Here is a 55,919-nt window from a genome sequence, read left to right on the forward strand (position 1 = left end):
AGCCAGATGCCCATTCCACCAAGATGCCTATTCCACAAAATTATTAAAATCATGTAGATTTGACTCATGGGTTTGCGCCACAACTCTCTAGAGGTCTTCAGTTGACTTGCAATTTCCTGATATTCCATCTCACTCGCGAAACTTAGCAAGAAGATTTGCTCCTGATCTGGGGAGAGTTGATGCTGATGAGGGATGTTAACTAGGAAGGGATGAGACAGCCTTATTAGACTCTAGTAAATTATAAAAGTATGCTAATTTTTTTATTGGTTAACTGATAGAATTGGACTGTTATACAATGTCCAATCATATTACTCCCACCAAGGTTTTTGGTTTTTGTTTTTAATATATTCTGGTTCTCCGTTTTGAGGTTTTTCTAATACTTTGGATAGTAAAAATAAAGAACCCAAAGCAAAAATAAGTGAGCAGGAGCCAGCTATAACAATTGGCTTAATTTTAAACGGTGAAGCTTGTATATTCCTTGGAGGACGCTTAAGTCTTATGGTTGACTGTAGTTCCTCTTTAACCTCCTTAAGTGCTTCTAATGCGTGAGTTGCACAGGAGTAACGCTCACGAAACTTGTAGCATACCATTTTATCTAAAACTGCTGCTAGTTCATCACTGACCTTGACTTGGTTATTAGGCCAGATTATTTTGCCATTTTCATCCCATTGTAGGGGGTTGGGCAGTTCTCCTGTAAGTGCTTGGATTCCAATCATTCCAACTGCGTATATATCACTACTGAGGTTAGGATAACCCTGATCTTGTTCAGGAGCCATGTAGTCTGGTGTGCCAATCCTAACAGTCGGTGCTGTAGGCTGGTTATCAGGTTGCCACTTTTTTACGGCTCCAAAGTCAATCAGAACCACTTTGCCATCTTGCTTACGTCTCATTAAGTTAGACGGTTTAATGTCGCGGTGGATAAGGTTATGCTGTTGAATAACTTCTAATGCCTGTAAAATTTGTTGTAAAAGCTCTATAACTAATGTTTCACTAAACGTTTGCCCTCTCTCCAATTCTTGGCTTAGATCATGTCCTTGAATATATTCCTGAACTAAGTAGCGCTGACCGTTTTCTTCTAAATAAGCCATTATTTGCGGAATTAGATCATTTTTGGCTAATTCTTGCAAAGTTTTTGCTTCTTCTTCAAATAATCGTTTGGCTATCTCCCACTCAGAGGCGTCGGTAGTCTCGGGCTTCAATTGTTTAACTACACAGTCAGGAGAGCCCAGTAAATGTCGGTCTTCTGCTAACCATGTCTGACCGTATGTACCTTCGCCAAGTTTGTTGATAATGTGATAGCGTCCGCCTATCGTTGTTCCTAACATCAAATCCACCCTGTACTGTGTAAGTCTTGGTGTATTGATTTAGAGGCTATGAGCCGAGATTTCCGGAAGTATGTCAGTTTTGGATATACCTATTCAGGTAGGTTTGGCTGTAGCTTGCTTGGCCATAAGCGGTACGAAACCTAAAACCCAACATTGATCCAGGTGCTGGGTTACTCTTCGAGAAGGCTGACGCTCCTTAGGTCGCGATCGCTTGGCGTCACACCTACGTTCCAAAAGCCCAGCCCACAAAGCTGATCTGCTCCCAGGTTGCCTCTATATCCCCTAAAACAACCTTACTAACTCTTTAATTTAAAAGTAAGTGAGCCTCTAAAAAGTAAAGAATTGTAAACTTTAGTTGCCGCTGATTCTACTCTAACTATAGTATTAGTCCCGAAGGTTGACGAAAGCTTTAGGTTAAACCCTTGTAAAATTTTCGGATATCTGCTCATGAAGAGCAACTTGTTCCATCGGATTACTACCGCTGCCATTACCGGAATTTCTCTTTTGGGCTTTGGGAAGACAGTTTGGGCAATTCAGGAGTTGCAATCTACTGAACCTGTTTGGGGAAGAATTAGCTTCACTGACACGCCCACTTGTCACTTAACTCAAGAAGCAATCTGTAATGAGTATCATTTCAAAACAATCTCAGGCTACGACATTGAATTAGAGGCGATTCCTGTTGCGGATTCTGGGGTCAATTTGAAGTTATATGTAGTTGATCCCAATGGCAGGTTGCTGAAATCGATTGATCAGGAGGGAGTAGGAGAGCGAGAAAAATTTAAGGATGATAATACGGCTGAAACAGGAACTTGGAGAATCTTTGTGTCTTCAGTTGATAACAGCCAAGGAAACTATCGAGTTGTTCTCAAGCTAACGGATAGCAAGGGTAGAGTTATTGTACCGAATTCTCCATCCCCTGAGGGTGAAGTTGTCAGTGTAAATCCTCCAACTGTAAGGTTTGCCTGTAACTATAACAAAAACGATAACAGTTATGAAGCCATTGCTATTTCTATCGCTAGTGGAAAAAAAACAGCCCCTATTTTTGTTTGGCGAGATTACAGATTTTACCAGAATTCATGGACACCAGAGCAACGCTGTTTTCATGTTACCAATAGGCTCAACAACTTTTATGCTCAAAATGGCTACCAATTAAGAAAATTATATCTTACTAATGGTCGTCGTAATGGCTTGGATGTCCTCTGTGTTGTGAATAGTGAGAAACAGCGCTGTATGAGTGATGGCAGCAATTTACTGTTAACTTTTGGGGAAGAATATCAAGATATTTTGCCAATTCCAATTCCTCATAATCTTGGTGAACAATATGATGTAATGAGATTGGGAGACTTAGTAAAAGAGTCTCTAAGTCTAAATAATGGTAAGGTTTCGCCTAGTTTATCCAATCCTAATGACTCTTGGGCTGAATAATTAATTATTCCTGCTTTATTGAGAAGTAGTAAATAATTAATATTTTTTTGAGCTTATTTTGAGCTATTTTATTGTTTAATTATTTGATTTTTATTCCTAATTAGGAGTCTACCATGAATCTCAAATCGATTGCCAAATATATCGTCACTGGTTTAGCTTTTTATAGTGTTATAACTTTAACCAGTCAGCCCTTATCTGCCAAAGATGCTCCAACAGCGAGATTTAAGTGTATTCGTGGGAATATAGGTTGGGACACAGTTGTTGTTCGCCTTGAGAATGGTCAAGAAATTTGGAATTCCCCGAACTCCCCAACACCACCAATAATTAATTGGCAAAGTCAAGCACTTGCAGCAAATGGGTATACTCCTGAAAAGCGCTGCTATCAAGTGACTAATACACTAAATAGACATTACGCAAACAATGGATATAAAATGTCAAACATCCGGCTTACAACTGGTTCTCGCAAGGGGTATGATGTTCTTTGCGTTGTTTATAATTTCCACAGTGGTTGTAATGAGAGTAATCACCTCATGAATATTATTTTAGGTAATTATTATAAGAATTCAGGAGACGCTCTTGCTGATTTGAGTAATCGTCTTCGTGATCCTGTAGTAACTGGTCATGTAGTACAGCAGAATAGTCGGCGATATTATCTAGAACTTGGCAAGATTGTTGAGGAGAAGTTGTTTGGCTCGTCAACTAGACCTACTCCTACTCCTACTCCTACTCCTAATCCTACCCAGGGGGTCAATTCTGAAGGTAATATTGAGCCGTGGTATGAATAATTGATGAAAGTATAGAGACCATTTGGTACAGGGTAAGTGCAAGATTAAATAAGGAGGCATTATTCCCAAAAATTTTGATAAAGAAGCGCCATCGTGCTGAAAATCAAGGCTTGATATGGTCATAATCTTTGTGCTTTATCACATTTTGGTTCAATTATTCTTGCGCTTACCGTGCTATTTTGTGTATTTTATGTAATCCTTACACCACAATGGTTTTCATTCAATAGGTTATGTTTTTTAATCAATTTTTAGTTAATAGTTTAACTATTGTTAGTGTCATGGTATCATGCGAGCAAGCTAGAAACCTCCTACTAGAGCAGCAACCCCTACCTGGCTTAAAGTATGGAAAAACAGTTGAAAAAAAACTCGCATCAGAAGTAAAAGAGTCTGTAGCAGAAACTGCCCATCAGATAACAGTCCGAATTTTTACCAATCGTGGCGCGGGTTCAGGAGTCATTATTGATCATCAAGGCAAAACTTATACTGTGCTAACTAACGATCATGTCGTCAATGGTAGTAGGGATAATCACTATACCGTTTTAACAGCAGATGCTCAGAGTCATGCAGCACGTCGAAAGACTCTGCCTAATCTTAGCGGAATTGATCTAGGTTTAGTAGAATTTGAAAGTGAAATTGTTTATGAGGTAGCTGTTTTAAGAAACTCTGAGATTACTATTGGAGAAAAAGTTTATGCCGCAGGATTTCCTAACTATAGCTACAATGATCAAGGCTTTAGAGAAACCTTTGATTGGGGTTTAAGAGCATTTAAACTAACAACAGGAACCCTAGAGATGTTAATGTCAGAAATCTCTTTACTCCAAGGCTATAAAATGGGCTACACTAACGATGTGGAACTGGGAATGAGTGGGGGACCTGTTTTAGATCATAAGGGTCAAGTTATTGGCATTAATGGTCGCACAAAAAAACCATTCCAAGGAATTGAAGTATTTCAGTTAACTGATGGAAACTACCCAAATCCAGAATTGTTTAAAAAAATGGATGCCTTGAGTTGGGCTATTCCTATCAATATTTTTCTCCAAAGAACTGATACTTCTGTAATTTTTACAGAAGAGCAAACCCAATCAGTATATCTGCCTAAAGTACCCAATAATATATAATTTTTTATTTAAAACAAAGCACTATGACCTTCACTAACAGATTATCTATTATTTTTTTAGGTATTTTTACTGCTTTTGTTTTAATAATCACACATCCTCCAAAAGTTTTTTCGATTACACAACAGCAAAAAACAGTTGACAAAATCTCACGTATAACAACAGTGGTTGTTTCTGAGGGGTTAGAAAAAAAAGGAGCAGTTGAGTCATGTATAAGCATCAATAAAACTTTGCATGAAAGGTTAGGCTCTGGTGTTATTGTCGGAAAAAAAGGAAACACAGCTCCCTACACTTATTATGTTTTAACAGCTTTGCACGTAGTGCCTGATCCTGATACGCCTTATGGAATCCGTACCAGTGATAGGGAAGTATATCCAGTAGCTAGTTCCAATAGTATCGAGCAATTCGGCAGACAACAAGGCGAACGAAACGAACGAATTGATGGTTTTGACTTGGCAGTTATTAAATTTGAGAGTCATAAGTCCTACTATACTGCACCTGTAGGAAATTCAGACAAGATTGGAGAAGGAGATGAAGTCTTTGTCTCTGGCTGGCCAATTCCTGATGATGATCGTATTGATCAGGAAAAAAGAAAGCGAAAAACTTTATCAGGTAAAGTGGATAAGAAACTTACTTCTCCTAAGTCAGATGGAGGATTTGATTTATCTTACACTAATAATACAAAAGTAGGTATGAGTGGTGGGCCTGTATTTGATTCTCAGGGTTATTTAATAGCAATCCACGGCAGAAAATATTCAGGAATTAAAATAAATAACTTTATCAATATAATCAAAGAAGGTAAGTCATCTCTGATAGATTCAGCTTCTTATTTAAGTTTTATGAAAGCGAGTGAAAAATTGATCAAAGCAGGGAACAATAATATTGAACTAGCTGACAACATTGAGGATATCAGAGATCTTATTATTTGCTTGGATGATGTTCTACAAAGAAAATTGCAGGAATGTCAAAAAACACCATCATTTATGGAAACAGAGAGATAAAGTTTTGAATCAACCGATATTTTTCCTTTTTTCAGTGTGCAGGAGTGACCATGAAAACTCAAAAACTCTTACTCCTTTTCCTATCAGGAGTAACCGGATTGCTATTAACTGCCCCCAAAACCTGGGCACTAACCGACAATTTACAACCTGGAAGCTGGTCTTACGAAGCCTTGAGAGAACTGGTTGAGTTTTCTGGCTGTACCACAGACAAGAGCGCCTTTGTAAACAATGAAGCCTTAACCCGTTCTGAATTTGCTGCTATCTTAAGTGCTTGTCAACAGCATATCGCCCAAACTTATAGCGCCGTATCAGAAGACGCAGTTATTCAACATCACCGAGCCAGACTAGAACGACTGCTTAAGGATTTTGATGCAGAACTGGGTATAGTCTTATTAGACAAAATCGAGAGTGTTAATACACCAACAACGACCAATCCAGTTAGTACTAGGGTTGATCAACTCAGCGAACCCACATCAACAGTTCCAGAACTACCAGAACAATCAACATCCCTGGAACCATCACCTGAAATTGATGGCACAGCCATGACTCAGGTAACCAATATTGTCCAACTCCAAGATGTGCAACCGGGGGACTGGGCATTTGAAGCACTACGAAGTTTAATAGAACGCTATGGTTGTATTGCCGGATACCAAGATAGGACTTTTCAAGGCAACCGAGCCTTAACTCGCTATGAATTTGCCGCAGGTTTGAACGCCTGTATGGAACAGATTGAGAGACTGGTTGCGGTTGAAAGTGCTAATCGTATTTCTGAAGAAGATTTAGCCACATTACAACAATTAGCTAATCAATTTAACCCAGAATTAGCCCAACTAAAAACACGGGTAGATAACCTAGACAGTCGAGTTGCTTTCCTAGAGGAGCATCAGTTTTCCACCACTGTCAAATTTGGAGGAGAAGTTATTTTTGGCCTAGCTGCTGCTGAAGGAGGCAATCCACCAGGCACAGGAGATGCTAACACTGTTCTTAATTATCTTGCCCGCATTGGAACTGTTGCTTCATTCACAGGCAGAGATCGTCTGCGTATTGTTTTAGCTTCCGGTAATTTCGATGATGGTGGTTTTGCCAACCCCAATGTACTCAATACTTTTGCCGCCTTACTGTCTTACCAAGACGATCTCGATAATGATGTGGTTTTAGATAGCTTAGAATACCGCTTTGCCATTAGTGACCGAGTTGTCTTTACTATAAAACCAGTCGGTTTTAGTTTAGGTAGTGTCCTTACTGCTAACAGTCCCTTCTTGGATGTGGGTATAGGTTCTATCTCTCGTTTCGGCGAAGCCAGTCCACTTTTCAAAATTGGCGCTCTCGATGCGGGGGTTGGTTTAGACTGGTTTGTAGCAGATCCACTCCGTTTACAAGTTGCTTACGGAACCCGGAATAGCAGTAGCCCTAGTCAGGGTTTTATTAGTCCAGATCATAGTGCTTTAGGAGTGCAATTATTGTTTACCCCAGCCAATAACATGGCGGCTGGACTACACTATATTAATGCCTACGCCAATGATGGTCAGTTAAATACTTTCGCAGGTAGCTTTAACGCTGATACTTCTAGTCTACTGCTTCAAGAAACTCAGACCCATGCTGTGGGCGGTAGCTTACAGTGGCGTTTTACTGATAACCTTACCTTTGCGGGTTGGGGAGGATATACCTTCACTAATGCTTTGGCATCAGATGATTTTGCTAATGCCAGCACTTACTTGCTTTCCTTAGCCTTTTCAGATCCTTTTGGTCAAGAAGGAAGTTTACTAGGCTTAATCATTGGTCAACCTCTAAAATTAGAGAACGGCAATGGTTTACTTTTAGGAGAAGATAACGCCACTTCAATTCACTATGAAATTTTCTATCGCCACAAATTTAGCAACAATATCTATATTACTCCAGGATTTTTTATGGTTACTGATCCTGGACATATAGAAGAAAACAACGATATTTATATCGGTGTACTCCGTGCCACTTTTCGTTTCTAAAACAGGATAGCTTATGTTAAAACTGCACAAATATTCTTGGCAATTTATTCGACAAGCTTTTTTAGTCGGAATATGCTTTTACAGTTTCAATAGTACTTTGGGCAATATTGTCAAAGCAGACGAAGTACCCAGCAATAACCGAACTTGTACCAACAATAGGGTTGCTCAAGCTGACTCAACCAACCCTTCTGAAACAGAACAATCACAAGCCCCAGCAGGAATAATAGACATAGACTGTCGTCGGGATATCCGAAAAATAAAATCTTTCTTACAAAATGCTCTCAATGGAGTCAGTGACCCTCTGCTTGATCGAGGAAGCACAGATACCCAAATTGGCACTGCCTTAAGACCAGGTATCAATGCTGATGCCATTCTTAATGTTAATGTTAATAACCCTGCTGGTGGTGTAACTATTCCCATCCTTTCACCAGGTTTTCGCTCTCCTAGTGCTGCACCTATGATGATCAGTTTTCCGGGTCAGCTTGATGCTCTAGGAAACTTTACTTTTAATGTTATGGACCCTGTCGTTTCGTCGTCCATGGGTGGGGCTCATATTGGTGGGTTGCCCGATTCTGTGTTTACTTTCAACGTTGGAACTACAGAATTTACTGCGAACCAATCCTTGGATGTCAGAAACAACTTTGTCAGAGCAATTTCAGACTCACCAGACGAAAACCAAACAGTATTTCGGATGCTTGGTATTGTCATCAATCCTGATGATTCCTCTAGCGTTACTTCTGCTGGAGTTACTCCTGAGAGTGTTCCTACCGGTCAAGTGCCAATAATTTCTCTTCCTGGAGGTGTGATGAGAGGTTCTATGCCAGATCGCTAACGAGACTTGGCCTAGAAAAAGATACCACTAGAGCCAAGTTAGTGTAAGTCATTCACCGATTTTCTAAACCTTTAACTCTTTGCTCTAAGGCATTCATTCTTTCCTCTAAATCTAATTTGTCAGATTCTTGGGTGATGCTATATCCAATTAATCGTTCTAATATCCTTTCTTGTCGTTGTTGCTTTTCTTGAGACCTTAATTGTATTTCTTGTAGTTCACGTTGACCAACTTGTAGTTCACGTTGACCAACTTGTAGTTCACGTTGACCAACTTGTAGTTCACGTTGACTAGCTAGGATCTGTTCTAATATCCTTTCTTGTTGTTGTTGGTTCTCTTGAAACCTTAATTGTGTTTCTTGTAGTTCACGTTGAACAGCTAGCATCTGTTCTATTGTTGCTTCAATTCGATCTAATCTGTTGGAGCCGTTGTTAGTCATTGTTAATTTATTAATTAACCCAGGTTCTATCTATAGCCATTGGGCAAGGGCTATAATTCATTATGACTTCTAACTCCTAAGTCCTGACTGTTGGATAAAGTTGGTTATCTTGATGCAAAGCGCGACTGACGGGAACCCCACAGGAGTAGGTTTTTTAAATTTGGGTCGGGAGTTGGGAGTATGGGACTCACCCCTAACCCCGACCAGAAGGGGCTTTGGCTTCCTCACCCCTGAATTTTAGGGTCAAGAATGAAACAGCCCCCCGAGCGAGCAATCCCTCGCTCGGGGGGCTAATAATAGCATTTCACTCAACCATGAATGCCTTAGCCTTTAGTAGTAAAAGCTGCGGTTACCAACGGCTGCGGCTAACACCTTCATTAGGCTTGTGAATGATGAAGCTGAGAACTTGGCACTGCTTAACGTTATCAAAACCTACAACCCGGATATAGCAGTCGCGGTATTCAGAGCGACACTCATCCACTTCCGCTAGCACATCTTTAGGTGAGGTAGCCTTGAACAAAGGCAGTTTCCATAATGTCCAGTAGTAAATCTCTGGTTCAGAGCTTTCGTTGAACTCAATCGCAGGGATGTAACCTTCCGCTAAGATGTACTCCACTTGCCGCATAATCTGAGCGTCACTCAGGGGAGGTAAGTAGGAAAGGGTTTCGTAACGACGCTCTTTTGGTAATGTTTTCATAGATTTTGATGCTCTGTTTGATTCTCTGTTGAAGTATAGGTATGAAATTTGGGGGATACCAGGTCACGTCTTCGGTTGAACCAATTAGTTATCCGAATCAGTTTGCTGCTCAGAATTAGTCGGGTTATCTGGAATAGTGAATTGCGTGATGCGCTCAAGATGCCGACGCCGATGTTCTATATTCGACTGCTGGATAGTAGTGCAAACCATTTCAGGCAAGAACTCGGCCACTTCCTCCGCTATATGTTGCCGCACAGTCATAATCCGCAACGCAAATTCAGGTTTAGCCCGCAGTAATTCCTCAAGATAAACGTCTCCATCTTGGATACTTTGTTGTGAGGAAAAAGACTGTAGCCAAAGCGCTCGAGGAGGGTCGGTTTCTCTTAACTGGTTTACCACTGTCCGCAGTGCTTGATAGGTCATATAGCTAGCCAGCACCTTGGCTGTATCTTTCGCAACTCGTTTTAAATCCATGGTTGAACCCAGTCGTTTGGAAAAAGTATGAAGTCTAAAGTATGGCGTTTCATACTTCAAACTTCACAGCTCAAACTGCATCAGACTGTATCCATTGCCTCGAACTCGAACTTGATTTCCTTCCACAGTTCGCAAGCAACTGCCAACTCAGGACTCCACTTAGCAGCTTCCCGGATCACGTCACCACCTTCACGCATCAGGTTACGACCTTCGTTACGAGCTTGGATACAAGCTTCTAGAGCTACCCGGTTTGCAGTAGCACCAGGAGCATTACCCCATGGGTGACCTAGAGTACCACCACCGAATTGTAGGCAGGAATCATCACCAAAGATTTCGACTAGCGCAGGCATGTGCCAAACGTGAATACCACCAGAAGCCACTGGCATTACACCAGGCATGGAAGCCCAGTCTTGAGTGAAGTAAATACCCCGTTCGCGGTCTTGCTCAATGTGGTCTTCCCGCATCAGGTCAACGAAGCCCATGGTGATACCTTTTTCACCTTCAAGCTTACCGACTACAGTACCGGAGTGGAGGTGGTCACCACCGGACATGCGCAAGCACTTAGCCAAGACACGGAAGTGCATACCGTGGTGTTTCTGACGGTCAATCACAGCGTGCATAGCGCGGTGGATGTGCAGCAGAACCCCATTATCACGGCACCAACGAGCCAGAGTGGTGTTGGCGGTAAAGCCACCAGTGAGGTAGTCGTGCATGATGATGGGCATGTTGAGTGATTTAGCAAACTCAGCCCGCTTCATCATCTCCTCGCAGGTGGGAGCAGTGACGTTGAGGTAGTGACCTTTGATTTCGCCAGTTTCAGCTTGGGATTTGTGGATTGCGTCTGCTACGAACAAGAAGCGATCGCGCCAGCGCATGAAGGGCTGGGAGTTAATGTTTTCGTCGTCTTTGGTGAAGTCCAGACCACCGCGCAAGCACTCATATACTGCACGACCGTAGTTCTTAGCGGATAGACCTAGCTTGGGCTTAATGGTACAACCGAGCAAAGGACGACCATACTTATTCAACTTGTCCCGCTCTACAACAATCCCGTGGGGTGGTCCCTGGAAGGTTTTGAGGTAAGCAATGGGAATCCGCAAGTCTTCTAAACGCAGTGCTCGCAGAGCTTTGAAACCAAATACGTTACCCACGATGGAGGTCAGCATGTTGGTGACTGAGCCTTCTTCAAACAGATCCAGTGGGTAGGCAATAAAGCAGATGAACTGGTTGTCTTCCCCACGTACTGGTTCGATGTCGTAGCAACGACCTTTGTAACGGTCTAGGTCAGTCAGCAAGTCAGTCCAAACTGTTGTCCAGGTACCCGTAGAAGACTCAGCTGCAACCGCTGCACCGGCTTCTTCCGGAGGTACACCAGGCTGCGGTGTTACGCGAAACGCTGCCAAAATATCCGTATCTTTTGGAGTATAATCTGGCGTATAATAGGTTAATTTATAGTCTTTTACACCGGCATCGTAGCCAGCTTTTGTCTGAGTCCTGGTTGATGAGTAAGACATGCGTTGCTTCCTTAGGAACTACTGAATGTTGCTATCGCTAGAAGAGATTTTCTTTTCTTAGTGTTGTGTGTTGCTCCTAGCTAAGAGAACACACAACCCATCTAGGCTTGTTGTCTAAGCCTGAAGAAGGGCACAACACCGATTCCACAATCACCTGTTTGTGGCTAATGTTGGGGATTACCTGTAGCTTTACTTACTTACCCGACTGCTCCGCTGATTGGTACACGGTTGCTAGTGGGTCAAGTCGCTAAGGCAATTCAGGATTTCTTAATCATTTTGAAATATAGCAGGTAATGGGATCACTTGAACCTCAAATATTCTTTAGGAATGTATCAGCTCCTCTTATAACGTCACTCAATGTAAATATTTATCACATTTTTGTAACAAAAACGATAAAATTGACTATAATAGGTTCCTTGACAAGGTTGGGCAGCGGGCTTAGAAAACAAAACCAGATAAATAAAACTTGAACAGTTGCGCGATAGATCGTGAGGGCGCAACCATTGCGCCCCGACAATCGCCCCTAAAATTAGGATTGAGCAACGGATGCAAGGGTAAGTCCTGATGGATGCATCTCATTTTTGGTGTTTGACCCCGTGGTGCGTTACGGGGCAGACTTTCCCAAGGCTGGCTACGAGGCTGAAAATGACGGCGAGCCCTTCGGTGGTGCGTTACGGGGCTACTGGCTACGAAGTTGAATATGATGGCAATCCCCCCTAACGCACCCTACGTATCCTACGCAACATTTTCAAATATGAGATGCACCCAGTCGTGATCAACTAAAGGCTTAATCAAGAAGATGCTGGAAATAATGGCATGGTTAACTAACTGCTTAACTAACCGGTTAACTAATCGGTTAACTAACCGTATCGCTCTGGTAGTCAGTGCTACACTGCTGGGGCAAATCTTACCTGTGTCAATCCCAGACAGTGAGCCAAACAACCATTTCTCAACAGCGATCGCTCAGACACAGTTATCCACTGACTCGCTAAACAAAGAGGTATCCCCCCCCACCTCCCTTAGAAACCCTCCGCCCCCAACTAGACCTTTGCCTGATCAACGCCTCAGGCAAGAAACCCAGCCCCTACCAGCAGATTTTCGGGTGTCTGCTTTGCAACCGGATTTTACTGGTGAGCTTTGGGTGGGCTCTTGGCTAGGATTAACTAGAATTGACCCTAATACTGGAAAAATCCGCACTCGCCTAAGTCTCCCCAATTACACTGTTGGTGCGATAGCTCAGGATCGGGTAGGGCGGATTTGGGTAGGAACCTATGAAGGACTATTGCGTATAGACCCCCGTAATAATGAAATTAATGCCCAAAACTTTACCTTACCGTCTAATAATGTGTTGTCCCTGTTGATTGACACTCGTGGCTATCTTTGGGTGGGAAGCGATCGCGGTCTGGCTCTGATTAGCCCTGACCAGGGATTGTTGATGACAACGTTACAAAAATTACCCGGTGTCAGTGCCAATGCTCTGACTCTAGATCAAGAGGGTCAGCTGTGGGTGGGCACTCTAGAAGGGCTAGTGCGAGTGGATACTGCTAGTGCTTTTGTGATCGCTCGCATCAAGGATTTACCAGGAAACACGGTGCAAACCTTGACCAGAGGACCGGAGGGAATGCTATGGGCTGGCACTCCTAATAGTTTACTGGTGATTAACCCAGACACTTACGAAGTGTTCAGGTCTGTAACTCCCCTAAGAGGACGTAATGTCACTGCTGTCCAGTTTGATCTAGATGGTAATGTTTGGGTTGGTACAGATAATGGCTTATTTAAAATTAAACGAGACAGTGGAGAAGTGTTGGCTAAACTAGGCAAGCTACCTTCTAGTCGTATTCTGGCATTAGCTCCTAATACTGGTAACAAGTTGTGGATCGGAACTTCCGAAGGACTAGCTTGGGTGAGCATGACTACAGGTCGCATCGAACCCCATTTGGGCTTTGTTAGAGAGATTCCAGGTAGCTTTTAGCTGCCAAAGCATCGGCTCATAGTGATCGGCCCATAGTGAGTGCGATCGCAAAAGCGCGGAAGCTGAGGCCGTAGGCCACGCGGGGCGCGTTCGCTTCATTGCGAAGCGTGAGCAAAGGTCAATCGCAAACCTTTAATTAAGGCTTATTCAGCTGAGAGTGCATCACAGTTAATGTTTCTGCTAGTTGACTGAGGCGGTCTTCGAGGTATTTTTTCCGAATTAACAGTTGTCGCAGTTTTTGATAACGAGCGATGGCCATGCTCACACTGGGAACCTGATCCGCTGGACAAGACCTTGACCAAGATTGACCCTGCTCATCCAAGCCACAAAGACGGTAACCAGTACGAGGAGATTGATACGTAACATTAGTATTCGATTGCTCAACTCCTTCATCCACATAGTCCATCATCCGGTCACCATTGGCTAGTCTTACGGTTCCTATGGCATCTTGGGGTTGACTCCCTTGAGACTCTAACCAACCATCAACAATTGGGCCTTCTAGGTATAGGTCTTGAATTTGAAGGAGGATTTTGTGCAGTTCCTGCTGCCAACCCAGAACAATTCCCTCAATGTCTTGCAACAGATTCATTGCCAAAGCTGGGTTAGCACCATGGCGATGGTTTCCCAGTTTAGGGTATTTCAATCTAGGCAGAGTCGGTATCTTCTGTTCATCCTGGCGAGTGGGGAACGGTTGTACTGCCATAGAGAAAGAAGGTTCCTTTTTATTTCTACGACTTACTACACCTGCTTGTTGGTGATTAGTTTGATCAGCCACAGCTGGGGATGGTTGTGATGAATCAGTGGCACTAGCTTTTGCTAACTGATTTAGTGTTGTCTCGATCCGTCGCAATTTGGATTTCATGAAGACTGATTTTGTGAGTAAATATAGTTGATGTCAAGGGCTAAGATGCCCATTATTCTCGACGATAGGGTCTATTAATTTTGACTAAAGCGAAGATAACTCCCAATAGCCTTGAATACTACTAAATTTACCAGTACAAAATTGAGCAGTAATTTAATTTTAGTCACCGGACCATCCAGGTCTGGCAAAAGCGAGTGGGCAGAAACCCTGGCCACGCAGACTGGCAAATCGGTAATATACGTCGCTACTGCCACAACCAACCCGGATGATCCAGAGTGGCTGGCTCGGATTGAAAAACATCAGCAGCGACGCCCCAGTTCGTGGACAACCCTTTTGGTACCACTGGACTTGGCAACAACAATTACCAACTATTCTGACATCAATCACTGCCTGTTAGTAGATTCTCTAGGAACCTGGGTTGCCAATTGCCTAGAACAGGATGATACTGTTTGGCAGCAAACCTTACAAAACTTATGGAATAGTTTGACCAAGGTTAAAGGTTCTGTAATTTTTGTTGCAGAAGAGGCTGGCTGGGGAGTGGTTCCAGCTTATCCTATGGGTAGGGCATTTCGCGATCGCTTGGGAAATGTGGTGCGTTATTTGGGGCACTTGGCTAATCCAGTCTACTTAGTCACCGGTGGTCATGTGCTTAATCTCAGTACCCTGGGTCAACCATTACCCTATAATGGTACTGTTGGCGAATCACCTCAAACCTAATTAAATCCATCGCAAGAGGGGAAAGATACCGGCAGTGGAGAAGAAGCCTCCTAGCTCAGTCGTTCATTAACGGATTAAAACTAACTACTAACAAAACCATGGCATCTGAATCACAAGTCAAACGCTATCTCACCTACTGGTTCCAGTTAGGCAAAAAAGTTGTGATGCGCAATGGTTTTTCAGCTATGCAGCCGCAATCATTCACAAATGGCAAGCACTACAGCCAAGAATTTGAAACTATTTGGCAGCTAGCTATTTCACCAGAGACTGGTGATTGTTACCTGGAAGGAACTGAGGCAGCAATTGCGGATTTATTAACACCCAAGTGGGATATACTGCCTTGTGCCCGTTGTGATATGCCTTTAGCCATTAAAACGGCTGGGATACCACCAACCTGTTGTCCCTGTTTTGATCTACCCACATGGCCCAACACAGAATTGCCAGCACCACGAGATCCAGTGTGTAATCAAACCGAACTAAGAGGGATTTGCGATCGCTTAAATCAAATCACTGAGAATTGAATTACTTAAGAGGGTAGAAAAAACAATAAAATACTAGTTTTTAGCTTGTAGAGTCGCCCAAAAAAAGTTTGGTTATTTTGATAATTGTTATATAGAATACTGTCGTTTAACTGAAAGTGAAAGATATCACTAAAGACAATTAGTTTAATTGCTGCATATGGGGCAGATAAACTCCCCCATATGCTAGTGCTCTAGACAGTCAAGGAGATCACAGAGTTTTGAGATACTCAATCAAGGCTTTCTTATCCTGTTCAGGTAAATCAGTGCCATAAATATGTCCTTGGTTACCGTTAGCTATAACGCTAGTATCGTATCTGAAACCCTCCTTCTCAGCATTTGCGCCCTCCGAGACAAAGCCGACTTCTTCGGGATCATAGACATCATATCCCCGGTAAAATACCTTCGTCCGGTTTTCAGGAGTTTCCAGTAAGTTTGTTAGATTAGGCACCGAACCATTATGGAGATAAGGAGCTCTTAGCCAAAGTCCATCAAGGGCTACTGCCACATAACCATTAGTCTTACGCAGGTAGTCAAAGTCCCATTCATAGCCTTCAGCGTACTCATTATAAGCATCAGCTGCTTCCTGAGTCCACATATCTAAGCGGTTGCGGTCAGTACCAATCTCATCGATAGGAATAACAGTTCCTGTCCGTTCTCCACCAAAAGCATGGCAGGATGCACAGGTATTAGCAAAAATCTCACTACCTTTTGCTGCCAATGTTTGATTAACCTCAAAAGGATATGGGGGAGGAGGTAATTCAGTAATATAATCTTCTACCCGCTTTAAACCTTCGATATTAATCGACTTCCTAGTAGCACCATCCCCGATTGCCCCAGTCTGGATGGTTTCCGTTAGTGACGTTTCTAAGCCATCCCAATGATAGGCAAATCCTTCATGCATCTTTTGATTCCAAATCGACATCATGTCGGAGTTGTCAACAGAATCATCTAGAGGCTGTTCTAAGTATCGAAACTTGCCAGGGTTGAATGGAGAGATTCGACCAGGTCCCCAGTCCGGACGGGAATCCATCCAAGCATATCCTTCCCCAAGTTCCAGAATTGATTTCCTGGTCTGAGGAATAATTACATAGCGATAAAGTAGTTTATCAAACCAATAAAGTTCATAATTGTATCCAATTTCTCCAAGAATATAGTCTGCTGTAAATCGTGGGTCATTGGCACAATCTTGCAGAAATCGGAGGTAGCCTTGAGAATCAAACTTACTTGAGGGTCCTCCTAAAATAATGGTAGGTTTATCTTTAGGATTTTCGCGAAATGTAGCCGTATGACAGGCAGCACAAGTTATGCCCTGACGGGGAAAACCAATAGTTTTTTTAGAAAAGCCAATGGGCAATTCTTTCCCCTCTTCCCAGGTAATTCCCAAAGACGTATAACCACCAGGTCCTGGTAGTTGGTCTGGAAATATCCGGGGAAGCACCAGCCAAATTAAATACGGTACACCTTCAGCATTTTCTGTGCCAATGGAACCATACTTGAAGTGTTCTTCTGGCGACTCATAATCGTAATAAGTGGGAGGATTGGGGTCTTCTCGAAATAGATTGTACCATCCCACATAGGCTACAACTCCAGCCAGCAAGAAAATACTAATCACAATCGTTATTAGTATTTTCCCTAATTTCGTCTTCACCATTTCCATAACGTTATTGTTCTCCCTACTGCTAGATAGTGCTGAGTGCAGTGCTAGGTGATAAGTCTCACTATTACCGAAAAGTTAGGATAATCCCTTGGCTGTTTCTGAAATAAGGGGTTGTCCAGTTTGCAGGGCAAGGAATAATAGAATTCCTTGGATAACTGCGAAGACAAGGTCAACCAAAGCGATACTCAGAAATCCCAGATCTTGACCAAATAACAAGACAGCCGTTATAAAAAACGTAGCTCCACCACCTCGTGTGACCAATATCGACATCCAAGCTGTTGCTTTATAGCGATAGGGATCAATGGCACCAGGAATGTATAAAATACTGATTTCCAGCAACAGCAACCCTGCAGCACGTACCCAGATAATCGGCACTGGAATTTGCATTTTTAATAACGAAAGCATGACTTCTGGGAAGAACAATAAGGGAATGACAAAAAACACCACATTGATAATGATGCCAAGCCATACCACACGACCAAACCATTTAGCGTAAGTGTTCATTTTACCTCTTGCTTGAATCTGTTGTTGTAATCTCTTTGTTTAATGTATTGGTTTATTTTTGTTGTCCATAATTGTTGACATTTATCCCTTACTAAAGAGTCTTCATGTACTCTACTAAGGCATCTTTTGCTTCTGGAGAGAGGTCAGTTCCATACAGGTGACCACTCTTTAAATTGCCAGGAATTGTTGTATCAATCTTAAAGAATTCCTTGGTATTATCCTCGGCTACATCGGAAACAAAACCAACCTTTTGCTGATCGAAAACATCATCACCTCGATAGAATTCTTTGGGTCGGTTTTCGGGGGTTTCTAACAAGTCTCTGAGAGTTGGTACTGAACCATTGTGTAAATAGGGAGCTCGTAGCCAAACTCCATCTAGGGGCACATTGGCATAGCCATTGGTCTTGCGGAAATGTTTGAAACGCCGTGGCGTGCCGACAAAGAGGGTATTTTGATTAGAAAGCAGTTCATAGGTGTAGGAATCCAGGCGATATCGGTCTGTACCAATTTCTTCAATAGGTGTTACCTTGCCAACCTTTGAACCACCAAAAGCATGGCAGCTGGCGCAGTTGTTTTCATAAATTGGCTTACCCACTGCTGCCAAATTCTGGTTAATCTCATAGGGATAGGGCGGGGGTGGTAATTCCCACAGCCAATCAGCAACCCGTTGAATCCCATCCAAATCTACCGTGGTTGGTGTGACCCCTGCACCCAAAGCAGCGCTCAGGTTCCGCTCATCCACCGAGTCGTTATCACCATCCCAGTGCAACTGCAAACCCTCACGAGGCTTCTGATTCCAGATGGAGGGAAAATCTGCACCACCAATCAGTTCATCAGGATCTAAGTGATCCATTGGGAAGCGAAATTGCAGGGATTTATAGGGATTAAAAGTATCCACCCGCCCAGGACCGCGATCAAGTTGGTTATCTAAAAAGGCGAGTAGGCTACCCTGAGCAATTAAAGCATCCCGAGTCTGGGGAATAACCAGGTAGCGATAAATCAATTTCTGGATCGGGTTGAACTTTTCCCCTTGGGCTGCAATCTCTGCCAAAATCCGGTCAGCGTTGAATCGTGGATCAAATGCTACTTCGGAGATTAACTTGATGTAGCCCGATAGATCGACCGTATTGGAAGGCATGGTGGTGATTACCCTGGGTGTACTATCGGGGGTATCTCGCACTGTACCAGCATGGCAGACTGCACAATTTAAACCAACACGGTCAACGAAAATCCGACGCTTTGAAAAGCCGATGGGTCTGTCTTGTCCTGGTTCATAGATAAAGCCTAATGAAGCATAACCCTCACCGGGTAGCTTATCTGGAAAAATTGCTGGCAGTACTTTCCAGATCCAGTAGGGAACTCCATTCAGTGGCTCGCTGCCGATGGAACCATACTTAAAATGGTCATTAATATCTGCATATCTAACTGGGGAGTTGGATATCAACGGCCAAGCTATCACTAGGGTGATGACCAGTACAACTCCAATAATAAGAAGCCAAAACCGCTTTAAGCTTTTGAAAACACCCTTGAGTAGGGTTGGGTTTTCTGATTCACTCATCAATTTCTTACCTGTGATCTATAAATATAGTGCGTCAGTTTAAATATAGTGCGTAAGTGTTCAGTCCTGAATAGATCAGGACTTACCCTTGTATCGAAAAATTAACGCCATTTGTAGGGGTACACAGCCGTGCCCCCTCAACCTAGGGCTTGCTGAATAAGTCTACAAAGCGACTCTAGAGGCTACACAGCTTTAAAAATCTGAGTTTCACCGCTTGGTTCCCCAAGAAAACCCAGGGATTTCCCACAAAAGTGCAAGGTTTTTGAGCGACAAGATCCCAAAACCTTGCACTTGTTTGGTTAAAAAAGGCTTGAAAGCCTTGTCGGGTATGCCTTCTGCCTTGATGCAGCAAGCCCTATCTACCGTAATATCCTAACTCCTATAGAAACAAGCGTTCGAGGAAAGCGATCGCATTCTCTATGGCATTTTCTATAGATGTAAAGAAACAGAAATGTTTCTTAGAAGAGGTTTTTACTCTTCGTTGTTGACAAAGATAATTAAGAATTAGGAGAATGGCGGTGGATCAAATACAGTCATCACCTGTTCAATCATTTTGTCGTGGTCATCATTGTATCGGCGCACATCGTAGCAGCCTAGGGGGTTTTGTAGGGCATTGAGCAAGCACCTGTTGCAGTAGGTGCAGGGTCGGTCTGGCAGGTCTTTTCCTTGCTGAAACTGCTGGACTAGGTCATTATTGGCAACCAGAGGACGGGCGATACTAACTGCATCACAGAATCCTTCACTAATCGCCTCACGGATGTAGGATGCTTGCTGAAAACCTCCCGTGCAGATGACTGGGATATTCACATGCTTTTTGATTTCCCGAGCATCACTGATGCTAATACCTTGGTATTTATCTAGGAGTTCTTGCATGGTTTGACTTGATACAAACTCCCGGAAGGAGTCGTCCAAGGCTTTATCCTGTACATCTTTGCCGATTATCGGCTGAGTCGAACCCTTTCTGTAAACTCGGTTCCACAAGAACAAGAAGATGGGAAATAGGAATCTATACCGGAACAGTAAGTAATTGCGGAAGGTATAGATACCGCTTCCGAGCATGATCTCGTACCATCGGGATGCTTCGTCCCGGGGAAACTCACCGGGTGGGTTCAACGGGTGGGGAAATAAGCTTCCAGTGGATATATGAAGGGCATCTGCTCCAGCTTCCTCGACCCACTTGCAGATTTGGATAGAGTCTTCCAGGGTATTCCCAGGCTTATCCCAAGGAATCACAGCATCGTTGTATTCCACTGCACTGATTTTTGCCTGGAGGTGAAAATCGTTTCCTACCTCCTTGCGTATTCCCTGGATAATCTCCAGCAAGAAACGAGCTCGATTTTCCAGAGAACCGCCATACTCATCCTTGCGGTCGTTGATGCCTGAACTCAGAAATTGGGTAATCAGATAGCCATTGGCACTGTGAAGTTCTACCCCATCAAGTCCTGCCTCACGAGCTCGTCTGGCACCATCAGCGAATGCCTGAATCATTTCCTTGATTTCCTTGCGTGTCATTGCCTGACACTCCAGCCCATGAAATGACTCAGTTTCACTGGTTGAACTAAGACCCTTATTATGCAAATTCTCCACACCACCAACATCCCGCTGACGACCAGAGTGGCTCAGTTGCATCAAAAACTTACAGTCATATTCATGTACTTTCTCCCCGACCTTGCGCCAGAAAGGAATTCTATCATCGCGGTCAATCGTGGCATAGTTAGGTAAAATTCGTCCTCGGATTTGGACCGGTGTAAAGGAAGAGACGATTGCACCGACGCCGCCTCGGGCAAATTTCTCTTCCCAATTGATCCGTGCCTGGTTACCGGAACCATCATAGTTGTCAAATCGACCAGAGATATTAGAACGAAAGATCCGATTCTTTAGGGTCAAGTTTCGGAACTCCAAAGGTTCAAAAATTATATCCTTTTCCATTTGATTTAGTTGAATCTTGGCTTTTGTTGGAATAAAGCAAGCTACAAGCTCAATGCCTAGCATTCCAGATGCTGGCCGAATATTTTTTTAGGAAAACTATTTAATGCTCTTATTGATAGTAAATAACAATAAGGATGTCATTTGTCTTTTGTCCTTTCTATTTTGTGACGCTTATTTGGTCTGATGCCCGATTCTCTGCTATGCGCTGTCCCTAGGCTAGGAATAAATTACTGTCAGTGACTATCCCCTTTGACCCCATCCCCTTGCTTTAGGTTGGGGGAGGAGTCATTGAACTATCACAAATTTGTATAAGGGCGTTTGTTCGCCAATTTTGGGTAAGTCCTGACAAAATCTTGCTCCCCAGTTGGATCTTGTTAAGTCTCTCCTCGAAAAACTATAATTTCCAACACTTTCCATTATGACTTAACAACCATTGATATTTCATGATTATTAAGTTTTTTAACAACAATCCGGTTTTGGAAAAGCTCCCTGTGAGGATAACTATCAAGGCAATAGAGAGATTTTTGGCAGCTGAACCACCTACCTCAGCTAGCGCCCCCATTCTCCCTAAATTTCTCAAAAGTATGCTATACCTCAACTAGAGTCCCTTTGCTTGCTTTATTGGCTTGATTTTTGATTGCCCTAGGATCTGGTGATCTGCTTAAAATGTAATTTAAGTTACAACTACTAGTGGATAACTATAACCTACATAGCATTTCCATTTGATTTGTGAACATAATCCCTTAGGGAAAGGCAAAAGGCAAGATTCAAAAGGCAAGAGCTAATCAAGTGTCTAGGGATTTTTGGGAATGACAAAACTCTAATCCTTGTTTCCAATTCCTTTGGAAAGGCTATCGAAATAATTCTTCAAGATTTTCTGGGTTAATTTTTGTAAACATACACCTCAAATGAATCAAAAAAATCAGGTAAAGGATCGTCCGAAAACGGCTCTGATTACTGGTGCATCCAGTGGAATTGGTTATGAATTTACCAAGTTATTTGCTCGCGATGGCTACAAGTTAGTGTTAGTCGCCAGAAGTGAGTCGAAACTATCTCAACTAGCCGAGGGTTTTAGGGAAAAATTTGGGACATTCGTCAGGGTTATTCCGAAGGATTTGTCAGTTCCAGGAGCTGCACAGGAGATTTTTGACCAGCTCCAAGAGGAAGGTATCAAGGTTGATGCACTAGTCAACAACGCTGGATTCGCTACCTATGGAGCTTTTGCTGAAACAGACCTGGCTACTGAACTAGCCATGATGCAGCTAAACATAGTAGCCCTGACCCATTTGACCAAATTATTTCTGCCAGCTATGGTGCAACAACAGTATGGAAAAATTTTAAATATTGCCTCCACAGCAGCGTTTCAGCCTGGTCCGTTGATGGCAGTATATTATGCCACGAAAGCCTATGTCCTATCCTTTTCCGAGGCAATTGCCAATGAACTCAAGGGTTCAGGGGTGACGGTAACTACTCTGTGTCCAGGACCAACAGAATCGGGTTTTCAAGCTCGGGCAAACATGGAAGACTCTAAGCTGGTTAGTGGACAAAAGATTATGACTGCTGAAACTGTTGCTAGGATTGGCTATCTTGGTCTGATGAAAAATCGAACTGTTGTTGTGCCTGGTCTCAAAAACCAGTTGCTTGCCCTCAGTATAAGATTTATGCCCCGAAATCTAGTAACCCAAGTGGTGAGAAGCATGCAAGAAAGTAGCCACTAGTTCTGATTAGGGAGTGGATTGAGAAATTCTGGCTTAAGCTGATAGCCTTAAGGAAAATAGAAGCAATGGATATGGTAAGCATTCAGCTATCAGCTATCAGCTATCAGCTATCAGCTATCAGCTATCAGCTATCGGCTCTCAGCTTTTGAATAAAACAAGTAAGCATTGGTTTAATCTCTGTTACGTCAGCTGACCGCACCTCAAGTAGCGTGAGCTTTTAGCTCACGGCTGACGGCTGAATGCTTACTGGATAAGTCTCAGTAAAGCCTCAAGTAAGATTTGTCAACGAAACAATTAGCAATGAATAATGAACACCTACCCTTCTACCAATGTACTCGACTTGTTACGGCTTCTGGGTAATCTAGCCAGTGGCTTTATCCGTAACCCCCGTGGTTTCGACCTTGAAAAAGTATTAGGGGGTTGGATTGGTGATGTAATCAAACGCTATGGTAGTAAAAATGTCATTCTAAACTTTCTGATCAAGAAAGTGTTGCTAGTATCTGGGCGTGACTTATCAGACCACATTTTACAAGACCCACCGGACAGCCAAGGCTATATCGAAGGCAATCTCAAGAAGGATGGTATGTCTTTCCTTGCTCCCAACGCCCTCACTATCAGCCATGATCAACAGTGGCAGCGCCTGAGACCTTATAACGAGGGAGTGCTTGGCACAGGTTGCCAGCACCAGTACCAACAGGCTTTCCTCGAACAGGTACATCATGCTTTTTCAAAGCCAGTATCCAACATTGAGGATATCCGGAAATGTATGGGTGAGGCAATGCTTGGCATCGTGTTTGGGGAAAATGTTGCTCCTGGGCGGTTGGTCAAGGATATACAGGTGTTATTCTCAATGGTGGGAAATCCGATCAAGCGGATTGTATTGGGAAGGTTTGAAACTAAGCGTTTAGAAAAATTTTATGAAACTCTTGAGCAGCTTTGGGAAGGCAGCGAAGCGTCTGAAAAGCCCTCTCTGTTGTCTATGGCTCATGGCATAAAGCCCTACACTACCGAAGAGGAACTCCTACAACAAATCCCCCACTGGATGTTTACTTTTACTGGTTCAGGGACTGACTTGCTGGCGAGAACCCTGACTATGATTACCTCTAGACCAAAGGTGCTCGAACGGGTGCGACAGGAAATCAAGGAAGCGGGTTCCTTGGAGCAAGCCTCAACCATTGCTAAACTCAGCTATTTAGAAGCTTGTTTGTTGGAAACTGGTCGTTTGTTCCCTCCAGTGACCAGAACCTTTCACATTACAACAGCTGGCGACAGGTATAATAACACCCGTATTCCGCCAGACATGGAAATTCTGCACTTTTTCCCAATCATGCAACGGGAAAAATCTTTAGACCCATCCACGGATTCGTTTGTACCTCAACGGTGGCTAGATCCGAGGGATCAGGACAATTCGACTTACTCCAATTTGTTTCTGAGAGGGTCTCGTACTTGTCCCGGAAGGGATTTGATCCTGTTTGTGTGTAAGAGTGCGATCGCAATTCTCCTCGACCAGCAGCAGCTGACATCCAAAACCAATGTACTCTCCCGAGACCCTCTACCAGCGTACTTCCCAGAAAAGGATATCCAATTTGTTAACCCTTGACCCTTGACTGTGAAATTTATTGACAGTTCAGTGATCAGCAAAGAGTACCCCAGATGGGTACTGTCAATTCTAGACAATTAGACAACACTAAATTTATTAGGTCATCCTCTTTAATTTATAAATTAATGAGTTATGATGAACATAAAAAACTGAGAAATAGAAAGAGCTAGACAACGGTGAATTAAGATCATGCCCAGTCTTATTCACCTAGGCTTAGGAGTGATTAGTAAGCTCCCACGAGAATTCCTGACACTCCAAACCTAAAACATTAAATCCCTCGGTAATAACTAAAGGAATTAGCACAATGACAAAGAAACCTTGGCATGAGTTCCCTACTCCTCTAGCCCTATTAAAATTAAATAAATTCCGGGATAATATGCGGGAAGAAAACCTGCACGATACTTCCCAATTACCCACAAAAGGGGAGCCCCCTGAACCGACTCCTAGTCCTGATGGTCGCCATCTGAAAATTCGCACAGCAGATGGTTCATTTAATGACCCCAATGATCCTAAAATGGGTATGGCTGGCACCCGCTTTGGACGCAATGTAGCCCTGAAATACGCCTACCCCGACGAAAAGAATTTACTCAATCCCAATCCCCGTACTATCAGTCGGAAGTTATTGACGCGGGATGAATTTGTACCAGCTTCGACCTTAAACCTAACAGCTGCAGCATGGATTCAATTCCAGACCCACGATTGGTTTTCTCATGGCTATAATGAATCCCAGGAGAAAATCGAGATTCCTCTGGAACAGGATGACCCCTGGCCCGAAGAGCATCGACCTCTGGAAATCGAAACAACTCCAAAAGACCCCACTCGTTCTGAAGACGATACCAACAATCCCCCAACCTTTATCAACCGAGAAACTCACTGGTGGGATGCTTCCCAAATCTATGGCAGTTATCAGGAAACTATCGATAAGGTGCGTAGCCATGTCGATGGTAAGATGATCATTGGTGATGACGGTTTGTTACCTGTCAACCCAGAGAACGGAATCGATATTGTCGGCTTTGACGAGAACTGGTGGATAGGACTAAGCATGTTGCATATCCTGTTCGTCAAAGAGCACAACACTATCTGTGATCATCTGAAAAAACAATACCCTGACTGGACAGATGATGACCTGTTCGACCACGCTCGACTGATTAATGCTGCCTTGCTAGCTAAAATTCATACTGTGGAATGGACTCCGGGCATCCTGGGGCATCCCGCCTTGCAAGTTGCCATGAGAGCTAATTGGTGGGGTCTATTAGGTCAGGAATTCAAAAATCGCTTTGGGCGTCTTGGGGACAGTGAAGCAGTCAGCGGCATTATCGGCTCAGCCACTGACCACCATGGTGCTCCCTTCTACCTCACCGAAGAATTCGTTTCTGTGTATCGGATGCATCCCCTCATCCCCGATGAATTCCCGTTTTACTCGGTTAAAGACGGTAAAGAGCTGCTGACAAAAGACTTTTTTGAAGTGTCTGGCAAGCGCTCACGTGCCATTCTAGAACAGGTAGATATAGCTGATTTATTCTACTCCTTTGGAATCAGTCACCCTGGTGCTGTCACCCTTTACAATTATCCAAAGAAATTGCAGCAGCTAGTGAGGGACAACGGTGAAGTATTTGACTTAGCTGCTGTAGATATCCTCCGAGATCGGGAGCGAGGGGTTCCCCGTTACAACCAGTTCCGGGAACTAATTGGTCGCGATCGAGTCAAATCCTTCGAGGAAATCACTGAGAAGCCAGAATGGGCGAAAGAATTGCGGGAGGTTTACAACAATGATATCGATAGTGTAGACCTAATGATAGGTATGTTTGCCGAAAATCCTCCTAAGGGATTTGGTTTCAGCGATACCGCCTTTCGGATATTCATCCTGATGGCATCCCGACGACTGAAAAGCGATCGCTTCTTTACCAAGGATTACACTGCCGAAATCTATACTCAATTCGGTCTGGACTGGATTGAAAAGAACACTTTCATAAGTGTTGTGCTCCGACATTACCCCAGCTTGGCTGCTAGTCTTAAAGGTGTTGAAAATGGCTTTGCTCCCTGGAAGCGCATAGTCAAGTGACGACCCAGTTGAACCTTTGGGTTAATGTTGACACTCCCCGCTCGCTCAGAGACGGGGATTCTTGCTTCAACAACGAACCTTGCTGTTTTTGGTTTGCACGGCTGACAGTAGAGATCAAATCTCCCCCCTGATGCTCACACTTGAAACCTGACTCACGCCAAGCCTCTATGTCTACATCCGTGAGTTGGATTAGATCAGAGCATCGGGGTTGAATGACTTGAGACAGTAGCGCCCAAACCAAGCTGCGAGCAATGTCTATCCCAGTTTTGAGAGGGGATTCAGAATTACCAGGAATACCTTTCTCTTGCACCAAATCTGTCTCTACCCAAATCCCATGAGCTCCCAGTAGAATTTGCGCCATCCACTGAGCCCGTGGTACATGGGTGCCAGAGGTAATTAACTTGACCTTACGAACACCCCACCGCTGGAAAATTGGGATACTAAAGAAAAAGTTACCAAAGGTAGAATTGGCACACTTTTCTAACCAAACCTGTTCCGAAGATGCCATCTCCCGCTTAAAAATTAGCCAAATGCAGGGGTCTGGGGATCCATGAGAAATCAGAATTCGCTTGTCTGGGTACTGTTTGGCTAATTCAGCAACATGGATTTCTCGACGAATACTCCCCCCTAGCACAAAGAACGTATCCACAGGTGCTGATGCTGCTGCCTGCAATCTCAGAGTATTAATTAGCAGCCAGCCACACAAGAACATTGCTATAGTTAATAACCCCCAAACTCGTAGGCGTCGTCGCCATTGTACTGCTCGTGACAAGTTGATCATCTTACAGTATTTTTGACATGCTTGACATTCTCTAGCATAGGGGTCATTAAATATTCTAATCCATCATTCATCTGCCTGAAATATTACCTTTGACTTGGGTTTGTAGCTTGACTGATCTCTAGAATTTTCTGAGCTACTGCCTGAGAAACTGGCATCACCGAGAGTCGATTTCCACGTCTAGTAACCCATAGCTCTTGGTCACTAAATTCCTGTTTAAGGGTTGAAAGCTCTAGGAAATGGGGAAAAACCTCGACAAATTGCACTAGCACAGTATGCCACCGAGGAGATTCAACACTTGATTTGGGGTCATAGTAACGGCTAGTTTGGTCAAACTGAGTTGGGTCAACGACTTCACTTTTAATAATTTCCATTAAGCCCACAATTCCAGGGGGTTTAGTGTTGGAATGGTAAAAAAAAGCTAAGTCTCCCTCTTTCATTTCACGCAGAAAGTTTCTAGCTTGGTAATTACGAACCCCATCCCAAATTGTTTTCCCTTCTTTTTCCAGATCAGTGATGCTATAGACTTGTGGTTCCGACTTCATCAACCAGTAATTCATTAGTTATAGCGTAAGCATTCAGCTATCAGCCATCAGCCATCAGCCATCAGGTTATGCGCTATGGGCACACTACTTAGGCGTTGCTTAATAATGGAATGATTTGAAGAGTTTTTAGGTGCGCTTTCCGCATCTAATTATTAAATTCGCCACGGGTCGCACCTGTGGAATGGGCATCTTGCCCGTTCCTGATATTTGGGGGCAGGCATGATGCGCACCCCACTCCTATTCATTCCCTATTCAGCAACGCCCACTACTTAAGGTGCTAACGAGCAGGGATTTTCAACCAGCCGTACTAGAACCGTAAGCTTGTTTGCTACCTCCCGTTGATTAGCTGACCGCTGACCGCACCTCAAGTAGCGTGCGCGTAGCGCATTAGCTGAATGCTTACATAAAAAAAGACCTCCTAAGTTTACATCTTAAATACAAACGCTATATGAAACTAATATTGATCGTAAGCATTCGTTACGTCACAGCGTCGAAGCCTGTGCCACAAAGCTGATACGCGACACGCTGATACGCGACACGCTGAATGCTTACCTTTCACTGTTAGTTAATTTTACTCCCTGATGAAGCTATCCAAATTTCTCTTGCCTGTAGGCTTACTGGCAATTGTCTTACTGGGATGGAGAGTGTTCAGTGCTGCCTCTGCTCCCTTACCAGAAGGGTTTCCACCTCCTACCCCAGCTGGCAAAATCGAAATCAAACACTACCCTGCCTATCGCGCTGCCACAGTACCCTACTCTGGGGAACTGTCTGAGGCAGCTAATCGTGCTTTTGGCACCCTGTACCGCCATATTAGCTCTAACGATATTTCCATGACTGCTCCGGTAGAGACTCGTTATCCGATCAGTACCCTGGAAACTAGCCAGGGAGGTTCCTTTGCTCAGGTTGGTGAGGCTTATGTATCATTTCTATATCACCGCCGTAATATCAATCCTGAGCAGATTGAAGAAAATATTAGCGTAGAAGACATACCACCAATGACCGTAGTCAGCCTTGGCATGAAAGGTACCTATAGTTATATCAGCTACCAACAGAGTATTGAGCAGTTGAAGGAATGGTTAGCCCAACACTCGGAGTATACAGTCGTTGGTACACCCCGTCGCTTTTTTTATGATTCTCCCTTTGTTCCGGAACCCCTAAAGCGCAGTGAAGTTCAAGTTCCTATTCGACCGGTAAATGAATAATCCCAATTTACTTTATTCCTGCTACCAATAATGATAGTTAGAGTGATCAGGATTTTTTGAAAATGGAAAGACAAGAATTCTTTGAATCCAAGGGTGCAAGGATTTATGGAACACTTACCCTACCAGAAGGTGTGGAAAACCCCTCCGCTTGCCTATTCATTGGAGGGTCTTTTCCTCAGACAAGAGACGGAAATCTAGATAATTCAAAAACCGATTGGTTCCCTACACCATTACCAGAGCGAAACCTGTTCCGGGATGAAGCTAGAATTCTTGAGGAAATCGGGATAGCGACATTTAGATACGATAAGCGAGGATGTGGTCAAAGCGAAGGAAATTTTAATACTACTGGACTATTTGACTTGGTAGATGATGCTCGGATAGCATTGCAATGGATGCGGAGTATTCCTGAGATTGACAGCAGTAGAATCGGAGTTCTTGGTCAAAGTGAAGGGGCTGTAATTGCTTTGATTTTAGCAGCTTCTGACCCAGACATTAAGTTTTTTGTTTGGCAAGGGGGCATTTATAACAACCTGGAATTGATACTCAAATGGCAAGCCGAAGCCTTTGAAAAGTTAGATAGTACAACTATCAAAAATTTTAAAGAAAATATGCCATTGATTTACTGGATATACAAACAGATTGATGAAATTGTTGCTAGCGCAAAAAGGGGTGAAGAGTTCTTTCGCATCGGAGATGAAGATTGGTCTTTTAATTATTACCTACCCCTGGGTCAAGAGCATTTTGAGAATCCTCCCTATTTATTTGTGGACAAGGTCAAATGCCCAGTACTGATTTTACATGGTGCCTTGGATCACAATACACCTCCAGAAGAAGCTCAACAAATGCAGCAAGCACTTATCGATGCTGGTAATAGGAATGTGACAACTCATATTTTTCCTGGATTGGATCACAGCTTCAGAAGATTAGGTGACCCAGATGAGGATTTTGTTACTGCTATGAAACGACCGCTAGATCCAGAAATGCCCCAAGCACTAACTAATTGGCTAAAAGTCTGGCAAGAAAAGTGATCCGGTGATCAGATCAGGTCATGGGGAGATAGGGAGATCAGCTACAGCAGAGGAAAGAATAACAGACTATGATATCCCTTAATCTAGGTAACAAACCCGGTTTCTTTTAGGGTAATTTTTGGTAATCGATATATAAACTATTCGTCAAGTCCGGAATCTAGGCTCTCAGGCTAAAGCCTTGGCCTAAACGAACCAAGTCCACCTAAGTGGACTCAAGTTTCTTTCTAGCCTACGGCTACTAACAATGGTGCAAGATATCAGTTAAACCGACTTCAGAAATTTTGGGAGTTTCCGGTTAGCACACCTCATTTGCTGGAATTTCATGGTTTATTTTATAAAAAGTACGAAATAGACCAAAAAAATTACAATTAGCAGGTTTTGTATAAAAATCACTCACTAGTTAAGTTTTACAAGCTCTAGCTATTTAATTAATCTAAGATTGTAGAATATAAGGAAAACGTACTATTTCAGATTCAGAGGTGAGGTAAAGTTATGCCCCGTGGTGGTTATCGAGAAAATAGTGGTCGCAAGCCGAAGTGGAATCTGGGTCAAACGAAAGCAGTAAGGATTCCGGTAGTGATCGCAGATACAATTCTAGAAGTGGCTAAACGACTGGATGATGGGGAGAGTATAGAGTCGGTGATTATTCCTAAATCAGAAACCACTCAACTCTCTCAATGGACTGAAGAAATAGGGGCATCACCAGGAGACCCGAAAGACTCATTAATGGGATCTTAATTCAGAACTGAAATACCTATAATTTCCCTCGACAGTAGCTGAGTTGGAAGGCACGCGATCGCTTACCCTACCGAAGCGCACCAATCCCTCAGTTTTTAGTCTGGCAACTTGTACTGTTCTACAATCCGCTTGGCATACTCTGGCACATGTGCCTCTAACTTTTGTGGATGATTGCGCTTTAAATATAAATAGTTGCGGGTGAAGTGGGAGTCAATGGAAAAACGAGCATACTCCAATCCTTTCGGACCAATTTTTTCTATCACCACTCCCATCATTTTTGCTGCCCACATCGGTAAGGTAACTCCCTTGTCATAGGCAGGAATACTCTGTTGCACTGCCTGTTTGCGATCGCCTTTTGACATGACTGGTTGAGTTTCCAACTGGTCTTGCACCAAATCCAACATTTCTTGCCCAATGTCATTACGAACCAGAATCCACTGCCAACCAAAGGGTGCTCCCATGTAACCTACCACTAAATCCGCTAGGGAGTTTACATAATCAAAACAACTCATACAAGAGGAGGCAAACACATCTTTGAGTTGATTAGTCTTTAAGCCAAAGAAAGGTACTTTCTCAATCGAGCCATCCTCATGTTTAAAGTGAATCCGGAAATCCTGCATAAACTCGTAATGTACCACCGTTTCTGGTGAACGGCTGGTGGTTTCCAGAAATTTTTGCAACCCCTCACGGTTGACATTATCGACACAGGGCGTACCTAAAACATAGAGTTTTTCTAAACCGAGTTCGTTTTGCACTGATCGCAATGCTTGGATTTGGCAGCCAACACCAATTACTAATAATCGCTTCATCCCTGATTGTTCCACTTGCTCTAACACAGAGAGGTTAGGAGACAAGGTAGGCTTATTCACCCGTGCTGCTAACACCTCCTCTGGGGTACGAGCAATGATCGGCATCGGCTGAAAGCGGTCTTCTTCAGTGTTTTGGACACAGACTACACCTTCAACTTTACCCTGCTTGAGCATTTCCATAGCAATGGTACTGACAATTCCTGTCCACTGCGCCCCTTCTATCGGCTTAATCTTCTTAGCCGTGAGCATCTTCTGGTTAACACCAAAGTACCAATCATCTGGATGATCTAGATTGCGACTACGTCCATGGGCTTTTGTTTCCAAGTCAGCTATTTGCTGGTTTAAGAATGCACAAGCTTCCTTGACATAATGGATATAGTATGTATCACAAAGTCCACACTCGCTACACAGTTCCTTGGCAGGGCGTCGGCTACTTGGTTTTAAGGCTCTCGCTTTTTTATGTTTGGCAGGTTGAGGTGTCACTGAAGTCATTTTCTTAACTAATGGTCTATTGTCTCACGATGGTGAGCATTCAGCTGTCAGCTAATGCGCTACAGATGGTGCTACTTGAGGTGCTATCAGCCCTCAGCTTTAATTTGGATCTTGGTTATCGATTCCAACACAATAGACAGCAGTGTTAATGCGTTCGCTTAGCGGCTCAATACTTAGCATCGCATATCTCGATTGCCAACACTGATCGGATTGTCTCTTAATTTTCTCTTATTTGGTACATTTTTACTAAAGCAAGTCATGCGTTCGCGTAGCGTGGCCGTAGGCCAATCCCATGAAGGGGATATAATTAGACCCTCAGCTCAATCAAAGTACCACCGTAGGGGGGCAGGGCGTGCGCCCACCCACCAAGGGAAAAGAAAACCAGAAAAACCCTCCTTTTAGTTACCAAATTCTGCCACCTGAGATTCAGACAGACCTGTTCGATTGGCCACCTGCTCCACCGTCATCCCTTGCTCTAACAAGCTCTGCGCCACCTGCTGCAACTGAGACTCCGCTTGATCAGCCCTTTGTTGTTCTTGATCGGCTCTTTGTTGTTCTTGATCGGCTCTTTGTTGTTCTTGTTCAGCTCTTTGCCGTTCTTGTTCAGCTCTTTGTTGTTCTTGTTCAGCTCTTTGTTGTTCTTGATCGGCTCTTTGTTGTTCTTGATCGGCTCTTTGTTGTTCTTGCTCAGCTTTTTCCTCAGAAGTGGGCAGTAACTCCCCATCTAAATTTGCCCAGCGTAACCAAGTTGCTTCGATGCCGTTATAATCACCATGCCAACGCACCAAGCTCAAACCTAATGCTTCAGATACCAGTTGGTTTTGCTGATTAGGTTCTATCGGTTGGTAAACTCTATTTTGGAGATGAAATCCAGCCCAATCATCTGGATTGAAAGGATCAAACCAGAAATACTCTGGCACACGCATCTGATTTTGATAAATCTGCTTTTTCTCGTTTTTGTCACGCTCAGCAGTGCTTGCCGACAAAAGTTCGATAATCACGTCAGGAGCCTTTTCCTCCTCCCAAATCACCCAGCTTCGACGCTCTCCCTTGGGTACATCTAGAGCAACAAAGAAATCTGGTCCTTTATAGTCCTTATTTTTGAGTTGGGCAACGCTGTAGTAAACAAACATATTACCACCGACATAGCCATCCGACCTATTATCTAGCCAAGGCGATAGGGTATAAATGAGCAGATCCATTTGGGCTTTGTGCCGTGCGGTTTCCATTGGTATATCATCGTCACAGGGAAGGTCGGCCTGAGTGGGTGGCGCTGCCACTGCCATTGACTCTATAGTTTTAGAGAGTGTAAGCTCTGACATGGCTCTCCAAAGGTGTTAGTTTACCAAGTTTTGACACTTCTATGTTAATGGGTGCTGCTTCAACGCAAATGGGATCATATTTTGCAGGCTCTGGTTTTGGCGGACGGAAACTCTCCTAGATACCTAGGGAAATCACCCCCATCCCCTGGTCAGTTAATGCTTCTTTACAAAGAAGCCAAATTTTACCTTTGATTGGGTCACTATCCGGCAACTATAAAGCATTCATCCCCTTCTTTGCTGCTGTCTTCAATGCTGCTTTTACCTCCTCAAAAGGCAGGGATTGCCCTAACACCTTCTGATAACTTTGCATTCAGGGGAAAGCACTGATGTATTCACAATTAAAGGTGAGGTAGCCAGAGTCCTCACCAATTTAGATAAACGAGAGATAGTCATTATTGTAACCAAATCGGGAATCGCTCACTGGATCTTCCCAAGGGGCTATCACGTCCTAGGTAAATCCTTTGGGTAACACCAAATCATCCACCACCCTGTAGTTATAGTAGTTTGCGTGTAGGTTAAGTAGACTCCCGACTCCTGACTCCTGACTGCTGAAGCGTTTGACCCACAGGCTTCAGCTTGTCCGGTATTAGCTGTAGAGGCTGAGTGCTGATGACTGTTCGCGTAGCGTGCGCCTAGGGCATTAGCTGAGTGCTCAATGTATAGATGGCTGCGATCGCGTAGCGTAGCCCTTCGGGCTAATCGCTACTTCCTCAAACCTAGACCCATCAGGCTGTTTGACTTTTTCAATGTCACCTTCGGTCTCTTAAAAGTAACGAAGAACTCTATCACTGTTTGCTGGACTTGACCAATAGTGGAGCTAGAGAGTAATTAATTATACAAAGTCGGACTATGTCTTCTGGTATTCACCAATCACCAGCTTAGTGATTAGTAATTAGTCCTTTGTGGCCAGTAACAAGTTTTCTGGTATTCACCCATGACCAGCTTAGTGATTAGTGATTAGTGATTAGTGATTAGTAATTAGTGCTTTGTGGCCAGTAACAAGTTTTCTGGTATTCACCCATGACTAATTACTAATCAATAAAAAACCGCCGCTAGCAATAATAGGGCGGCATGGTTAAGCAATCGGAGGGTAACTCTAGGTTACTTGGTTAATCTAGGATCCTGTTGTAGCAAATTTTACCAAATACCCCTGATTGTCTAGCTTTTACCATAAGCATTAATTGGCTCTTTGATAAGCCGGATATATAAATGCTTAAAGGTAGACCTAATTACTCGAGGCATACCAAAATCAATCGGTTTCATAGTATCAGGTAGTTTCCAATCCCTCACTTGGATTTCTAGAGGTCGATGGTAAGGAAAGTCAATCTCTGCTAAGTCTGGCAACAACCCCAGCCGTTTTTGAGCTGCCAGGGTAGGAACCAGGGCTGGCTCAACATTGAGAATTTCCACTATTGAGCGATCGAGAGCAAAGACATCCTCTGATGCTCCTAAGATCCCCAAATGTCTCGGTTCACCACCAATCGGACCATTCCCTTCCTGACCAATAATGCCATCAATGATAGTCAACTCCGGATTAATCGCCCGTGCTGTTTCCACCAGCATTTCCCCAAAGCGCGTCTCATCCTTACCCGCTTCCATATGCCACCAGGCTTTCATTTTTCCCGGAACACAGCCGAATAAATTCTTGACCCCCATGGTCAAGGTCAACTGCATGTGGGATTTTACCTTCGGTAGGTTAATCACCACATCGGCATTCATGGCCTCTTTAGACAAACGCAGATGATTAAAGGTTTCGCTAGCAGTTTCATAACCCTTGCCGTGGAATTCCACCATAGGGATATCAAGTTCTGTCATCATTGGCAGATAGCCATTCGCCTTAGCCACACCCCTAGCACTCCCAAAGGCTGGGCTATCTCCGAAAAAGGGTTTACCCCCAGCTTCTTTGACTAGTTGAGCCACGCAGTAAACAATTTCAGGGCGAGTGATACATTCTTTACCAGGACGACCAGCAGTAAGTAAATTAGGTTTAAGCAGAACCGAATTACCTTTCTTAACAAAAGCACTCATCCCTCCCAAAGGTTCTAGCAGCCTTTCCAAGGAAGCTCGTAAGAGTTGTGGATTATAGGAATCAGCATGAATTAAACTAACAGTTGGCATAATTTAATAGTTTTGATGTCAGGGGAAAATGATGAATTGTGTATTGTTATACCAATTTTCTGTAAAAGATGTAAACTTATAGTAAACTTGGGGATTGGAAATTTTTCAGCTTGTTTCCCGCCTCCAACAGATAAGTGACATTTTTCAAGAAAATCTGGTATTATTCCTGGAGGAAGTTGCCTATAGTAACAATTGTCTGTTGTAGTCTGAAAATCTTTTACTCTAGGGTGGCAGATTCTTCGATACACACGTAGAATAAGAATACATAGTGCATCTACTGAGTCTTAAATGTATCTACAGCTTGTCAGTTGCGTCTGCGGTCTTGTATCTAGGTTGAGCCTTAAATAATCACTCTAGGTCATGTTTAGGTTGAAAGCGTTATTCAATCGTTTCAGGGTGTATCAGTGAACGCATTTGTCCTATTCCAGGGTTTTAAGGACAGTACCTTGATACAGTAGTGCACTTACCAAACTTTTAAAGGATGTGGATTTTAACAAAATGTTTCTAATTCTCTAACTTACCTAATCCTGAAGTGTTTACTCTCCTTAGGAAGAATGGTTCCTTGTGTCATTCGTTGAATGCCGGGAAGTGTATCTAATCTTTAACCAATAAACGTTTCCGTTGCCGAATTTAAGGCTAGTTTTCAGGAAGATCGGAATTTTCTGTTGAAGCTAAAAATACCTATATCACTGGAGAATACCGATGCTCTGTTGACTGAAACCCTATCTATGGCACGGGTTAATCGCCACTTAAGGCAAAAAAATTTCACATTCAGCCTACGTTGCCAGATTTTACCTGGTTAAAACGTTTTGTACCAAGCAGGCTGAACAGAATAACATAATCAGTCAAACGAGGTGAACACACATGATTAATGTACAGGCTCCTGATTCCATCCTATTTCCACAACCAGGCGTCGGCAAGGTAGAACGTACCATTACCCCGACCAAGCCTGGGCGAGTCAAATTTAAAGCCACATACTGGCCCGCCCGGTTATGTGATCATGATTCCCAAGTTACCCTTGTGCCTGATGAGCAAGTGACTGTGGTGGGCCGACACGGGATTACGTTGCTGGTGGTTCCTGCAGGCTATATTTCCCCTGGCAATTCACCAGAGGATGAACCGGGGGTTCAAGAAGCTAGTCAATCCCAGAGCTTGGGATTGACTCAAAAACTGAGCTCAGTCTTTTCACAACTGTGGCGCTAGAGTTTAATAACCGTAAGCTTATGCGCTACGCGCACGCTGCGCGAACAGCTATCAGCAGTCAGCTTACGTGCTACTGGAAAAGCTTCCCTTTCTCGAAACAGTTAATGTTCTCCTAGCCAGGATAAATCAAGAAAGTTCAGACGTTATATATGTTACATATAACGTCTGAATTTGGGATTTTTTTTTCTGGCCAAGCTTGCATCTAAAGCTTGCATCTTATTTCATGTTCGGATAATCACCATTAATCAAAATCTCCTCATCTCCCCATCTCCATCTCCATTTGTAGTCTTAATTTTAAGAATTGGTATAAGTCGGTCGGTTCTCTTGGACTCATCTAACCAAAGACAAATCACAATTGAAGCTTAGTCAATCCATCGCATCTGGACAAAATGGGCTGGACGTCCCCAGATATCAGATGTTTCCCTAATGTCTACAATCGCCAGGTTAAAAGGAATGGCAGTAGTTAAGTATCGTTGCGCTAAGTTCCCCAAATCAGGTGTTAGTTGAGTAGCAGCCACCCCTGCAAAGCCAAGACCCAACAGTTGTTCAATCGGTCCTCGCGGCAGTAACAGATGAACTGCCAACCCTAGTCCAGCACCTAAAAACACTGCTACTGAGAGATTCGTGCCGCAGCGGGGGTGGATAGCCATATTCCATTCTCCCCTAGTCAGTCGCTCTAGGGCAGTGGGTACTGCTCGTCTCAACTCAGCCAAATTTACCTGACCATAGAGATAAAATCCTTGGTCAGTTGATAGTCCTCCTATCGCATTATTATCTGATGGAGGAGTGCTAGGGGTTGCACCAGCACCACTAGCACCATAGCGCTGACTTAGAACCCAGACAGTAGCGTGTTCTAGAGCATGAACCTGACGCACCATGAGAATGTCTTTTAACCCTGGAACGAAATTCAGCTGCCTAAGCAAATCTGTATCCTGTGTCGGTTGAGGGGCTGTAAAATCAAAGTCCCAAAAGTTACTGGTGTTTACGGAAGCAGAATTACTCATGGCAGCAACAACGCAAAAGCAGGTTCATTAATATCAGACACTTTCACTGTAGCATTGTGTCCGATTGAATACTTATCATTCCTAAACATTCAGCTGACTGCTTAAGAATGATAGCTGACTGCTTAGAAAACTTTATCATTCTTAGTTGTTCGTCAATTAACCATTAAAAATTAAATAACAATTAACCATTAACAATAAATATAGCTCCTCGCTGTTCTAGCTCAGGTTGAATTTTATCAGGCAAAACTGCGTTGTACCAAAATTTAGCACCTTGGACATTGGCTTTCTGAAGATTACTACCAAATAGGTTAGTACCCATCAAATTTGTCTGACTCAAGTCAGCATTAGTCAGATCGACGTGACGCAGTTGAGCATAACTGAGTTCACTACCACTGAGGTCTCCATAACTCAACTGAGCATGACTTAATTGAGCATAGCTAAGGTTAGTCTTCCTTAAGCTGGCATAATTCAGAGAAGCAGCACGCAGGTGAGCCTGAGTAAGGTTAGCACTATCTAAGTTTACGTGATTGAGATTGCTATGGTTTAGCTTGGCTTGACAGAGGTTGGCTTGACACAGGTTAGCGTTGTTCAAGTTAGCTTGCTTCAACTTGGCACCGCTGAGGTTGGCATGATTGAGCTTAGTATGGCGTAAGTCAGCTCGATTAAGGTTAGCACCACTAAGGTTTACCCCACTGAGTTTGGCATTTTGCAGAGTAGCACCACTTAGGTTAGCATCGCTCAAATCAGCATTTTGTAAGTCAGCATGAAGCAGATTAGTCTCCTTCAAACTGGCATTGCTGAGATTTGCTTGCTGTAGATTAGTACGACGTAAATCAGCACCGCCTAGGTTGGTACTACTCAAATCAGCACTATTCAGGTCAGCTGTGATTAACTTGACACCACTAAGATTAGCACCGCTTAAGTTAGCGCCACTGAGTTTGGCAAGGCTTAAGTCAGCCTGACTTAAATTGGCACCACTAAGATTAGCACCACGCAGGTCAGCAGCCCTTAATTTCGTATTACGTAAATCGGCACCACTAAGATTAGTACCACGCAGGTCAGACCCTTTTAATTGGGGAAATACTCTATAGCTATCCGAAGAAATAACCCTCGGATTATCTGGCTGATCATCTTATCCGATTTTAATTAGATTATATTCAATATTTTGAGTGTAAATCCCTAGAACAATATTGAAAAATTCCCAAAAATTTTTCAACCACTAACACTATTGCTCTGGAGAGTTTTCGTAATAGCAAATTATTTGAGCAATACAAACGTCTAGATGTGCTTTGACGTACTTACAAATTAAAACAATTTTGAGCAAAATACTAACAATAGTGAGCGCGTATTATTGAGTTGTTAGTAAAATAAATAGAGGAGATGGTTCCTGACTATCTTCAGTCGTAAAAAGCTCCACTAATCTTCTGAAGGTGCGCAGAATTAAGTCGAGGGTTATAGTTGATTGGTTATAGTCAATGTAGAGTTGATCGATTTTTTGATAAATTTTACTATTTACTATGGCTAAGGATTTATGATTATGTACGTAAATTAATAAATATTTTTTCAGACTTTGCTTAAAGTCTCTATAATTTAAATTTTTAATTTGCTTGACAAAAATACGGGCTTGGTAATTGTAATTACACCATAGCTGTTTAGATTAATTTTTTAAAAAAATATCAATAACTTCGTTTCCTATATTTGTCGGATTATAAGTGTCTTCATGTTTTAAGATAGGGGAATTATAGTGAACTGTATACCTAGCTATATCAAATGTAAATTGGTATTTTAATTGATTGGCTATATCTATAGCAATTTTTCGCTGTTCTATGGGATTTTTATGCTCAAGATATTGAGGAACTAATAAATAAGACGCATAGTGAAAACTCCAATAACCTCTTTTAGCATTTGAATTGATTTCATTAAAAAGCTTTAGTTGATTATATAGAGAATTGAATTTGAACAGCAAGTTGAGACAAACAAGCGACTCCTGAAAAACGTAAAATTGAGAGCAATGACTTTAGCCAATGAGGAATGTAATTTGCCCGGGTGGTCATTACTAGCTATAACCATCTCTGAGAGTACTGTGGAAGTTAATGTAAATTGTGCCCAAGACTGCATCAACGGTTGTATCTTAGGTAACAAATGCCCCAATAAACAATACCTTGCTGAGGCATCCCAGTTCATTAACGGTACTTCATTGGACAAAATGTTAGAGTTGGCAGCGGTGCGACCCCGCGCTTTTTCAAAGCTAAGCGTGAACGCGCACCGTGAGGAAGCACGGCTCAAGAAACTATCTCAACCCCCTAAATGGGTGATTACCGACTTTCCTGAGTAGAAAACTCTCACCCCTAAGCCAAAAGCGCCTGATTCTATGGGAACCTAAGAGAATAAATACAAAAACCTACTATTTTCGCTAAGCCAAAGCAACTAACAGGTTATGCAAACTCTAAGCACACCTCAAAGGGCTGCTACATTACCAGCTTTCGATACTACTATCCACCGCCGTCAAACCCGCCCTGTCAGAGTGGCTAATGTCACTATTGGCGGGGGATACCCGGTGGTGGTGCAATCGATGATTAATGAAGATACCTTAGATATCAATGGTTCCGTTGCTGCTATTCGCCGCTTGCACGAGATTGGTTGCGAGATTGTCCGTGTCACTGTTCCGAGTATGGCACATGCTAAAGCCCTAGCCGAAATCAAAGAGAAACTAGCAGCGACCTATCAATCGGTGCCTCTAGTAGCTGATGTCCATCACAATGGCATGAAAATTGCTCTGGAAGTTGCCAAGCATGTGGATAAGGTGCGGATTAATCCAGGATTGTATGTATTTGAAAAGCCCAAAGCCAATCGCAGTGAATACACTGAAGCTGAATTTGAGGAAATTGGGGAAAAAATTCGGGAAACCCTAGAACCCCTAGTCATTTCCCTCCGTGACCAAGGGAAAGCTATGCGCATCGGAGTCAATCACGGTTCCCTAGCGGAACGGATGCTGTTTACCTACGGTGATACCCCAGAAGGGATGGTGGAATCTGCTCTGGAATTTATTCGTATCTGTGAATCCCTCGATTTCCGCAATTTGGTGATCTCCCTCAAGGCTTCACGGGTACCTGTGATGCTAGCCGCCTATCGCTTAATGGTAAGGCGGATGAATCAGTTGGGGATGGATTACCCGTTGCATTTAGGTGTTACTGAAGCCGGGGATGGGGAATATGGACGGATTAAGTCTACTGCTGGTATTGCTACTCTGCTAGCTGAGGGGATTGGTGATACGATTCGTGTCTCTCTTACGGAAGCCCCAGAAAAAGAGATTCCTGTTTGCTACAGTATTCTGCAAGCTCTGGGATTGCGGAAAACTATGGTGGAGTATGTGGCTTGTCCGTCCTGTGGTCGTACTCTATTTAATTTAGAGGAAGTGCTCAATAAGGTTCGGGAAGCTACTAAACACCTGACTGGCTTAGATATTGCGGTGATGGGGTGTATTGTTAATGGTCCTGGGGAAATGGCTGATGCTGACTATGGTTATGTAGGTAAGCAAGCTGGCTATATTTCTCTGTATCGCGGTAAGCAGGAAATTAAAAAGGTACCTGAAGATAAAGGAGTACAGGAATTGATTAATTTAATTAAAGCTGATGGTCGCTGGGTGGATCCTTGATAATTGTTGAATAGAAACTATAAAAAACTATACTTATCACGTAAGCATTCAGCTATCAGCTATCAGCTATCAGCTATCAGCTATCAGCTATCAGCTATCAGCTATCAGCTATCAGCGATTAGCGCTACGCGCACGCTACGCGAACAGCCAAAGGCCTGTGGCCAAGGTACTGTTCGCGCAGGGTGCGCGTAGTGCAATCGCTGCTTTTGAATACAGCGTTTTTCATAACTATAAGGTGAACAGGATTTTTCCCCACTTCCAACTTCCGTCTTCCGTCTTCTCTGTTGCCTGTTCCTGTGATCCGCTGTTCCCTAAAACCCATGAATCTGTACCTAACTCAATGGAAAACCGCTATAAAATAAGCTGACGGCTGACCGCTGAGGGCACCTCAAGTAGCGTGCGCGTAGCGCATATGCTTACCGATCGCTTATATGAAAATTGGCTTGAGGATTAATCAGCTGATAATCAACAATCACCTCAGTCCCTTTTCCCGTAACAACCCATCAGCCCAAGCTGCATCGCCTTCTGATAACAGGGGTACTGGTTCGCGAGTATAATCAATAACAAAGCTATACCCTGAGCGGTCATACACTCCATTAAATAACTCTTGTAAATTGACAAGGGGTTCAGTATCTTCTGCTTGCAAAGGGAGTGGAAAAGTAGGAATCGAATCTGGCAAATTAAAGGCATATAAATCAGCTTGAGGGCGGCGATGATTTTGACTGACCAGAATTCGATAATGGCTCTGAATGCCATTACTTAAGGTAGGCATAGGTTCCCACTGACGCAATAAATCAATTTCCACTAAATGGGTTGAACTTCCTAATATAGTTTGACGCTTTCTTTCATACTGCTTGCGTCCTTCTCCTGAGCGTTTATTCGTCGGTGAAAGAACTTCAAGCGCTGTCACCAGGTTACTTGTGGCGATATCCCGTATCTCTAAATGTCCTTGCCTAACTTTTTCAGGAATTGGTAAAATAACTGTTGTTGGCTTACTTGGCGCTGAGGCGACAGCAACATTCGTTTTTGTGGGATTGGTTTGTGTGGGATTGGGTGTTGTCTGAGTTAGTTTTACTACTGCATCGGGAATGCCAACTAGGACTGAATCTGTTCCTATAGTTTGATAGATTCGCTCTTCAATCAAAACTTGATATTTGGGAAGCAGTTGGGGAGCCAGGGAGTCGGCAATTGCAGTAATTAGTCGATGATGAACATTCGGCCAAGCGCTGGGATGCTCTACATAGGGATCCATTCCTGGAAAAGGAGAAGGAGGCATGATTGTCTTTCCCCAATACTTTATTGGCTAATTATTATAGCGCTTTTCGCATTAATTTCAATGAAAAAGTATCAATTAAAAATTGAAAATTAGTAATTAACCCCCTAATCACTCGATCAGCTGATCATGGATTTACCTAGTTTTCTAGTTAGTTGACCAATGCCCGTTGGAGCAATGGCGAGAATCAAGCATCTGACTCATCACCTAACTCTTTGAGTCTAGCTAGCAATTCCTCTACCCGCTTTTCTGCCAATTCTCTTTGTTGCCGTTCAGCTTGAGCTTGTTGTTGAGCAGCTTGAGCTCTCTCGTCTGGTGTTGGTACCAATTGCTGATCTCCACTGAAAAACCGTAGCTGGGAATTATGCACACCTAAAAATAATTCCAACTGCTGACTCCACAGCCACCCCTGAGTATTAGGGTCGAGGGGTTGATACTGGCCTCCCATCAGGCGAAATCCCTGGAAATCGAGGGTATCGGGGTGAAACCAGAAATATTCTGGTGTCCTGAAAGTATCTTGGTAGAGAATTTTCTTTAATCCCTTGTCAACTTTAGCTGTACTGTTAGAGAGCAGTTCAATAATCACATTGGGATATTTTCCTTGTTCTGCCCATACTACCCAACTTTTGCGGGGTCGATTTTCCGTACCGAGTACCACAAAAAAGTCAGGTCCTCTAAAGTCTCTGGTGGTAATATGCTCAGGACTGAAATAGATAGTGAGATTCCCTGTAGCATAGAAGTCGCTTCGTTCTCGCCACCACCACTTCAGGCAAGCGAGTAACAGCTCAATTTGATCTCGATGGCGATCGCTTTCCAAGGGGGGTTCATCACTCCATAAATCACATGGTGGAATGATAATACTTTCTGACTCAGCCATTACATTGACTTCCGCAGTGGCTTCTGAATTCTTGGCAACGGTCATAGCACTCACAGGCAAAATCGCTACCTCTAGTTTGACAGCTTTAATCAAAATGGTTAACTCAACCGTTGACTGTAAACCGTCAACTGTCAACAAATCAGGTTTGTTGGGTAAAAGCTGGATAAAAAGCTAGATGCTTTGTAAAAGCTGGATAAATAACTAGGGAATAATTTGGCAAGCAAGCATATAATAGTCAGGATCTAATAACTTTCATCTCACCACAGAGCAACCACTATGCCCCGCCGCGACGATATTCACAAAATCTTGCTCCTCGGTTCTGGTCCGATTGTGATTGGACAAGCCTGTGAGTTTGACTATTCCGGGACTCAGGCTTGTAAGGCACTCCGGGAAGAAGGTTATGAAGTGGTACTGGTAAACTCTAATCCAGCTAGTATCATGACTGACCCAGAAACGGCTGACCGTACCTACATCGAGCCCCTAACTCCAGAAATCGTCGAGAAGGTGATCGAAAAAGAACAACCATGTGCTTTACTACCAACAATGGGGGGTCAGACGGCTCTGAATATTGCGGTTGACCTAGCTAAGAATGGGGTTTTGGAAAAGCATGGAGTGGAGCTAATTGGGGCAAAGCTAGAGGCGATAGAAAAGGCTGAAGACCGCCTGTTGTTCAAGGAAGCAATGGAAAGGATTGGGGTAGGGGTCTGTCCTTCGGGAATTGCGAATAATCTCAAAGAGGCTAAAGCGATCGCACAAAAAATCGGCTCTTACCCGCTGATTATTCGCCCGGCTTTTACCCTGGGGGGTAGTGGTGGTGGCATTGCCTATAACAAAGAAGAATACGAAACAATGGCTCAGGGGGGTTTGGATGCTTCGCCAGTGTCTCAAATCCTGGTGGAACAGTCTTTGTTGGGCTGGAAGGAGTATGAGTTAGAGGTGATGCGAGATTTGGCAGATAATGTAGTAATTATCTGCTCCATTGAAAATGTTGACCCGATGGGGATTCATACTGGGGATTCGATTACTGTTGCTCCCGCTCAAACCCTGACGGATAAGGAATACCAACGGTTGCGGGATTACTCGATTAAAATTATTCGGGAGATTGGGGTTGAAACCGGGGGGTCAAATATTCAGTTTGCTGTGAATCCCATCAATGGCCAGGTCATTGTAATTGAGATGAATCCTCGGGTTTCCCGCAGTTCTGCCCTAGCCTCGAAAGCAACAGGGTTCCCGATTGCTAAGTTTGCTGCTAAATTAGCCGTGGGATATACCCTCGATGAAATTCCCAACGATATTACTAAACAAACTCCTGCTTCCTTTGAACCAACTATTGACTATGTGGTAACTAAGGTACCCCGCTTTGCCTTTGAGAAGTTTCCCGGTAGTAAACCAATCCTTACTACTCAAATGAAGTCAGTGGGAGAAGCAATGGCGATTGGACGGACGTTTCTAGAATCGTTTCAGAAAGCGTTGCGCTCCCTGGAAACTGGACGGTTCGGGTGGGGATGCGATCGCAAAGAGAAGCTGCCATCTCTCGAACAAGTGCGCTATGGTTTACGAACCCCGAATCCAGAACGTATCTTCACGGTGGGTCATGGTTTGATGCTAGGGATGACCCGAGAAGAAGTACAGGAACTCACAGGAATTGACCCCTGGTTTTTGGATAAGTTGCTGGAATTGCTGGAAACGTCAAAATTCCTCAAACGTACGCCATTGGAAACCTTGAACAAAGAACAGTTATGGGCAGTCAAACGTCAGGGATTTAGCGATCGCCAAATTGCTTTTGCTACCAAGACCTCGGAAGATCAGGTGCGTCAATACCGTAAGCATCTAGGAGTAGTACCAGCATATAAGCTAGTAGATACCTGTGCAGCAGAGTTTGAGGCATTTACACCTTATTATTACTCCACTTATGAAGAAGAGTCGGAAGTAATACCTTCGGATCAGCGGAAGGTGATGATTTTAGGTGGGGGACCAAACCGGATTGGTCAGGGAATTGAGTTTGACTATTGCTGTTGTCATGCATCTTATGCTCTGAGTAAGCAGGGGTTTGAGACAATCATGGTCAACTCCAACCCAGAGACAGTTTCTACAGATTATGATACAAGCGATCGCTTATATTTTGAGCCCCTGACCAAAGAGGATGTACTCAATATTATTGAGGCGGAAAATCCGGAAGGGATTATTGTTCAGTTTGGGGGACAGACACCGCTTAAGTTAGCAGTGCCGTTGCAAGAAGCCTTGAAGGTTAGCAGGTTGAAGGTTGGCAACCAACAACTGGTAACCCAAATTTGGGGAACCTCTCCCGACTCAATCGACGTAGCTGAGGATCGGGAGCGGTTTGAGAAGATTTTGCGGAAGTTAGATATTAAGCAGCCACCCAATGGAATTGCTCGCAGTTATGGGGAAGCACTAGAGGTGGCCAAGCGGATTAGTTATCCAGTGGTGGTGCGTCCGTCTTATGTGTTGGGGGGACGGGCTATGGAAATTGTCTATTCCGATGAGGATTTGAAACGCTACATGAAGTTTGCGGTGCAGGTGGAACCAGAGCATCCAATTCTGATTGATAAGTTTTTAGAGAATGCAGTAGAGGTAGATGTGGATGCGATCGCAGATCATACTGGTCGGGTAGTGATTGGTGGCATCATGGAACACATCGAACAGGCAGGGATTCACTCCGGGGACTCCGCTTGTTCTTTACCCCACACCTCTCTAACACCCGTTGCTTTGGAAACTATGCGCACTTGGACTTACCAGCTGGCCAAAGCTTTGAAGGTGGTGGGGTTGATGAATATTCAATTTGCGGTGCAGGGGGAAACCGTTTACATTCTCGAAGCCAATCCCAGAGCATCCCGAACAATTCCCTATGTTTCCAAGGCAACAGGGGTACCCCTGGCGGGGTTAGCATCTCGGGTTATGTCCCGTGAGACCTTGGAATCCCTTGGGTTAACTGAAGAAGCTAGCCCTAAGCACATTGCAGTCAAAGAAGCGGTATTGCCCTTTGAGAAATTTCCTGGTACAGACACCCTCCTCGGACCAGAAATGCGTTCTACTGGGGAAGTAATGGGGATTGACACAGATTTTGGCAAGGCATTTGCCAAAGCAGAATTAGCAGCTGGTCAGCGTTTACCCCTGTCTGGCACAGTGTTCGTTTCCACCAATCACCGAGATAAGCTAAATGTGGTACCAGTGGCGAAAGACTTAATCGAGTTGGGATTCGAGCTAGTGGCAACGGATGGGACTCGCAAAGTGCTGCAAGAGCATGGACTGGATGTGGAGTTGGTGTTAAAACTCCATGAAGGACGTCCCCATGTCTTGGATTGGATTAAGAATCAAAAGATTCAGCTAATTATTAATACCCCTTCTGGAGAAGATGCCTATGCCGATGGGCGGTTAATTCGTCGCACAGCATTAGGCTATAAGATTCCGATTGTAACTACAATTGCTAGTGCTAAAGCCACAGCAGCAGCAATTCGTTCACTACAGTCGCAACCACTGGGAGTAAAAGCTCTACAGGATTATATCACGAATTAGCTTTTGTGTAAGCTATCAGCTATTAGCTTAAGCGCTACGCGCACGCTACGCGAACAGCTATCAGCTTAAGCGCTACGCGCACGCTACGCGAACAGCTATCAGCTTAAGCGCTACGCGCACGCTACGCGAACAGCTTACGGTTTTGCTCTCATAGGAGGTAGTGGTATACAAGTAGTGATTTTAGCTTCCGTTACTTTGATCAGACATTAGCCAAATCACTACATGCTTATCACTACCGTTCTCCTGAAACCCAGGGTTATTTCATTCTGGATCTAGGTAACGAGTTTAAATGCTTTCAGCCATCACATACCTGAATGCTCGAAGGCTGAAAAGACTTATCCTCATCAATGCATAAAATATTGCAATTTAGAATGAAACAGCCCTGCCTGAAACCCTCTTTATTATTGCCTTTTGCCTTTTGCCTTTTGCCTTTTGCCTTTTGCCTTTTGCCTTTTGCCTGAAAAGCATAAGTAATGTGGCTCAAACGTTGTTGACTCAACCAACAAGCTAATTTTCCCAATCTTGGCTAGTATCACACAAAAAACTCTCCTCAATCACCTCTTCAAAGGAATAAAGACAAGCTTCTGGAAACGTTCGTATTGGTAAATTAGTTTCCCGCAAAGCCAAATCAAGACCTGCTTCATAGGCATCGATCATTGCTTCTGACCGCCGAGACTTTAAGCTGGGATTTTGCCGTAAATGCCGTTTAATAGCCCGACGTTGCTCTCTAATACTCAAAAACCAACTGCGGCTACGATTCTCTGGCTGATACTGCCACTTGAGCAGATGACCAAGAAGAACGCAAAGGCGACTTACCAATTCCCGATATTCCTGTCTTCCCAATGCTTGAATTTCTTCCTCCAGATGCTGCCAATCAAGCTTAGAAAATTGCTTATGCTTCAGTGCTTGGGCCTGCTGCTGAGTCCAAGCATAAAAGTCTTGCTGGTATAGGGAAGGTTTATCCATACATTTTAAAAAGTTATTACAGTTTTTTACATTACCCAAAATACCTATATATTTTATTCTCTCTTGCCTTTTGCCTCTTGCCTCTTGCCTAAATTAGTATGTTTACAACTCGAATTAAAATACGACTAGCTGGAAAAATCTTATCCATTATAAACCTTTATCAACCTTACACTATCAATCTGTCCAGCCCTCAATCATTGCCATCAAAATATTCACCAGCGGGTGGTCTATAGCTTCTTTGAAGGATTCAATTTCTCCAGCTTTCAAGGCATTTATCACTTTAGGTTTCAGGGTCGGATTACTCTTGATTTCTTCAGCAGCCTCAGCGACAACTGTTAATTTTTGAATTTCGGTTGTGGTTGGGTTGGTTTGTGAGAGTTGGTTTAGGAGTTGCTGAATCTCTGCTGCTGCCTCTGCCAAATTTTGTTTTTGGGCTATAGCATGGTAGTACTGATCATTAACTATTTTGCTATTATTAACTATTCTCGCGTAACCAAAACCGATAAAAGAATTCCTCTGGTCTATGTTTATTATGTTATGCTCTTTTGACATAGATTGATTCGGTTGATTCTCTACTGTGGCTGCGAAATCAATAGCATTTGAGTCATCGATTTCCAAACCCTGTCTTAGGAGTCTGTTGATTAACTCTGTAACTGAAATGCCCTTCTCCTCAGCGCGCTCTTTGAGGGCTTGTGCTAGGTCTTCAGATAGTCTGAAGCTAACTAGTTTCCTAGACATAACAATTTATTGACATTAACTAGTGATATACGTATTATAGCTTTTTTGGAGGCTAATGATATACGTATTATAGCTTTTTTGGAGGCTAGTGATATACGTATTATAGCTTTTTTGGAGGCTAGTGTGATCAGAAATTACTATGATCTGGTTCCTATAACCCTGTCAATCTAGGTATTTAGGCTATTTTTCAAAAAATATCCCCCACGTCAACCAGTCTCCTAGTGGTAAAATATGATATACATGTGATATACAAAAGATGTACATCATTAAACATACTGATATGAAGCGTCTAAGAGACTTTTTCAGAAAAGCGAGAACTCCGATAGCAGTTATAAGCACAATTGTGGTCGGAGCTAACGCTGCGATTGGGATTTGGCAAGATTTAGATTTAAACAGTCAAATCCAGGATATTATCAACAAAACCTGGGATCATAGTGAGTCTTCTGCTGAGACAACCAGGAAAGAGACGGACCTTCCTGGATATCGAGCTCCTAAACTCTGAAGAAGCTACGGAAATCTGTGACTTGCCCACCCAGTGGCAAGGGGAATGGGTCGATTCGGGTGCATCTCTACCTATGGTGATCAATGCTCTCTGTTTTAGGGACGCAACTGAGTTGGGGCTTAGAAATTGTTCAAGTCCGGTTAAGTATAGTAATTAGAATAATTTGGACAAAGAGCTTGATGGAGCATTTCCGATCAAGGTCTTGCCGTTACGGTAACACTTCCCTTTACGCTGGTTGACTCAAGGCTTCCGTTAGATAATCCGCCGCTGCTTCCACTAATGCGATCGCATTTTCATAAATCATGCGAGTTGGTCCAATAATTCCGACACTTCCCACTGGGACTTGGTCTTGCTGATAGTTAGCAGATACCAAGGTACAGCCACGCATCGGTTCCAAGGAATTCTCGGCACCAATCCTAATTTTCACACGAGACTTAAATTCCAACTCTTCCGGTACTTTAAAGATTACTGACCACAATTGCTCCTGTTCCTCTTCCAACAGATGGAGCAAGTCTAGAGTCTGGTCTATTTCCGCAAATTCTGGTTGACGCAACACCTCTGAGATGCCACGAATCATAATCGGGCTGGACTTAGGTACTACAGTGCGACGGGTCAACTCAGTTAATAAATTGCTTAAAAAATCCGCATAGCGGACAAATTCTCGGTCTAATTCACTCCAATCTAATTTCTCCAATTCCGTGAGAGTTCGCCCTCGCAGCTTACTATTCAAAAAGTTAGATAATATTTTTAACTCCCGCTCCACAATCGACTCATCAACGGTCTTATCATCCTCTGAGTGGGGCAGATTCATCAATACCGACTGAGTCTCATAACTATCCGTAACTATAATCAACATCACCTGTCCTAGCTCTAGGTGCATCAACTGTAGATGGCGCAGGCGAGTAGTGCGATTGTCAGGGAAAGTAATTAAAGCAATATATCCACTGACTGTTGCCAGAATTTGAGCAGCATCCCTTAGCAATACCTCAAACTTAGCTTCCTCCCAGTTCAACTTCTCTGCCAGTAAATTTTCAACATACTGACTCAAGGTTTCTGACGGTTGAATCAGCTGGTCAACATAGGTTCGATAACCTGAATCAGAAGGAACCCTACCTGCAGAGGTGTGGGGTTGATATAGTAGTCCAACTTTTTCCAACATACTCATGCAAGAGCGAATCGTGGCTGGACTAACACTCAGGTCATATTCTTGAACCAAGGCTTTAGAACCAACCGGTTCCGCCGTGGCAATATAGTGACGAATAGTCGCCCAGAGAATATGTTGTTGCCGAGTTGTTAAACTTAGTTGTTGGCGAGACATTTTGAACCAAAGCTGAACTTAATTTGAAAGGGAAAAAAGTCTAAATTAGAGGGAGGAGTTACCATTAAGGTGATCAAACATACTAATAATGGAATGTTGCCTAAAAGCTGGGTCTAGTTAAGCCTGCTTTAGTCCAAAACAGTAGGGCTGATAATTAGATATCCCAATCAATCACCAAAAATCAGGGTTGGTTTTGGTGAAACTTGGAAGTATCTGGGATTTATCCATAGCTATGGCAGCGTCTGCTCACCCAAGGATTAAGTTGGTTATTAATACATTTTATCTAAAAATATTTGCTGTAAGAACATTTGTTCTAAGATAGCAGAATCTACTCATAGCAGTAGTTAGTAGTGAGCTGCAATTAGTAACGAGGAATGCTATGATCAACTATGATTGAGTATGCGTCAATACCCCCAGCTACATTCTTGACATTCGTGAACCCCTGACTGATTAACCACTGACACATCTGAGCCGAGCGCATACCATGATGGCACATGACCATGGTTTCAGCTGTGGGGTCAAAGCGAGTAGAGATTTCCCCAGACCACTGAGCAAATTCACTCAAAGGCAGAATTTCAAACCCTTCTATAGAAGCGATCGCAACTTCTTGCCGTTCTCGGACATCAATAAGCTGTAACTGCTCCGGGGAATCTGCCATCTGCCTTGCCAGTTGTTCAACACTGATTTCAAGAAGAGGTTGATCAAACGATTGAGCGACCATAGGACGTAAATAGCTGTAACGCGCTTGTTTTCGTAGTTTTGACCTTTATTCTACCTCTAGTAATCGCAATTTTATTTATTCACCCTAAATATAATGAGCAGATGATGGGGTGATCAGCTATGGTGGCTGATTAATATGTAGCAATATTTAAAGTAGTTAATATCAGGATTAACATCAGCTGTCAGCCCTCAGCTATCATTTATAAAATAAACATCGAACACGATAATTTAATAGTTCGAGATTTTACAAAATTGAAAGTTTGGGCATTTGTCCATCTAAGTATTCAGGCATTGTCTGATAGCTGATAGCTGATAGCTGATAGCTGATAGCTGATAGCACCTCAAGTAGCGTGCGCATTAGCTGATAGCTGATAGCTAATTGCTAAGGAATAAATTAACGCCAAAGGTATCAAATAATAATTAATGTGGCAGATAGCAGAGTGTCACAGGTGTTGCTATCGAACAACAGAGGTTTATAGGAAAATATAAGTAAGTACTGTAATTTCTAATAGTTTACTGCTACTCAAATAGGGAGGAAATAGTAACAACTAGTCTTAGGAGGGTTTTGCAATGGTGCGACAAGGTGTTAGAGGAGTCATAGCTTTAATAGTAGCCCTCTGTTCTATGCCCGTTTTATCTCAGACAGCGAATTTTGCTTCTTTAAACTTATCACCGGGTTTTTCCCCAAGTCAGGGAGAAGTCAGTGGTCACACCGGTGGTGCTTACTCGTTGTCATCGATGGCAAATAGCGATCGCAACAATGATCCCTGTATTGGTTTTGGAGACCCTACTCCAGATCACCTGATGGTTTTGGAGGCAGATTTACCCAGTTTAACTATAGGGGTCAACACAGAGGGAAAGGATACCACTTTACTGATTCAGTTTCCCAACAATCAAATCCTTTGTGGGGATGATACAGGTTCCAAAAAAGATGCCAGCATAACTGCACAAAATTGGCCAGCTGGCACATACCAAATCTGGGTTGGTGCCTTTGAGGGAGGACAACGGTGGGATTACACCCTGACGGCTGTTGAGTAACCAAAAAGCGATGCAGCGAGGTAGCGCGGTCTTGGGGGAAACCCCCACTCGCTATTCCATCAAGACAAGGTAAACTAGTTAGTAATTTGTTCAAGCGTTAATTATGGTGACCCCTAGTGCTATCTGCCCTGATTGCTGACTTCCGTATTATCTTTGAGCGTGACCCAGCTGCTCGGAACTGGCTTGAGGTTTTGTTCTGCTACCCCGGCTTACAGGCTCTGCTGTTCCATCGCTGCTGTCACTGGTTACATGGGATTGGGATTCCATTCATTCCTCGACTGCTCAGTCAGTTATCCCGATTTGTTACAGGTATTGAAATTCATCCGGGTGCCAAAATTGGTCATGGTGTGTTTATCGACCACGGTATGGGTGTGGTGATTGGAGAAACCGCCATTGTGGGAGACTACTGTCTAATCTATCAAGGTGTTACCCTCGGCGGTACAGGAAAGGAAAGTGGGAAGCGCCACCCTACTCTAGGAGAAAATGCGGTGGTGGGAGCTGGTGCTAAGGTGCTAGGGAATATCCAAATTGGTAATAATGTCCGCATTGGTGCTGGGTCAGTGGTCTTGCGAGATGTTCCTTCCGATTGTACTGTGGTCGGTATACCAGGTCGGATTGTCTATCGTTCCGGTGTACGAGTCAATCCCCTTGAACATGGTAGCTTGCCTGACTCAGAAGCCAAAGTAATTCGAGCGTTAGTAGACCGGATTGAGTCTCTCGAACAACAGCTACAAGAGTTAACTCAGCAAAGATCTTCAATGGCATCAATGATGTCTGATCACTCTTCAACACCAGATGCTCCAGAGAAGGGGGCTAAAGCCCCATGTTGTGATCTCCAGGATAAAGAAATTCGGCAGTGTTTAGATAGTTATGGGATTTGAGCTAGTTGTCAAATGTTAGCAGGTTAAAGGTTGAAGGTTTTACCTGTCGTTCCTGTTGGCTCTAGACAGGGAATCGGATTAGTAACACAATAGAATATTTTAACCACACCCATTTTGGTGTGACCCCGAAGCTAAGGATTAACAGCTTTTTGAAACCACTCCCCAGAACTGTCTTGGTAGTAAAGCCATCGGTTTTGGGGGAAACCCTGCAACCTTAGGTGATCAACCTTGACTGGTTCGAGCAATAATAGGCAAAAATTTGGCAAAGGCTGATCTAGGGCAGGTGGTGGTGGGGAAAAGGCTTGTTTATCTGGTACTCTAGCAACACCAGGGTCAGGCCACGCAAATTGTAAGCGAGCTGCATCGGAAAGATTTTGCCAAGTCTGCTGGCGGACTTGTTGAAGTCCTTCGTCAGGATAATCAGCAGTGATCAGGGTCAACTGGCCTGCTAAACGAAATTGTTCGCGAGTGTTGGGAAAGTACCAACAAACTTCTCCCCAGGGATGATGATTAATGTCGTGAATTTTCTGGCTACGGGTATCGGTAATAACTTTGAGTTGGTTGGAGTTGTCCAAAAAACCCCGAAAAACTACGGTGCGGTTAGCAGGATAGCCCTTGGGGTCAACGGTTGCCAGTTGAAAGTAACGAGCATAAGGTAGGCTGCGATTGTGATGGATTGCGCGAGCTAGGGGCGATCGCCAAACAGCAATAGGCATTTTTTTTTAGACATAGCCCATAAAATAGCGGAAAGGTGAGCTTTCCGCATCTAATTATTAAATTCGCCACGGGTCGCACCTAAATGTAGGGTAGTTTCAAGCTCAGGATGGAAGCAAGCCCCAAGTTGGCTGACCAAAGACCCTGAGGGCGCAAGCCCCTGGATTCTATCCCGGAGACGAAACCTTAGGAGAGTGGAGCCTTTATGGTTGGCAGGCTATGCATAAAAAGGTTAAAACTTATTGATTAAGGCTCCACTCTCCTTACGGTAACTTCAAACCATGGGGTTAGCCCGAACAGGAATTTATTCCCTAACTGCCCGAAAATTTTCGTCCTAAGATATCGACTATAATAGAAAGCAATGCATCAATACCAAGGAGGTGATTTTAAGTGTTGGTTATGGAATTCAAGGCTGTCCTTAAAGAGCCTCAAAAGTTGGCAATAAATGAAGCCATTAGAACGGCTCGTTTTGTCCGTAACAAGGTACTTCGGTATTGGATGGACAATCGTGGAACAGGGAAGAAAGAACTCTATCGATACAACACTCAACTAAGGGAAGAGTTTGAATTTGTTAAAGACCTCAATAGTCATGCTTGCCAAGCCTCTGTTGAGAACGTAGAACGTGCTATCAAACGTTTCTTCGATAACTGCAAAAAGAAAATTCCTGGAAAGAAGGGTTATCCTCGTTTCAAGAAACATTCTAGGTCAGTCGAGTATAAGCAATCTGGATGGAAGTTATCCCCAGATAATAAGTCCATAAAATTCACCGACAAGAAGGGGATCGGAAAAGTCAAGCTCAAGGGTACATGGGACTTGTGGAGATTCGAACAAAAATTAATCAAGCGAGTTCGGATTGTCCAAAAAGCCGATGGTTACTATGTCCATTTTTGCGTCAAAGTAGACAATTCAGAACAATTAGAAGCCACTGGCTTTACTGTTGGATTGGACCTAGGCTTGAAGGAATTTTATACCGACTCTGACGGATACTCTGAACCTAATCCCAGGTTTTACAAAAAAGGTGAAAAGCGCGCTATATTTTATCAACGTCGAGTTTCTCGAAAAAAGAAAGGCTCTGCTAACCGTAAAAAAGCAATTAATAGACTAGGTAGGACACACCTTAAAATAAGTAGACAACGTGAAGAGCACGCCAAGAGACTGGTTAGAAGTTACCGTAAGATAGTGGAGCCTTATTACAAAAGATTTAACCCTTTTATGCAAAGCCGAACACCCATAAAGGCTCCACTATCTAAGGTTTCGTCTCCGGCGCGCTGCGTAATCCGGTCTAACGACCTGGTCGCCTACGTTCGCGCAGCGTGCCGAAGGCAAGATTTAAGAGTTAAAAACCTGGTTAAAAACCACTGTTTAGCTAAGTCTATTAACGATGCAGGTTGGTACCAATTTCGAGAGTGGTTAGAGTATTTCGGCCAAAAGTTTGGTCGGATAACTGTCGCAGTTAATCCAGCCTACACAAGCCAAAATTGTTCCAGCTGTGGTGAAGTGGTCAAGAAATCTTTATCGACTAGAACCCATGCCTGTAAATGCGGGTGTCGGCTGGCTCGTGATGTTCCTTCGGAACCGCTTCGCGAACACAATGCTGCTAAAAATATCCTAAGCAGAGCCTTGGGTACCGTGGGGCACACGGGAACTTATCGTGCGGTTCGTTCCAACCAGGAGCTTTCAGAAACTGAAAGGGTATGGGTTGGGGGATTCGCGAGGGTTAAAACCTCAAAAATCCTAACTATCTAACGGATATGGGTGAAAACCCCATCCTTGAGGAG

50 protein-coding genes and 1 pseudogene (1 of these 51 running past the window's edge) are annotated in these 55,919 nt (G+C 43.5%); 25 read left to right on the plus strand and 26 right to left on the minus strand.

Features of this window, described 5'->3' with window-relative positions; translation table 11 throughout:
• On the minus strand, positions 1-224 hold the 5' portion of the coding sequence (locus tag F6K63_RS05005) for a sigma-70 region 4 domain-containing protein (RefSeq protein ID WP_353737205.1). 112 nt of this gene lie to the left of the window's left edge; only the first 224 of its 336 coding nucleotides appear in the window; the start codon lies at positions 222-224; its stop codon lies off the left edge, out of view.
• 84 nt (positions 225-308) lie between these two features.
• Complete coding sequence (locus F6K63_RS05010; RefSeq protein WP_287311074.1) at positions 309-1,325, minus strand: serine/threonine-protein kinase; 1,017 nt, start codon at positions 1,323-1,325, stop codon at positions 309-311.
• Positions 1,326-1,772: 447 nt separating this feature from the next.
• Between F6K63_RS05010 and F6K63_RS05015 the strand changes: the two genes are divergently transcribed.
• The 6 genes from F6K63_RS05015 (at position 1,773) to F6K63_RS05040 (ending at position 8,468) form a co-directional block, all read left to right on the plus strand.
• A complete protein-coding gene (locus F6K63_RS05015; RefSeq protein ID WP_287311076.1) occupies positions 1,773-2,750 on the plus strand; it encodes a COP23 domain-containing protein in 978 nt (325 codons plus the stop codon).
• A 113-nt stretch (positions 2,751-2,863) separates the two neighbouring features.
• On the plus strand, positions 2,864-3,535 hold the full coding sequence (locus F6K63_RS05020; RefSeq protein WP_287311077.1) for a COP23 domain-containing protein: 672 nt from the start codon (positions 2,864-2,866) through the stop codon (positions 3,533-3,535).
• Between the two features lie 278 nt (positions 3,536-3,813).
• Positions 3,814-4,653 (plus strand): S1 family peptidase, encoded by an 840-nt coding sequence (locus F6K63_RS05025; protein WP_287311079.1) that lies wholly within the window; start codon positions 3,814-3,816, stop codon positions 4,651-4,653.
• A gap of 23 nt (positions 4,654-4,676) precedes the next feature.
• Positions 4,677-5,651, plus strand: coding sequence for a S1 family peptidase (locus tag F6K63_RS05030; protein WP_287311080.1), 975 nt, complete (start codon positions 4,677-4,679; stop codon positions 5,649-5,651).
• A gap of 50 nt (positions 5,652-5,701) precedes the next feature.
• Entirely contained in the window at positions 5,702-7,636 is a 1,935-nt protein-coding gene (locus tag F6K63_RS05035) for an iron uptake porin (RefSeq protein WP_287311081.1), read from the plus strand.
• Positions 7,637-7,649: 13 nt separating this feature from the next.
• Positions 7,650-8,468 carry a hypothetical protein gene (locus F6K63_RS05040; protein WP_287311082.1) on the plus strand — a complete coding sequence of 273 codons (819 nt, stop codon included), beginning with the start codon at positions 7,650-7,652 and terminating at the stop codon, positions 8,466-8,468.
• A gap of 52 nt (positions 8,469-8,520) precedes the next feature.
• Here the strand turns inward: F6K63_RS05040 and F6K63_RS05045 are convergent, their stop codons facing one another.
• The 4 genes from F6K63_RS05045 to F6K63_RS05060 all read right to left on the minus strand — a co-directional run bounded on the left by F6K63_RS05045 (position 8,521) and on the right by F6K63_RS05060 (position 11,586).
• Entirely contained in the window at positions 8,521-8,904 is a 384-nt protein-coding gene (locus tag F6K63_RS05045) for a hypothetical protein (protein ID WP_008187933.1), read from the minus strand.
• A gap of 349 nt (positions 8,905-9,253) precedes the next feature.
• Positions 9,254-9,601 carry a ribulose bisphosphate carboxylase small subunit gene (locus tag F6K63_RS05050; RefSeq protein ID WP_008187934.1) on the minus strand — a complete coding sequence of 116 codons (348 nt, stop codon included), beginning with the start codon at positions 9,599-9,601 and terminating at the stop codon, positions 9,254-9,256.
• 84 nt (positions 9,602-9,685) lie between these two features.
• Positions 9,686-10,075, minus strand: a complete 390-nt coding sequence (rcbX, locus tag F6K63_RS05055; RefSeq protein WP_287311084.1) for a RuBisCO chaperone RbcX — start codon at positions 10,073-10,075, stop codon at positions 9,686-9,688.
• An 80-nt stretch (positions 10,076-10,155) separates the two neighbouring features.
• Positions 10,156-11,586, minus strand: coding sequence for a form I ribulose bisphosphate carboxylase large subunit (locus F6K63_RS05060; protein WP_008187936.1), 1,431 nt, complete (start codon positions 11,584-11,586; stop codon positions 10,156-10,158).
• A 107-nt stretch (positions 11,587-11,693) separates the two neighbouring features.
• Between F6K63_RS05060 and F6K63_RS05065 the strand changes: the two genes are divergently transcribed.
• Together F6K63_RS05065 and F6K63_RS05070 are read left to right on the plus strand one after the other, a co-directional pair.
• Positions 11,694-11,837, plus strand: coding sequence for a hypothetical protein (locus F6K63_RS05065; RefSeq protein ID WP_287311086.1), 144 nt, complete (start codon positions 11,694-11,696; stop codon positions 11,835-11,837).
• 548 nt (positions 11,838-12,385) lie between these two features.
• The gene (locus F6K63_RS05070) at positions 12,386-13,558 is read left to right on the plus strand and encodes a ligand-binding sensor domain-containing protein (RefSeq protein WP_287311088.1); all 1,173 of its coding nucleotides are present in this window, start codon (positions 12,386-12,388) and stop codon (positions 13,556-13,558) included.
• A 136-nt stretch (positions 13,559-13,694) separates the two neighbouring features.
• Here F6K63_RS05070 and F6K63_RS05075 read toward each other — a convergent pair whose 3' ends face one another.
• The gene (locus F6K63_RS05075) at positions 13,695-14,420 is read right to left on the minus strand and encodes a hypothetical protein (RefSeq protein ID WP_008187938.1); all 726 of its coding nucleotides are present in this window, start codon (positions 14,418-14,420) and stop codon (positions 13,695-13,697) included.
• A gap of 111 nt (positions 14,421-14,531) precedes the next feature.
• Here F6K63_RS05075 and cobU point away from each other — a divergent pair, with 111 nt between their 5' ends.
• The gene (gene cobU / locus F6K63_RS05080; RefSeq protein WP_008187939.1) at positions 14,532-15,137 is read left to right on the plus strand and encodes a bifunctional adenosylcobinamide kinase/adenosylcobinamide-phosphate guanylyltransferase; all 606 of its coding nucleotides are present in this window, start codon (positions 14,532-14,534) and stop codon (positions 15,135-15,137) included.
• Between the two features lie 98 nt (positions 15,138-15,235).
• A complete protein-coding gene (locus tag F6K63_RS05085; protein ID WP_287311090.1) occupies positions 15,236-15,658 on the plus strand; it encodes a hypothetical protein in 423 nt (140 codons plus the stop codon).
• A gap of 208 nt (positions 15,659-15,866) precedes the next feature.
• Here F6K63_RS05085 and F6K63_RS05090 read toward each other — a convergent pair whose 3' ends face one another.
• The 4 genes from F6K63_RS05090 to F6K63_RS05105 form a co-directional block, all read right to left on the minus strand.
• On the minus strand, positions 15,867-17,315 hold the full coding sequence (locus tag F6K63_RS05090) for a c-type cytochrome (RefSeq protein WP_502708277.1): 1,449 nt from the start codon (positions 17,313-17,315) through the stop codon (positions 15,867-15,869).
• A 75-nt stretch (positions 17,316-17,390) separates the two neighbouring features.
• Complete coding sequence (locus F6K63_RS05095) at positions 17,391-17,819, minus strand: hypothetical protein (RefSeq protein WP_287254884.1); 429 nt, start codon at positions 17,817-17,819, stop codon at positions 17,391-17,393.
• A 91-nt stretch (positions 17,820-17,910) separates the two neighbouring features.
• Positions 17,911-19,377, minus strand: a complete 1,467-nt coding sequence (locus tag F6K63_RS05100; protein ID WP_287311094.1) for a c-type cytochrome — start codon at positions 19,375-19,377, stop codon at positions 17,911-17,913.
• A 504-nt stretch (positions 19,378-19,881) separates the two neighbouring features.
• The gene (locus F6K63_RS05105) at positions 19,882-21,306 is read right to left on the minus strand and encodes an NADH:flavin oxidoreductase (protein ID WP_287264773.1); all 1,425 of its coding nucleotides are present in this window, start codon (positions 21,304-21,306) and stop codon (positions 19,882-19,884) included.
• A 908-nt stretch (positions 21,307-22,214) separates the two neighbouring features.
• On the opposite strand from F6K63_RS05105, the gene F6K63_RS05110 reads away from it, so the two are divergent.
• The 3 genes from F6K63_RS05110 to F6K63_RS05120 all read left to right on the plus strand — a co-directional run bounded on the left by F6K63_RS05110 (position 22,215) and on the right by F6K63_RS05120 (position 26,686).
• Positions 22,215-23,024, plus strand: a complete 810-nt coding sequence (locus tag F6K63_RS05110) for an SDR family NAD(P)-dependent oxidoreductase (protein WP_008187946.1) — start codon at positions 22,215-22,217, stop codon at positions 23,022-23,024.
• 307 nt (positions 23,025-23,331) lie between these two features.
• A complete protein-coding gene (locus tag F6K63_RS05115) occupies positions 23,332-24,624 on the plus strand; it encodes a cytochrome P450 (RefSeq protein ID WP_287311096.1) in 1,293 nt (430 codons plus the stop codon).
• A gap of 304 nt (positions 24,625-24,928) precedes the next feature.
• On the plus strand, positions 24,929-26,686 hold the full coding sequence (locus tag F6K63_RS05120) for a peroxidase family protein (protein WP_287311098.1): 1,758 nt from the start codon (positions 24,929-24,931) through the stop codon (positions 26,684-26,686).
• Here F6K63_RS05120 and F6K63_RS05125 read toward each other — a convergent pair.
• Together F6K63_RS05125 and F6K63_RS05130 are read right to left on the minus strand one after the other, a co-directional pair.
• Positions 26,679-27,467 carry a YdcF family protein gene (locus F6K63_RS05125; protein WP_081431920.1) on the minus strand — a complete coding sequence of 263 codons (789 nt, stop codon included), beginning with the start codon at positions 27,465-27,467 and terminating at the stop codon, positions 26,679-26,681. The two genes, F6K63_RS05120 and F6K63_RS05125, sit on opposite strands and share 8 nt — an antisense overlap.
• A gap of 83 nt (positions 27,468-27,550) precedes the next feature.
• Positions 27,551-28,024: an EVE domain-containing protein gene (locus F6K63_RS05130; protein WP_008187951.1), complete on the minus strand. Its 474-nt coding sequence runs from the start codon at positions 28,022-28,024 to the stop codon at positions 27,551-27,553.
• A gap of 566 nt (positions 28,025-28,590) precedes the next feature.
• Here F6K63_RS05130 and F6K63_RS05135 point away from each other — a divergent pair.
• The 3 genes from F6K63_RS05135 (at position 28,591) to F6K63_RS05145 (ending at position 30,977) form a co-directional block, all read left to right on the plus strand.
• Entirely contained in the window at positions 28,591-29,211 is a 621-nt protein-coding gene (locus tag F6K63_RS05135) for a heme-binding protein (protein WP_287267999.1), read from the plus strand.
• A gap of 62 nt (positions 29,212-29,273) precedes the next feature.
• The gene (locus tag F6K63_RS05140) at positions 29,274-30,239 is read left to right on the plus strand and encodes an alpha/beta hydrolase family protein (protein WP_287295564.1); all 966 of its coding nucleotides are present in this window, start codon (positions 29,274-29,276) and stop codon (positions 30,237-30,239) included.
• Between the two features lie 492 nt (positions 30,240-30,731).
• On the plus strand, positions 30,732-30,977 hold the full coding sequence (locus tag F6K63_RS05145; protein ID WP_287311100.1) for a hypothetical protein: 246 nt from the start codon (positions 30,732-30,734) through the stop codon (positions 30,975-30,977).
• A gap of 95 nt (positions 30,978-31,072) precedes the next feature.
• Here F6K63_RS05145 and F6K63_RS05150 read toward each other — a convergent pair whose 3' ends face one another.
• The 3 genes from F6K63_RS05150 to F6K63_RS05160 all read right to left on the minus strand — a co-directional run bounded on the left by F6K63_RS05150 (position 31,073) and on the right by F6K63_RS05160 (position 35,718).
• Entirely contained in the window at positions 31,073-32,278 is a 1,206-nt protein-coding gene (locus tag F6K63_RS05150; protein WP_008187956.1) for a Coenzyme F420 hydrogenase/dehydrogenase, beta subunit C-terminal domain, read from the minus strand.
• 398 nt (positions 32,279-32,676) lie between these two features.
• The gene (locus F6K63_RS05155; RefSeq protein ID WP_287311102.1) at positions 32,677-33,600 is read right to left on the minus strand and encodes a Uma2 family endonuclease; all 924 of its coding nucleotides are present in this window, start codon (positions 33,598-33,600) and stop codon (positions 32,677-32,679) included.
• A 1,158-nt stretch (positions 33,601-34,758) separates the two neighbouring features.
• Positions 34,759-35,718, minus strand: a complete 960-nt coding sequence (locus F6K63_RS05160) for an Npun_F2552 family protein (protein WP_008187959.1) — start codon at positions 35,716-35,718, stop codon at positions 34,759-34,761.
• Positions 35,719-36,582: 864 nt separating this feature from the next.
• Here F6K63_RS05160 and F6K63_RS05165 point away from each other — a divergent pair.
• Positions 36,583-36,921, plus strand: a complete 339-nt coding sequence (locus F6K63_RS05165) for an NfeD family protein (protein ID WP_287249597.1) — start codon at positions 36,583-36,585, stop codon at positions 36,919-36,921.
• Positions 36,922-37,283: 362 nt separating this feature from the next.
• Here F6K63_RS05165 and F6K63_RS05170 read toward each other — a convergent pair whose 3' ends face one another.
• The 3 genes and pseudogenes from F6K63_RS05170 to F6K63_RS37630 all read right to left on the minus strand — a co-directional run.
• On the minus strand, positions 37,284-37,925 hold the full coding sequence (locus F6K63_RS05170) for a DUF6391 domain-containing protein (protein ID WP_008187961.1): 642 nt from the start codon (positions 37,923-37,925) through the stop codon (positions 37,284-37,286).
• Positions 37,926-38,106: 181 nt separating this feature from the next.
• Entirely contained in the window at positions 38,107-39,030 is a 924-nt protein-coding gene (locus F6K63_RS05175; protein ID WP_287311120.1) for a pentapeptide repeat-containing protein, read from the minus strand.
• Between the two features lie 120 nt (positions 39,031-39,150).
• Positions 39,151-39,561, minus strand: a pseudogene (locus F6K63_RS37630) (Sll1247 family protein); the annotation flags it as partial.
• 447 nt (positions 39,562-40,008) lie between these two features.
• On the opposite strand from F6K63_RS37630, the gene F6K63_RS05180 reads away from it, so the two are divergent.
• From F6K63_RS05180 to F6K63_RS37635, 3 genes are all read left to right on the plus strand, one after another.
• The gene (locus F6K63_RS05180) at positions 40,009-40,260 is read left to right on the plus strand and encodes a hypothetical protein (RefSeq protein ID WP_287311122.1); all 252 of its coding nucleotides are present in this window, start codon (positions 40,009-40,011) and stop codon (positions 40,258-40,260) included.
• A 102-nt stretch (positions 40,261-40,362) separates the two neighbouring features.
• Positions 40,363-41,580, plus strand: coding sequence for a (E)-4-hydroxy-3-methylbut-2-enyl-diphosphate synthase (ispG, locus tag F6K63_RS05185; RefSeq protein ID WP_287311104.1), 1,218 nt, complete (start codon positions 40,363-40,365; stop codon positions 41,578-41,580).
• A gap of 3 nt (positions 41,581-41,583) precedes the next feature.
• A complete protein-coding gene (locus F6K63_RS37635) occupies positions 41,584-41,772 on the plus strand; it encodes a hypothetical protein (RefSeq protein ID WP_502708278.1) in 189 nt (62 codons plus the stop codon).
• Positions 41,773-42,052: 280 nt separating this feature from the next.
• Here F6K63_RS37635 and F6K63_RS05190 read toward each other — a convergent pair whose 3' ends face one another.
• Entirely contained in the window at positions 42,053-42,856 is an 804-nt protein-coding gene (locus F6K63_RS05190) for a DUF4058 family protein (protein ID WP_287311106.1), read from the minus strand.
• Between the two features lie 184 nt (positions 42,857-43,040).
• Positions 43,041-43,775 (minus strand): Uma2 family endonuclease, encoded by a 735-nt coding sequence (locus F6K63_RS05195; protein WP_287311124.1) that lies wholly within the window; start codon positions 43,773-43,775, stop codon positions 43,041-43,043.
• A gap of 231 nt (positions 43,776-44,006) precedes the next feature.
• On the opposite strand from F6K63_RS05195, the gene carB reads away from it, so the two are divergent.
• Positions 44,007-47,264, plus strand: coding sequence for a carbamoyl-phosphate synthase large subunit (gene carB / locus F6K63_RS05200; protein ID WP_008187969.1), 3,258 nt, complete (start codon positions 44,007-44,009; stop codon positions 47,262-47,264).
• 507 nt (positions 47,265-47,771) lie between these two features.
• Here carB and F6K63_RS05205 read toward each other — a convergent pair.
• The gene (locus tag F6K63_RS05205) at positions 47,772-48,230 is read right to left on the minus strand and encodes a DUF29 domain-containing protein (RefSeq protein WP_008187971.1); all 459 of its coding nucleotides are present in this window, start codon (positions 48,228-48,230) and stop codon (positions 47,772-47,774) included.
• Between the two features lie 174 nt (positions 48,231-48,404).
• Positions 48,405-48,968 carry a ribbon-helix-helix protein, CopG family gene (locus F6K63_RS05210; RefSeq protein ID WP_287311108.1) on the minus strand — a complete coding sequence of 188 codons (564 nt, stop codon included), beginning with the start codon at positions 48,966-48,968 and terminating at the stop codon, positions 48,405-48,407.
• A 280-nt stretch (positions 48,969-49,248) separates the two neighbouring features.
• On the opposite strand from F6K63_RS05210, the gene F6K63_RS05215 reads away from it, so the two are divergent.
• Complete coding sequence (locus tag F6K63_RS05215; RefSeq protein ID WP_287311110.1) at positions 49,249-49,470, plus strand: hypothetical protein; 222 nt, start codon at positions 49,249-49,251, stop codon at positions 49,468-49,470.
• Between the two features lie 226 nt (positions 49,471-49,696).
• Here the strand turns inward: F6K63_RS05215 and hrcA are convergent, their stop codons facing one another.
• Complete coding sequence (hrcA, locus tag F6K63_RS05220; RefSeq protein WP_287311112.1) at positions 49,697-50,788, minus strand: heat-inducible transcriptional repressor HrcA; 1,092 nt, start codon at positions 50,786-50,788, stop codon at positions 49,697-49,699.
• Between the two features lie 361 nt (positions 50,789-51,149).
• Positions 51,150-51,509: a rhodanese-like domain-containing protein gene (locus F6K63_RS05225; RefSeq protein ID WP_287311114.1), complete on the minus strand. Its 360-nt coding sequence runs from the start codon at positions 51,507-51,509 to the stop codon at positions 51,150-51,152.
• 569 nt (positions 51,510-52,078) lie between these two features.
• Between F6K63_RS05225 and F6K63_RS05230 the strand changes: the two genes are divergently transcribed.
• Positions 52,079-52,546 carry a hypothetical protein gene (locus F6K63_RS05230; RefSeq protein ID WP_287253652.1) on the plus strand — a complete coding sequence of 156 codons (468 nt, stop codon included), beginning with the start codon at positions 52,079-52,081 and terminating at the stop codon, positions 52,544-52,546.
• A 116-nt stretch (positions 52,547-52,662) separates the two neighbouring features.
• Positions 52,663-53,427, plus strand: coding sequence for a serine O-acetyltransferase (gene cysE, locus F6K63_RS05235; RefSeq protein WP_008187983.1), 765 nt, complete (start codon positions 52,663-52,665; stop codon positions 53,425-53,427).
• 131 nt (positions 53,428-53,558) lie between these two features.
• On the opposite strand, the gene F6K63_RS05240 is transcribed toward cysE, so the two are convergent.
• Entirely contained in the window at positions 53,559-54,143 is a 585-nt protein-coding gene (locus tag F6K63_RS05240) for an Npun_F5749 family FMN-dependent PPOX-type flavoprotein (protein ID WP_008187984.1), read from the minus strand.
• A 397-nt stretch (positions 54,144-54,540) separates the two neighbouring features.
• Between F6K63_RS05240 and F6K63_RS05245 the strand changes: the two genes are divergently transcribed.
• A complete protein-coding gene (locus F6K63_RS05245) occupies positions 54,541-55,887 on the plus strand; it encodes an RNA-guided endonuclease InsQ/TnpB family protein (RefSeq protein ID WP_502708279.1) in 1,347 nt (448 codons plus the stop codon).
• Positions 55,888-55,919 lie beyond the last annotated feature (32 nt).

The sequence above is a fragment of the Moorena sp. SIO1G6 genome, assembly GCF_010672795.1.
GTDB classification, from domain to species: Bacteria; Cyanobacteriota; Cyanobacteriia; order Cyanobacteriales; family Coleofasciculaceae; genus Moorena; species Moorena producens.

Bases quoted from the DNA above. Each gene is read 5' to 3' on its own strand.
- F6K63_RS05225 (WP_287311114.1), bottom strand. From the start codon at position 51,509: ATGGTCGCTCAATCGTTTGATCAACCTCTTCTTGAAATCAGTGTTGAA.
- F6K63_RS05190 (WP_287311106.1), bottom strand. From the start codon at position 42,856: ATGCCTCCTTCTCCTTTTCCAGGAATGGATCCCTATGTAGAGCATCCC.
- F6K63_RS05160 (WP_008187959.1), bottom strand. From the start codon at position 35,718: ATGCCAACTGTTAGTTTAATTCATGCTGATTCCTATAATCCACAACTC.
- F6K63_RS05215 (WP_287311110.1), top strand. From the start codon at position 49,249: ATGAAGCGTCTAAGAGACTTTTTCAGAAAAGCGAGAACTCCGATAGCA.
- F6K63_RS05100 (WP_287311094.1), bottom strand. From the start codon at position 19,377: ATGAGTGAATCAGAAAACCCAACCCTACTCAAGGGTGTTTTCAAAAGC.
- F6K63_RS05140 (WP_287295564.1), top strand. From the start codon at position 29,274: ATGGAAAGACAAGAATTCTTTGAATCCAAGGGTGCAAGGATTTATGGA.
- F6K63_RS05090 (WP_502708277.1), bottom strand. From the start codon at position 17,315: ATGGAAATGGTGAAGACGAAATTAGGGAAAATACTAATAACGATTGTG.
- F6K63_RS05110 (WP_008187946.1), top strand. From the start codon at position 22,215: ATGAATCAAAAAAATCAGGTAAAGGATCGTCCGAAAACGGCTCTGATT.
- F6K63_RS05135 (WP_287267999.1), top strand. From the start codon at position 28,591: ATGAAGCTATCCAAATTTCTCTTGCCTGTAGGCTTACTGGCAATTGTC.
- F6K63_RS05040 (WP_287311082.1), top strand. From the start codon at position 7,650: ATGTTAAAACTGCACAAATATTCTTGGCAATTTATTCGACAAGCTTTT.
- F6K63_RS05035 (WP_287311081.1), top strand. From the start codon at position 5,702: ATGAAAACTCAAAAACTCTTACTCCTTTTCCTATCAGGAGTAACCGGA.
- F6K63_RS05010 (WP_287311074.1), bottom strand. From the start codon at position 1,325: ATGTTAGGAACAACGATAGGCGGACGCTATCACATTATCAACAAACTT.
- F6K63_RS05240 (WP_008187984.1), bottom strand. From the start codon at position 54,143: ATGCCTATTGCTGTTTGGCGATCGCCCCTAGCTCGCGCAATCCATCAC.
- F6K63_RS05075 (WP_008187938.1), bottom strand. From the start codon at position 14,420: ATGAAATCCAAATTGCGACGGATCGAGACAACACTAAATCAGTTAGCA.
- F6K63_RS05070 (WP_287311088.1), top strand. From the start codon at position 12,386: ATGCTGGAAATAATGGCATGGTTAACTAACTGCTTAACTAACCGGTTA.
- F6K63_RS05085 (WP_287311090.1), top strand. From the start codon at position 15,236: ATGGCATCTGAATCACAAGTCAAACGCTATCTCACCTACTGGTTCCAG.
- F6K63_RS05165 (WP_287249597.1), top strand. From the start codon at position 36,583: ATGATTAATGTACAGGCTCCTGATTCCATCCTATTTCCACAACCAGGC.
- F6K63_RS05230 (WP_287253652.1), top strand. From the start codon at position 52,079: ATGGTGCGACAAGGTGTTAGAGGAGTCATAGCTTTAATAGTAGCCCTC.
- F6K63_RS05030 (WP_287311080.1), top strand. From the start codon at position 4,677: ATGACCTTCACTAACAGATTATCTATTATTTTTTTAGGTATTTTTACT.
- F6K63_RS05095 (WP_287254884.1), bottom strand. From the start codon at position 17,819: ATGAACACTTACGCTAAATGGTTTGGTCGTGTGGTATGGCTTGGCATC.
- hrcA (WP_287311112.1), bottom strand. From the start codon at position 50,788: ATGTCTCGCCAACAACTAAGTTTAACAACTCGGCAACAACATATTCTC.
- F6K63_RS05125 (WP_081431920.1), bottom strand. From the start codon at position 27,467: ATGATCAACTTGTCACGAGCAGTACAATGGCGACGACGCCTACGAGTT.
- F6K63_RS05105 (WP_287264773.1), bottom strand. From the start codon at position 21,306: ATGGAAAAGGATATAATTTTTGAACCTTTGGAGTTCCGAAACTTGACC.
- F6K63_RS05155 (WP_287311102.1), bottom strand. From the start codon at position 33,600: ATGTCAGAGCTTACACTCTCTAAAACTATAGAGTCAATGGCAGTGGCA.
- F6K63_RS05210 (WP_287311108.1), bottom strand. From the start codon at position 48,968: ATGTCTAGGAAACTAGTTAGCTTCAGACTATCTGAAGACCTAGCACAA.
- F6K63_RS05045 (WP_008187933.1), bottom strand. From the start codon at position 8,904: ATGACTAACAACGGCTCCAACAGATTAGATCGAATTGAAGCAACAATA.
- F6K63_RS05245 (WP_502708279.1), top strand. From the start codon at position 54,541: ATGGAATTCAAGGCTGTCCTTAAAGAGCCTCAAAAGTTGGCAATAAAT.
- F6K63_RS05025 (WP_287311079.1), top strand. From the start codon at position 3,814: ATGGTATCATGCGAGCAAGCTAGAAACCTCCTACTAGAGCAGCAACCC.
- F6K63_RS05150 (WP_008187956.1), bottom strand. From the start codon at position 32,278: ATGACTTCAGTGACACCTCAACCTGCCAAACATAAAAAAGCGAGAGCC.
- F6K63_RS05205 (WP_008187971.1), bottom strand. From the start codon at position 48,230: ATGGATAAACCTTCCCTATACCAGCAAGACTTTTATGCTTGGACTCAG.
- F6K63_RS05120 (WP_287311098.1), top strand. From the start codon at position 24,929: ATGACAAAGAAACCTTGGCATGAGTTCCCTACTCCTCTAGCCCTATTA.
- F6K63_RS05145 (WP_287311100.1), top strand. From the start codon at position 30,732: ATGCCCCGTGGTGGTTATCGAGAAAATAGTGGTCGCAAGCCGAAGTGG.
- F6K63_RS05130 (WP_008187951.1), bottom strand. From the start codon at position 28,024: ATGAATTACTGGTTGATGAAGTCGGAACCACAAGTCTATAGCATCACT.
- F6K63_RS05170 (WP_008187961.1), bottom strand. From the start codon at position 37,925: ATGAGTAATTCTGCTTCCGTAAACACCAGTAACTTTTGGGACTTTGAT.
- F6K63_RS05050 (WP_008187934.1), bottom strand. From the start codon at position 9,601: ATGAAAACATTACCAAAAGAGCGTCGTTACGAAACCCTTTCCTACTTA.
- ispG (WP_287311104.1), top strand. From the start codon at position 40,363: ATGCAAACTCTAAGCACACCTCAAAGGGCTGCTACATTACCAGCTTTC.
- F6K63_RS05115 (WP_287311096.1), top strand. From the start codon at position 23,332: ATGAACACCTACCCTTCTACCAATGTACTCGACTTGTTACGGCTTCTG.
- F6K63_RS05020 (WP_287311077.1), top strand. From the start codon at position 2,864: ATGAATCTCAAATCGATTGCCAAATATATCGTCACTGGTTTAGCTTTT.
- F6K63_RS05195 (WP_287311124.1), bottom strand. From the start codon at position 43,775: ATGACCGTTGCCAAGAATTCAGAAGCCACTGCGGAAGTCAATGTAATG.
- carB (WP_008187969.1), top strand. From the start codon at position 44,007: ATGCCCCGCCGCGACGATATTCACAAAATCTTGCTCCTCGGTTCTGGT.
- F6K63_RS05015 (WP_287311076.1), top strand. From the start codon at position 1,773: ATGAAGAGCAACTTGTTCCATCGGATTACTACCGCTGCCATTACCGGA.
- F6K63_RS05060 (WP_008187936.1), bottom strand. From the start codon at position 11,586: ATGTCTTACTCATCAACCAGGACTCAGACAAAAGCTGGCTACGATGCC.
- rcbX (WP_287311084.1), bottom strand. From the start codon at position 10,075: ATGGATTTAAAACGAGTTGCGAAAGATACAGCCAAGGTGCTGGCTAGC.